The organism is Gluconacetobacter azotocaptans (assembly GCF_014174355.1).
GTDB lineage: Bacteria > Pseudomonadota > Alphaproteobacteria > Acetobacterales > Acetobacteraceae > Gluconacetobacter > Gluconacetobacter azotocaptans.
The window spans coordinates 1-57,671 of sequence record NZ_JABEQF010000019.1 but is presented as its reverse complement, the minus strand read 5'-3'; the positions used below and the strand labels follow the sequence as shown (position 1 = coordinate 57,671).

Below are 57,671 nucleotides of genomic sequence, written 5' to 3'. Positions count from 1 at the left end.
GTCGCCACGTCGGCCGTCAATGTTCCCAGCGTATCGAACGACGGTGCAAGCCCCTTGACGCCAGCCGCCGCATAGCGCCCGTAGGATGGCTTAAATCCGACGATCCCGCAATAGGATGCCGGCCGGGTCAGCGATGCCGCCGTCTGCGATGCCAGCCCGATATCGATCATGCCGGCGGCAACCGCGGCGGCGGAACCGCTTGAGGAACCGCCCGGCGTCCGGGACAGATCGTACGGATTGACGGTGGCGCCCGCGCGAAAAAATGCAAATTCCGTGGTCACCGTCTTGCCGACGCACAATGCGCCGGCCTGCCGGAGAAGCGTGACGCAGGCCGCGTCGTTTCGCGTATGGTTCCCGTCATAGATGGGCGACCCGTGCCCGGTGGGATAATACGCCGTATCGATGATGTCCTTGACGCCCACGGACAGGCCGGACAGCGGCCCCTGCGCGGCCGTCGCGGCCTCCTGCCTTGCCCGGGCGGGATCGTAGCTGGCGAAGGCCCGAATGGTGGACTCGTACCGATCAACACGGCCGATAAGGCGCGTGGCGATTTCCTGCTCTGTCTCGTCGTGCATGCGTCGTTTCTCCTTCCCGCTGGCTTCGTCAGGGCGTCAGGTCAAACGTCCCCCGGTAATACAGAAGCGGCTCGACCTCGGACCGGACATTCATGGCGATATGCAGCGGCCTCGCCATAAAGACCTCGTGCGTTCCGCCCCGCAGGGTCTCCACGACCTCAAGGCCGATCTGCACCAGGGCACCCCGGACGAAGGACGTGCCGTCGGCATGGCGGATACCGTGGTCATGCACTATCTTGGCATGGGCCGGCATGGCAAAATGCCGGGCGATATCCGCCTGGTCCCGTCGCAGTATGCTCAGACCGAAGCTCCCGTTTTTTTCGATGGCGCGACAGGTCGCACTTTTGCGATTCAGGCAGACCAGCAGCGTCAAAGGATCGAGCGAGACTGAACTGAGCGCGCTGATTGTCGCCCCGTGTTCTCCCTCGTCTCCCGCCGCCATGACCACGGCCACACCTGTCGCGAAATGCGACATGGCCTTGCGGAATTCGTCCGCCGTCACGCCGGTCATGTTTTATCCCCCGGCCATAGCGGGCCGCATTCCCTGCGCATCTTGCGAACCGCCGCGTCGAACATCTTGTCCGCCGCTGATGATCTGGCGATCAGCCGTGCCGCGTCGCGCGCGCATGCCTGCTTGACGGTATCGGCAATGATGACGTCCGCCCCCGGAATCATGCCGGCGTGACACTGGATTTCCGCGGCGCGCTGGACAGTCCATAGCAGGAAGAAGGCCCGTGCGACGTCGCTTTCCCCGACCGCGATTCCATGGTTGCGCAGCACCAGCACATGCTTGTCGCCCAGGCTGGCCAGCATCCTGGGGCGTTCCTCGTCATACAGGGTGATGCCCTCGAAATCATGGTAGCCGACACGGCCGAAAAGTTGCGCGCCGTAAAAATTGTCGTGGCTGAAGCCGTCCTGCTTCATCGCGACGGCGCAGACCGCGTTCGTGTGGGTATGTATGATGCAGTGAATGTCGTCCCGCGCCGCATGGATCGCCCCATGCAGAGCGAAACCCGCCGGATTGGGCTTGCTGGAGGCTTCCCCGACCAGCTGGCCGTCCGCGTTGACGACCAAAAGGTTTTCTGGTGTGACCTCGTCGTAATTCAGCCCGAACGCGTTCACCAGGTAGCGCTTCGGCTCACCCGGCAGGCGGACGGAGATATGATTGAAGATCATCTCCGTCCAGCCATGATAACTGATCAGATGGTAGCATTCGGCCAGTCGTGTCCGGAGCTGCCATTCTTCCTCTTGAACACCCATGGTCATCAGCGATTTCCCTGCCTGTCCGGCCGCGCGGCCTTGAAATCCGCCAGCCTGAGAATTGTCGCGGTTACGGGCATGGCCACGCCGCAGACAGCCCCCACCCGCATGACCGCATATCCGATCGCATCCAGTTCAAGCGCGCGGCCCGCCTGGTAATCCTGAAGCATCGACGTCCGATGACCGTCTGCCACGGCGATGGAGCCGAGTTGTTCGTCCACGCTGCGAAGAGGACCGAAACCACATGCCCGGCCGATGGTGACGGCCTCTTCCAGCATGTCGCGGACGACCTGACGCGTCGGCGGTGCCGCGACGAGCCCGCCCAATGTCTCCTCACACACAACCGAAAGCGGATTCGTGGCAAGATTGACCGCCAGCTTGGCCCACACATCGCACCGTATGTCGGGGCTGCGGGTGATCACGACGCCCGCCGCGTCCAGAACCTGCACAAGCGCAGCCACCTCCGGGTCGTCGGCGTTCCCCCCCTGGACGCGCCCCAGCACCAGTGTCGGCGCCTTCGCCGATCGCACCACCGCCGGCGCATCCAGCGATGCGAACGCATAGGCCACGCACCCGACCACGCGGGCGGGAGGAAACGCGCGCGCAAGCTCCCCCCCCGGATCCACGCAGGCGCGGGCCGCGCCGCAGGGGCTTCCTGTCGGCAGCGTCATCCACCACGGCAGGCCGTTGACGACCGGCACGACCAGCGTCTGCGGTCCGACGGCGTGCGACACGCACGCAGCCAGCGCGGGAAGCTGCTGGGACTTGGCCGCCAGGATGACGACGTCCTGCACCGTGTCGGGCGCGCGCGTATTCGCGGCGCATCGCACGATGCGCGCCGACTGCCCGTCATGCACGGTCAGCCCCTTCTCCCGAAGGGTCCGGAGCGTTTCGCCACGCGCGACGAGCGACAGGTCCACGTCCGTGCGGGCGAGCATGCCGGCGAGCATCCCCCCCATCGCCCCGACCCCGGCCACGCAGATCTTCAGCCCCGGCATCAGAGATCGACCACCAGAAGCGGCGAGCGCGCGCGCGAGCAGCACAGCGCGATCTGCTCAGACCGCTCCTCCTCGGTCAGATACTCGTCCCTGTGATCCGGCATCCCTTCCAGCAGGTCCACCACGCATGTCCCGCAGATACCCTGTTCGCAGCTGACGGCGACTTTCACCCCCACCCGCGCGAGGGCCGCCGCGATGGTCTCGTTCTCTCCGACCGACACCCGCACGGAGGATTTGGCGGCCAGAACCTCGAAACCCGTTCCGCCCGCGACGGGCAGCGCGGAAAACGCCTCGCGATGCACGTTGTCGTCCGGCAGGCCGATCGCCTTCGCCGCGGCGTCCACCGCATCCATCAGACTGTTGGGGCCGCAGCTATACACATGCAGGCCGGCGACGGCCGCGCCATCTGCCACGGCCGCCGACAGCACGGCAGCAGGTTCGAAACGCGGCGACGCGGCATCGCTGCGGTCATGGATCCGTACCGCCCCCGCGAACGGGGTCCGGAACAGAAGATCCGCGAAGACCGGATCGCGGGCGATATAATGCAAGGTAAAGGGCGCTCCCGCCGCGTGCAGTTCGTATGCCATGGCGATCAGGGGGGTCACGCCGATTCCTCCCCCGACCAACACGGAACGGGATGCCCCCACCGCCAGAGGAAAGAGGTTTCGCGGCTGTCGCGCCTGCAAGATCGCACCGGGCGACACGATCTCATGTACGCGGCGCGACCCGCCGCGAGACGCCGGTTCCAGAAGCACCGCCAGCCTATACCGTTCCCGGTCCGCCGGATCACCGCAAAGCGAATACTGGCGTATCAGCCCGTCCCCGAGATGCAGGTCGACATGCGCGCCCGCCCGGCACGCGGGCAGCTGGCCGGAGACGGCGCGCAGGTCGAAACACAAGACACGTCCCATCCGCTCGACCGCCGCGACGGTCACGTCGATCACACCGGTATCACTCATCGCAGGTAAAGCCCGCTATTGATGTCGATGGTCGCCCCCGTGATCCCGCCGGCATCCGGCCGGGCCAGTTCCACGACCATCCGGGCGACGGTCCGCGGGTCGCCCGGCTTGCCGGTCGGCAGGCCGGCGAAGACGCGGGCGGCGTTTTCCACCCCGATCGTCTCGCCCACCGATGGCAGATCCAGCGGCCCCGGCGCGATCGCGTTCACGGTAATTCCGAACGGCGCGAGGTCGCGGGCGAAAACCTTGGTCAGCGTGTGAACCGCCCCCTTCGACGCGGCATAATGCGCGCCGGTGGCCGTCCCGCCGTTCTGGCCGGCAAGCGAACCGATATTCACGATCCGGCCTTCCTGCTCCCGCGCCCGAAGACGACGCGCGAAGCGCTGGCTGCACAGAAACGTCCCGCGCAGATTGACGGCCATCACCGCGTCGAACGTCGCGATGTCGATCTCCAGGACCTTCTGCGCCTTCATGATCGCGGCATTGTTGACCAGCAGCCACGGTAGCCCGAAACGCCGTTCCACCTCATCCAGTGCCGAATCAACGCCACTTTCGGACGAGACATCGAGTTCCAGCGCCGCCGCGCCATCACCCAGCCGGCGCGCCGTCTCCGCCGCCGCGGCCGGGTCGATGTCCCCAAGCACGACCTGGTACCCCCCGGCCGCGAGTTGCCCGGCGATGCAGGCGCCAAGCCCCCGGGCACCGCCCGTTATGAGCGCGACAGGCGTCACAGGATATAACTCACGGCCGTCAGCGCCTCGGTCGCGGTCAGAAGGCGGATGACCTTCAGGTCGATCTTCAGTCCCCCGTCCGTGTTCTTCAGGCGATACGTGACATTGGCGGCATAGTCGCGCTGACGCCCCTGGCGAAGTTCCATCAGGTGCTGCGCGCAGCGCAGTGTGCAGGTCGCGTCCGTGGTCTCCAGCATCCGGTAGCGCGACAGCAGACGAACGGTCCGGGCAGGCGGCGCCGCCGAGATCGACCGTCCCCCCAGCAGGCGTTCGACGCGCTTTTCCCGCATCGCCGCATCATCATAGGCGTAATTCAGGACGCTCTCGAAATCCTCGACGTCCGGATCGATCGGCACGACATATCGGCCGTCGGGCGTATAAAGCGTCAGCCAGTCGCGGAACGCGCCATGATCCAGCAGATCGGCCTCCAGCGCGATCAACGCGACCGCATCCTGCAGCGTGATGCTCATGCGCCCTCTCCCTCGGCGGGAAACGCCTTGTCCGTCATCGCGACAAGCCATTGGCGGTAAGCGGCGCGCATGCCGGTTTCGGCGCTGACATCGCTGTACAGGTTCCCGTCCGGTCGCTGCGCCTCGTGCCCCAAGCCGCGATTCAGCAGAATGTCTATGTTCTTTCCTGCCAGCGAACCGCGCTGTACCCGATCCCACGCCTCGGCGTCATCGGGTGTGCCGAAACCCATCGGCCCCTGAAAATGCTCGTGCAGACGCAGGCGCGCCTGGTTGGCGACGTCCGGACCGCCATCCATGCCGATGGCGATATGCCGGATTTCGGTCGATGTCGCGCTCAAAGGGCGCAGCACGCGAAAGAAAGCCATGGAACAGGCCAGGTTCGGGAAAAGGTTCAGGTTGAATCCCGAACCGCCCACGGCGCGGATGATCTGGCGCACTTTTTCCGGCGGGTAGTCCTTCGACAGCCCGGCCGCCAGTTCGGCGAAACGTTCGGGGATCGGCGCGTCGAGATTCTCGTCCAGATCCACCAGTTCCGGGATCATGACCATAACGGAATGACCGTTGCCCAGATCCTCGACGAATCCCTTTCCGCCGACGAAGTTCAGCGTATCCTGTGTTTCCTGGTCGACGGAATCCAGGAACGACTTGTGCACGATCGGAAAATGATAGGCGTCGGTCGTGTTTTCGAGCTGGATCTTCCAGTTGCCCGGAAAAGTGAATTTATGCTCGCCCATGGTCTTCACCGGCCAGCCCGCACCCTGTTTCATGAACAGGTCGATCCAGGGCTTTGTCCGACCCAGCCATGAATCGAGCGACGGGATCGTTTCGTCGAACGTGGCGAAAACCAGGCCGTTATATTCCTCGACGCGCAGATTCACCAATGGAAGAGATGATTTGTCGAGGTGCCCGCTATAGCCTTCCTGATGCGGGACGCCCCGCAGCGTCCCGTCCAGCCCGTAGGCCCAGCCATGATAAGGACAGACAAAGCTGGCCGTCTTCCCGCGCCTGAGTTCGCAGACCGTCGCCGCGCGATGGCGGCACCGGTTCAGCATCACGTGCACGACACCTTGCCGATCACGACAGACGATGACCGGATGCGGCCCGACGAACGTCGTGATGAAATCGCCCGGTTCCGGAATTTCGCTGCGATGCGCGACCCAGATCCAGTTATGCATGAAGATGCGATCCATCTCCATGTCGTACAGATCGGGGTCGCTATAGATCGATCCGTCGGCCCGATCGGGCGCGAGGAGTGTCCGGGGGTCGGGTAAATCCTGCATATGCCTCTTCCCTCGTAAAAATCTTCAGAAAATTGCCGCTTTACGGATAGCCGGGACGGCCGCCGCGGCCGAGCATGACACGGCCCGCCGCCTCGTAATTGCCCCGCGCCATGAACGCGTGCTGCGCCACGACGGCACAATCTTGCATGCAGCGCCCCAGAATGTGCTCCGACTGCACCGCCGCGATACCGCCCAGACCGAAACATTTCCGCGTCACTGCCGCCGCCACCTGCGCCCCGTGTGTCGCGGCAAGACGAATCCGATTTGCCAGAGCCTCCGGCACCTCCGCGCCGCCCTCCACCAGGAACCAGACTTCCTCCGTCACGGCATAGAAGAATGCGCGGGCCGACGACAGCATCGCCTCGGCCTCGGCCAGTTCGGCCTGGACATGGGACCTGTCGGCCATGGTGGGCGCTCCGGTGATGGACTGACGCACGGCCGCCATTTCCGTCACCTCGTCGATCGCGCGCCGCGCGCATCCCAATCCGACGGCCGTCAGAACCTGCGCTGCGAAACCGAGAGACGGATAGCGGTAGATTGCCAGGTCCATACTGGGCGCGCCCCCGCGAATGAATGTCCAGCTCTCCGGCACATGGACGTCCCGTGCCACGACGTCGTGGCTCCCCGTGCCCGCGAGGCCGATCGTATCCCAGACTTCCTCGATCCGGATCGCGGACGCCGGCATCACAGCGGTACGCGGCAGCGCCCCCTTCTCGCCCGGAATGCCGATCCCCACCCCGATGAGCGATGCGCCGGTGCAACCGCTGGCATATGGCCAGCGGCCGTTCACGATAAACCCGTCATCCGCGCGTTCCGCCTTCTGCGGCGGGAAAATCGCGCCGGCGAAGACGACATCCGGCCCGTGCCGGTAGATCGTCTCCAGCGTGGCGATGGGCAGCGCCGCGAGATACGTCGCGGAGATACCAAAACTGGCGACCCAGCCCGCCGAGGCGTCGGCGTTGCCGATCACTTCGATCAGTTCGAGAAATACCGCAGGCGAAAGCTCCATCCCGCCGAAACGCCGCGCCACCAGGGCGCGATAGACCCCGACCTGCCGAAATTTCTCGACAATTTCCTCCGGTATCTTCCGCGCGCGCCGGAACTCGAGGGCTCGTGCCCGGATCTCCGCCAGAAGAGGCGCCAGAGCGTCATCCATGTCCGCCACGCCAGAGCAAATGCCAACATGATTCAGCATCGGGAGGCCACCCTCGGCGCGATCGCAACGGCCAGTTCCCCATCCGACTCATACCTGTTCATCAGAAACCTTTCATCCGGCCGAAGCATCGACGATAGATTATCGTCATTTAGTGGATATTTCCACTAAATTCTGAAAAATCTGCCGGACGAGGATACCCCAGGTCCGGCAGAGCTCATGGTCAGAACGAAACACCGCCCTGGATGAACCACTGGCGACCCCGATCGAACGATTTCTGATAATTGCCAAAGCTGCCGGAATAGCTTCCCCACGCCATGAACTTTTCGTTCGTGGCATTGTCCAGCCCGGCGCTGAAATTATACCGGCCGCTCTCGCTGGCCCATCGCGCCCCGAGGTTGACCAGAATATATTTCGGCTGGATCAGTTCATTATACATGATCGCGTTTACGTTCGCATTATACCGCGACCGATAGACCGCATCGACGCGCGGCGTCAGGACACCGTACCTCCCCATGTCGATCCGCTTGGACAGTCCCAGGTTGGCCGTCCATTTCGAAACGAGCACGAACATCGAATCCAGGGTCAGCCCCTGCACGCTGTTCGTCAGCGACGTATAGTGGGCATCGGTCAGGCCGACGGAACCGCTGGCCGTCCAGCCGTCACCCAACGCGTATTGCGATTCGAGTTCGAAGCCCGATATATGCGCCTTGCCCGCATTGGTATAGTACGGGCCGATATGCGTCGCATCCGCGACCAGAAGCTGCACATTGTCATAGAATGTAAAGAACCCGGCCGCGCTGACCCGCAGACGATGGTCCAGTCCATAGAATTTCAGGCCGCCTTCGAACGAATTGACCGATTCCGGCCGGAAGGACGGCGGAGACGGCGCGATGTTCGTCAGCCGCTGCGTGAATCCGCCGCCCTTGAAGCCTTGCGAGAACGTCGTATAGGCCATCAACTCCGGCGTCACCTGATAGGACAGGTTGACCATCGGCGTCCAACGGGCATTGTTGTTGTGATACCAGCGCTCGGGCACGATCCGCGTTCCTGGCGGAATGGACAGGATCGGAGCGCCGATCGAACTGATATAATACTGGTTCGGCAGGAAGCTCTTATTGTCTTCCGTATAGCGGACACCGACCGTGACATTGAACTTCCGGGTAACCGCATAGGTCGACTGGGCATAGGCCGCATAGTTCCGATCACGGAAATCTCCGCCGCTCAGCAGGCTGAGAACGTAGAAATTCACCGGATTGATGTCATATCCGGACTGGTCGAAATAATAGACGCCGGTAGAATAATGCAGACGATTGTTTAATGCGCGACCGTTCGCCTGAAACTCTTCGGAGAATTGCTTCTCCATATAGAAATCCTTGACGAAATTGATATTGACGGGGGATGCGTCACGATCCTGGGTAAACTGCCCCTCGCTCTTGCGATAAGCCGTAATCGATTTCAGATCGAGCCATGGCGTCAGTTCGTAGTCGATCGTCCCGGATGTCGACCAGTTAACCAGGTTCGAGTAGTCAGGTCCCGTACCATAATTGGTATTCTTGCTGAAATAACGGGAATTATAGCACGCTGCCGCCGTACAATTCGTCAGGGTTCCACCCGCAAGAGCGTTGTTCAGCGCGATCATGCTGCCGGTCGCCGTCGGATTCACGCCCGTCGTCACGAATGGCGCGCCGTTGCTGCGATCGCGGGTCCAGTCGCCACGCAGAACCACATTCAGCTTGTCGATCGGATGCCATCGGAGCGCCCCCTTGAACACCCGGGTGTCCTGACTGCCCAGTTTGCGTTCATCCTTCTGGTACGGCGCGTTGACGTACCCGTCCTGCATGAAACTTCCTACCGAGAAGTTGGCGAACAGCGTACTGGACAGCGGCACGTTGACGAACGCCCGCGTATCGATGCGGTTTGCCGTGCCGTACTTGACGTCCGCCCGTGCCGACAGATGGTCGTTCGGTTGCAGGGACGTCACGGCCACCGCGCCGCCAATCGTATTCCGCCCGAACAACGTTCCCTGCGGTCCCCTCAGCACGGAAACGCTGGAAATATCGACCATGTTAAGAACCGAACCAACCGGGCTGCCGACATATACGCCGTCGACATACATCCCGACGCCCGGATCGACACCGAACGAAAAGTCGGTCTGGCCGATGCCACGAATGAAAATGGCCGCCGCGTTCGCGACACCGGAACTCGCAGCCACATTCCCGAACGAGATATTGGGTGCGAGGTTCTGGATTTTTGCGATCGAGGTGATGCCACGTTCCGCGAACTGGGTACCCGTGACCGTGGTCATGGAAATCGGCGTCCGTTCGATCCGTTCGGTGCGACGACGCGCCGTGACCGTCACTTCCTCAAGGCGTGTCCCGTTGGCGGACGCCCGCCGCGGGTGCGCGGGCGCTACAGGCTTCTTCTGGGTGGCAGGCGAGGGTGCCACCTCCGCTCCGGTCTGCGCCCGGGCAGTGTCCAGCATGAGCGACATCGCCAGAACCGAACAGCCGGAAGATAGAAAAATGGATCGGACAATTCCTGCAAGACGAAATGCCTCCCGCCTTGAAAGCCCTTCCGATGGTCCTGCGAACATATTGCGCACTCCTCGTCATCCGGCGCACGTTCAAGCCGGAATGGAACCATATCGTAATGTTTATCCCGACAGACCGCCCCGCATGAAGTCCGGATGCCGTCATAATCCGTATCCCCCTGGCCCCGCCCGGAGCCGTAGGTCGATTTATCATGTGAAATTTCCACTTAATTGTCTATTCGAATCATTCTGTATTCGATTTATTTTTTATCTTCGCCAAGAGCGGCATCATGTCGGGCGCGGCTGATCAGGAACTGCCGGATGTCTTCGATCTCCTGGGGCTTCAGAACGCTGGAGAAGCCAACCATGCCGAAATTCTTCAATGCCCCCATCCCTGCAATGCTATAGAAGCCATCGGGACTGCCGAGCGCCCCCGACCAGCGCAGGTCCGGCAGCACACCGCCGGCAATCGCGTTGTCGCCATGACACGCCATGCAGAAATGTTGATAGGATACATAGCCGCGTCTTGCGCGCTCGGGCTCGAACGATCCCACCCCGTCCGCCAGGGTCTGAACAGGCCGGCTGTCTGCCGGCAGGCGATCTTTCCCGTCCAACGCAAAAACGAGCAAGCGAGAATGATTCACGCTGTCGTTGCGCATCCTTGCCAAGGCCCCGCCCATCAGCGGAAAGATGCCGCCCCAGCCCACTTCGACCGCTACATACTGACGGCCATGGACAGCATATGCGACCGGTGGCGCGACAATCCCGCTATGGGCGTCGAAATGATACAGGCGCGCGCCGGTGCGGGCGTCGTATGCTTCGAATCCGCCCGTGGCGAGCCCCTGAAAGACAAGGCCCCCGGCTGTAGCCAGGACGCCGCCGTTCCATGGCGTATCGTGCTGCACGCGGAACGCGGCCTTGCCTGCAACCGGATCCCAGGCCAGCAGCCACCCCTGCACGGTCTTCCCGACAGCGGCCAGCACCTTCGGGTCGGCCGGCAGCCCCGTCATGTCTATGCCGAGATTCACGCCCATATCGTGCAGGCGCATATGGTCATCCGCCTTGAACGGCTCGGGCAATTGCTGTGCCGGGATGTAGACGTATCCGGTCTGCGGGCTGTAGGCCATCGGCGCCCAGTTATGTCCGCCGAGCGAACCGGGAATGCCGAACCACGTCCTGCCGGTCAGCGACCACAAGGCGTCGGGCACGATGTCCGGACGCCCCGTCTTTGGATCGATACCCTTCGCCCAGTTCAGAAACGTATAAGGTATCGCCGATATAAAGGCACCGGTCCGCGCGTCCAGCGTATAGAAAAAACCATTCTTCGGCGCCTGGACAAGGACATGGCGCATCCGCCCCTGGACAGGCAGGTCCAGCACCATCATGGGCTGGGACGCGGTGAAGTCCCACTGGTCTTTCGGCGTTTCCTGGAAATGCCAGACATACTTGCCCGTTTCCGGCCTGATGGCGACGATGCTGGCCAGGAACAGGTTATCCCCTTCGCCGTTCGAACGGAATTTGTAGTTCCAGGGGGCGCCGTTTCCCACCCCCAGATAGACCAGACCGGTCACGGGATCATAGACGATCGAATCCCAGACGGTACCGCCGCCACCGGAATGGGTCCATCCACCCGTCGGACTCCAGGTCTTGTAGGCGACCGACGACAGAACGTTGTCGGACGCCGCATGGTCAGGCTGGTTTCCGGGTGCCGGCACCGTAAAGAAACGCCATTTCAACCGACCGGTCCGGGCGTCGAATCCGGACACGAACCCGCGGGCCCCGAACTCCGCCCCTCCATTGCCGATTATCACAACGTCCTTGGCGATCCGCGGCGCCGCATCGATCGTGTAGGAACGGATATCGCCCAAGGCGGCATCATGCGGAATCGTATTCACGCTCCAGTCCAGGCGACCGGTCTTCGCGTCCAGGGCGATCAACCTGCCGTCGAACGTCCCGACATACACGCGCCCGTCCCAGTACGCGGCGCCGCGATTGACCGTATCGCAGCACCCCCTGACCGCGACGCCCCCCGGAACCGCCGGGTCGTGACGCCACAGGACACGCCCGGTCGCGGCATCCAGCGCCTCGACCTTGCTCCAGCTGGTCGTCACGTACATGACGCCATCGACGATCAGCGGCGTGCCTTCCTGCCCGCGGGACGTGTCGAAATCCTGGCGCCAGGCCAGCCCCAGTCTCCCGATCGTCCGCGTATTGATCTGGTCCAGCGGGCTGAATCGCTGCTCGAAGGTCGTACGGCCGTGCTGAGGCCAGTCCGATGGATTATCGTCGGCCGACGCGCCGGAGAACACGGCCGTCACCGGCATGGAAAGGCACGCCACGACGAGACCGTAGCGCGAGAAGCGATTCCGCATGATGTCGTCTCAATACCGGACGCAGATGGATTTCGTTTCGGTGAAGGCGTCGAGCCATCCCGTTCCGAAATCCCGGCCGACCCCGGACTCTTTCATACCGCCGAACGGCATATTCGGATCAATCATGACGTGACTGTTCACCCACACTGTCCCGGCCTGCAACAGGGGCGGCAGTTCCATCGCCGCCTGAAGGCTGCCGGTCCAGACGCTCGCGGCCAGACCGAAGGGCGTGTCGTTGGCCCGCACAAGTGCCTCTTCGGCGTTGGCCACGCGTGTGACCGTCATGACCGGTCCGAATACCTCTTCTCGTACAAGCGGGAGCGTATCGTCGGGATTCACGACAAGGGCGGGCGGAACGTAGAATCCGCGTCCCTCCGGTGCGGGAGGTCCCGACAGGATCTCCGCTCCTGCCTTTTCCGCCCGCTCCAGGTAAGACTGAATCCTTTTCTGATGAGCCTGCGACACGACGGGGTTGATCTGCGCCGTCTCGTCCATGCCGGGCCCGATAGACATACCGGTCACCGCCTGCTGCAATCCCGCCACCACCCGATCGAAAATCGACGCCTCGGCATACACTCGGGAACATGCCGCGCAGACCTGCCCCTGATTGAGAAAGCCAGCCAAGGTCAATCCGCCGACCACACGATCGACATCCGCATCCGCCAGGACGATCGCCGGGTTCTTTCCACCCAGTTCCAGGGACACGCGGGCCAGACGCGACGCACAATTCCGGGCAATGCGCTTGCCGACCGGCGTCGAACCCGTGAAACTGACCTTGGCGATATCCGGATGCTGCACGAGCGCCTCACCGGCGACGCCGCCGCTGCCGGTCACGACGTTGAATGCACCATCCGGGACTCCCGCCTCGGTCGCCAGTTCGGCAAGGCGCAGCATCGTCAGCGGGGTCGTTTCAGACGGTTTGGCAACGACGGAACACCCGGCCGCCAGGGCCGGCAATACTTTCCAGACGCCGATCAGAAGCGGAAAATTCCACGGCACGATACCGGCGACGACACCGACCGGTTCCTTTCGGGTATAGGCCGCGTAACGCGCCCCCGGCGGCAACGGGATCGATACGTCGAAGCTTTGCCCGGTTATTTTCGTTGCTAGACCCGCGACATAGCGGATCCACGCCTGTGACGATCCGGCCTCCAGAATACGTGACAGGGTAATGGATTTTCCCTGTTCCAACGTCTCGAGCTGGGCCAGGATTTCCGCATCACGTTCGACCAGGTCGGCCAAGCGCAGCAGGATTCGTTCACGGGCGACCGGCGGCATGCCGCGCCATGGTCCTGAAAGGAAACTCGCCTTCGCCGCCTGTACCGCGCGCTGGACGTCCTGCTCGGTGGCGTCCGCCACCGACGATATCTTCTCCCCGCTCGCAGGGTCGAAAACCGGCAGCCGCGCCTCGCCGGACGAGGCCACCCATCCTCCATCGATGTAGAGACCATGGCGGCGTTCAAGAAATGCCCGCACGTCGGGCAGGACGGATGTCATGCTCATCTAATGCCCCTATTCTTCATCGAACGATGTCGTCTGGCGTGCTTCAAGAAGAAGCGACTTCCGCCCGCCGCGCAGCGCACCGAGATCGGCGGCCCCCAGCAAGGTCATGGTCGAAAGAAGTCCGTCCCGGAAATATTTCAGCACGTCGGTAACGCCCTTCTCTCCATTCGCGGCCAGCGCGTAAGCCCACGGGCGGCCGATCATCACGCCGGCGGCACCAAGCATGAGGGCCTTCGCGACGTCTCCACCGTACCGGAACCCGCCATCCACCAGGATCTGAAGCCGGGCATTCGCCGCACGTATGCCGGCCTCCAGCACATCGACCGCCGAAGCGCTGCCATCGAGCTGCCGCCCGCCATGATTGGACAGCACGACGCCGTCCAGGCCCAGATCGGCACATGTCGCGACATCGGCCGGCTGCATGACGCCCTTGACGACAAGACGACCTTTCCAAATCGTACGCAGCCATGCCATGTCGTCCCACCCGATCGCCGGATCGAGCGACCGGGAAATAGCCGCCGCCTGCGAAAAAAGGGTCGTCCCCATATCGTAGGGAACAAGGTTGCCGATCACGCAATGTCCGCGCCGCACCATGCGCCAGGTCCATCCGGGGCGCGGAAGCATCTGCCCGATCTGCCGAAGGGACAGACGGGAAATCTGGCGGAATCCATTCCGGACATCCCGCTCCCGCAACGGTGTGACCGGGGTATCGACGGTCACGACCAGCGTCCTGACACCTGCTGCCCAGGCGCGCCGCACCATGTCCTCGGTGACCGCACGATCGCGAAAAATATAGAGCTGGAACATCAGAAATGCAGGATCGACAGCACGCGCGATCTCCTCGATCGAACAGATCGAGAAGTGAGAAACGCACATCTGCACACCACGGGCGGTCGCCGCGCGCGCGGCGGCGATCTCTCCCTGTGCGTCCAACATGCCGGCCATTCCCACCGGGGCGAGCCCGATCGGAAACGGTTGCCTGACACCCAGGATCGACGCGCCGGCATCGGGCCGCGCCACGCCACGCAGGACGAAAGGAAGCAGATGCCGCTCGGCAAGCGCGTCCCTGTTACGTCTTAGGGTCGCTTCTGAGTACGCACCGCCATCGACATAATCAAACAGCCAGCGTGGCAATGTGCCACGCGCAGCCTGACGGAGCTGGTCCACGGAAACGATCATGCCTACTCCACACCCACATCGCCGCCGCCAGGGGCAGCGATACCGATGCTAATATGGAATAGTTGATTATTCCACTTATTTGGCAAATTTTTTTGCCGCATGCATGGCTGCGGCCGGTGCCAGGACAGGAGACAGACGGCGGGGCGCGGATTCGCAACCGCACCCTCCGCTCCGATCCTCAATAAATATTGTCGTAAATTTTCCGTGTCAGGGTCATGAAGGTCTGTATATCCGCATCCTCGATGTCATGAAACGCGCGCTCAAAGATCAGCCCCGCCTTGCTTCGCACCTGATCCAGCGCGTTACGCCCCTTCTCGGTCAGGCGCACTTCGGTAACGCGACCGTCGGTCGATGAGACCGCAGTACTGACCAGCCTTTCGCCTTCCATCCGATAGACCAGCTTGGTCATGGTCGAGACGCGGATCACCGCCAGATCGGCAATCGTACTGATCGTCGCGCACTCATGCTCATGGAGGATATTGATGACGCGCCAGCGCGGCACATCCATCCCGATCGGCTTCAGGTGCGCATCCATGCGTAGATGATAAAGCCCGACCAGGCGGGACAGGTGAAAGAAGGGAGATGTCTCGGGGGAGAAGGCGGGATCCGTCGGATTCGCCTGCCGCCAAATTTTGCCGCGCTTCAAGTGCTATCCCCAGCCGCCTCTGTTACGGTCCGCAGACCTAGCCCATCCCTTCAGGAGAAGGAAGCGGGTTTGTCACGCCCTGTTCCACGCCCGCAAAGTGCGATCGCCGAGAACGTCGCCAGCAGCAGAAGATAGAGAATGACGCCATTCACGCTCCCGCTCGCATGATAGAGAAGCGTCGCCATAAGGGGTGAAAGGCCGCCCGCCAGCACCGCCCCGATTTCATGAGAAACGGCCACCCCGGTATAGCGCTCTCCATCGGCGAACAGGCGCGCCAGCAAGATCGGCTCGACGGCGATCATCGGCGCGTGACCTAGCGCCATGACCAGAACGAAGGCAAGCATGACATACCCCGTTTGGCCCGACGCGACCAGGAGAAAAAATAGCGGCGCCAGACAGGAGAGCCCGATGATACCCCCCAAATAGACGCGCTGCGCGCCGTATCGGACCGCAAGCCAGCCGAAAAGCGGCATCGCCAGGCCGTCTGCGGCAAGGCCCAGTGTCATGGCCAGCAGCAGAACAGTGTCCGGTATATGCTGCTCCCGTCCGTACGACAGGCCGAAAACGGTCATCAGATAGACGCCGCCATTTTCCGCCAGACGAATGCCGATCCCGCGCAGAACGGCCACCGGCTCGCGACGTACGAGGGTCACCAACGGAAAGCGTGAGAGGCCGTGCGGCTCCACCCTTCTCGCCCCTCCGTCCATCGAGGTTCGGAGCAAGATCCCAAGCCCGACGAACGGTAAAGGCGCCACGAAGGCCGCTCGCCACCCCCAGCGCAGGAATGCTTCATGGGGCAGGCAACTGGCCAGCCAAAGCGCGACCGTTCCCAGGACCATGCCAGCCGCAACGCCGGCCTGACTCAGGGACAACAGTACGGTCTTGTTCCGCGCGCCCGCGGCTGCACCTTCGATCACCAGAATACTACCGGCCCACTCACCCCCGGCAGCGACACCCTGCACAAGACGGAGCAGAAGAAGGATCGACGGCGCATAAAGGCCAATCGTATCGAAACCGGGCAACGCTCCAATCGCGGCCGTCCCCGCGCCGATCAGGAGCAACGTCCAACGCAGTGAAACCAGATGCCCGTAGCGGTCTCCAAGATAGCCGAATAGAATGCCACCGACGGGACGCACCACGAAGCCTGCGGCAAAAAACGCCGCCGCCTCGACCTGATGCATGAAAGCCGTCTGCGCTCCCGAAAAGAATAATTGACTAAAAATTAACGGGGCTGCGGCCAAGTACAAAGAAAAATCATACCATTCCACAATATTTCCGGCCATTGCACTGCATAAAGCACGCTTGGCAGGTTTCATGCGGACACCTTCCGATATCATTACAAGATTAGATCATACATCATGTGAACTTTCAACTAATTTTACCCCTTCCCACAACGTGGGTAACAGAGAAGGGATATGTCGTGAATTCAATGGCTTTGCTCGGCCGTAGTGAACCTGTGTGCGGATAGCGGACGGCGGGTGCAATTGATGATTCGCTGGCATTCGATTCGGGACGTCGGAGACTGTGATGGCGCATCGATCAATCGGTCAGGATTGTCTTGGGTTCTCCCGCGCGGATCGGCCTACGTCATCGCTGGACGAGATCGCAGCCCTGATCGATTGGAAGCCAATCGGCGATATGCTGGCACCGCTGTATCCTTCGACGCAGGGCGAACCTACGTGGCCGCCCCTTTCGATGTTTCGGGCGATGCTCCTGGCGGTCTAGCTGTTTAGTCCCGGGATTTGGTGGTGCGGATTTTGTATGAACGGTGATGGTTCTTTTTCCCACTGCTGGCAAATGAATTCATATGGGGTGAGCCCGCGCAGTGTCTTGAGCCTGCGGGCGAAATTGTAGGCCGCGACGAAATCGGTGAGGTGCTGGCGCAGTTGGTCATGCGTTTCGTAATAGAAGCGCTTGACCGTCGCCTCCTTGATCGTCCGGTTCATGCGTTCGACCTGGCCATTCGTCCACGGATGTCGGGGTTTTGTCAGGCGATGCTCGATATCGAGGTCGGCACAGGCCGCTTCGAAAGAATGGCAACGGAACAGGACGCCATCGGCCCGCATGGCTTTGATATCCTCCGGTGTCCATCCGTCGCCGGTCGGATCGGTGAAATGCGTGCCATTGTCTGTCAGCACGGTATGGATGCGGTATGGAACCGCAGCGGCGAGGGCGCGCAAGAAGTCACCGGCAACGCGACGTGTTGCTTTCTCGTGCAGTTGGACGAATGCAAATTTCGACGTCCGGTCGATCGCCACAAAGAGATAGAGGCGCCCCATTTCGGGGCGGACTTCGGCGATGTCGATATGAAAATAGCCGATCGGATAAGTCTTGAACTTCGAGCGCCTGGGCTTGTCGCCTTCGGTATCGGGCAGGCGGCTGATCCCATGGCGCTGAAGACAACGATGCAGTGAAGAGCGCGTCAGATGCGGGATCGTCGCCTGTAGCGCGTAAAGGCAGTCATCCAGAGGCAATAATGTATGGCGGCGGAACGCCACGACAATGGCCTCCTCCTCGATCGACAAGACCGTCGAAAGAGGAGCCTTCGGGCCAGTGCGCCGATCCGTCGTATCGGACCGCCCCTTCCATTTGGCGACTGTCTTCGGGTTGATCCCATAGCGTTTCGCCAAAACCCTCAGACTCTCTTGACTATGCTGTATCGTTCGACGGACTGCCGCTGTCGTGGTGGCGCTCCCGTGGTGAACCTGGCCCATAGCGCATCCCTCCACTCTCGGGAAAACAATGCACCATCAAATCCCGGGACTAAACATTCTAATACGTCGCGATTCGGTATGTCCGGCACCTTGGCCAGCGCCTGCCACGCCGTCAGTCCCGGACAGGGAATTCCTGCAGCGCTCTCGTCGCTCACACTCCCTGGAATGACGAGCGCGCAATCGGGATCCATGGTCGTATAGCCCGCGAAACTGCCCGGCTTGCCGAGGCCCTGATGATAGGCCACGCGGGCTCCGACCGGGACACTCACGCCCTCGCCGACCGCCGAGACGGTCCCGACACCATCAACGCCCGGCACATGCCCAGGTCTCCAACCGGCAGGTGTTTGCGCAATGACCTTCCAATCGACCGGATTGAGCGCGATTATGGTGTTTCGTACGACGATCTCGCCTGGCCCCGGAGGCGCAACGACCTGCTCCTCCAGTAGAAGCTGTTCAGGTTCACCCGGCTGCTGCCAAGCCCAGGCACGGTATGTCGAAGCATGCGGGATCGTCATTATCGTTTCCTCTCGCGCTGCAAAAGCAGCGTCGGCCGATCCCGGAAGCTGACGTTGCCTTTCAGAGAATATCCACATTTCTCAGCCACCCTGCGGGATGTGTCGTTCTCCGAAGCCATAATGCACACCGTGCGGTCCACACCGCGTCCATCCATCCATGCCAACGCGGCCCGGAGCGCCTCCGTGGCGAATCCCCGACCATGAGCCCACGACGCCAGAACCCATCCGGCTTCCGGGACGGCCCCCAAGGGCGGCTCAATCAGGCGCTTCAGATCGGCGAAGCCAACATCGCCCACATATCGTCCGTCCGCTTTCGACCGGACGCACCAATATCCGTATCCAAGGAGATCCCACAGGCCGCGATATCGGAGAAGGCGAAACCAGCTCTCCTGTTCCGAAGAGGGCACACCGCTGATGTAGCGAACGACATTCGGATCGCCCCACATCTCGCGCAGATCGTCGAAATCTGTCGCCTGATGGAGCGAAAGGCGCAATCTCTCGGTCTCAATCATCACGGTCGCGTTCCCGGATCGCGGCAATCCATTCGTATTCTACACTTGGATGATGCTTTTGCCGACATTACGTTCTTCTAACATTCCGATCAAACCGGAGACAATGTGGACGAATCTCCGTGTGATAGCCTCTACCAATCATGGCTTGTCTTCCGGATGTTGAGTCTTCTTATGGGAGTAAGCCCGCTCAACACGGCAGATGCGCGTCGTATAGGACGAATACCATGTGCTTCGGCTCATTTGCTGGGCCAGACGATGCTCCGCATGCTCACGCCAACATGCAATGTCATCGAGGGTCCGCCAATACGAAACCGTGATGCCGACGTCATTCCGGGCCGACTCGACCCCGAGAAAGCCCGGCATCGTGACAGCCAGTTCCATTCTCTGCGCCGTCTCGTCGTATCCCTCGGAGAGATCTGTTCGGATCGACGTGAAGATAACAGCATAATAGGGCGGTTCAGGCGTTTGCGCGAGGCTCATACACTGCCCTTTCGCTCGATGACGAGAATTCGTGCGGCACCCTGCGGCATTGCCCTATGCTCGTCGCCCTCATGAACATGGAAAATATCGCCAGGTTCCAGGCGGAACATCCGCTGTCCGCCAGAATGACGCACATGCATTTCAACCACCCCGTCAAGCACTGCGAACACTTCCGGACCGTCATTCACGTGCCAGACATAGGGACGATCGGTCCAATGAAGACGGACGGTGACATCCTCGAACGTCTCGATCTCCAAGGCATCCCATGCCTTGCCGCCGATATAGTCTCCAGACCGAATGACGCGGGCCATGTCCACACCATCTTCAATCATGTTCCGAGGCTTTCGTCCGTGGACACCACAGTCGCATAGGCGAAGGATAGCGCGGCCATATAGGCGGCGTGGACGTGCGCCGCAGGAACCGAAACCCCGTTAAACAAGAGGTCGCGGGTGGCGACGGCGTCGTAGACGAGTGTCACGTCATATCCGAAATCTACCGCCGCGCGGACGGTCGCATCGATGCAGATATGGCTCATGGCGCCGAGGACCGTCAGCGCGCTTATGCCTTTCTCATCGAGAAGCGCCCTGAGCGGCGTGTCCCGAAACGCGTTCGGGTGATGCTTAGGCACGACCGTCTCGCCCTCTCGTGGCACGACGGCGGCGTTGATTTTCGCGCCGTCCGACCCTGGCGCGAAGAACGGGGCGTTCTCCGGCGGAAATTCATGCCGGATATGAATGATCGGCAGCCCCTTCTCCCGGAAGGTCGCCAGCACGCGCGCCGCATTGGCGACTGCCCGCTCGATACCGACCAGTTCCCAGCGCCCGCCGGGGAAATAATCGTTCTGGAGATCCACGATGATCAGGGCCTTGTCCGTCATATCCGCTCTCCTTTGGTCTGATGCGGGCAGAATACTGGCGCCGCAACCGCCGCCCAGTGGCGGAAAAGACAAAATCATGGTCATATCCGACACATGACGACACCGGAACCGCATGAGATCGTTCTCGTCGCCTATCCCGGCGCGCAGCAGGCCGCTTTGCACGGCATGGAGGATCTGTTCGCCGTCGCCGACGAACAGGCCCGAACGCATCTCGACCGAAACGGGCCACTGCTCCGCGTCACGACAATCACGGAGGACCCGCCCCCTGCCACGACGCCTTCCGTGATCATCGTGCCGCCTACCCTGACCGGATCACCCGCACCCGAGACGATGACCGGCCTTCTGGCATGGATGCGAACCTGCCACGAACGCGGCACGATCCTCGCCGCCGTGTGTGCCGGCACGTTCCTGCTTGCCGCCACCGGCGTGCTCGACGGCCGGGCGGCGACGACGCATTGGCGATCCGCCGAACGGCTACGGGCCTTGCATCCCACCATCCGCGTCGATCCCGACCGGCTGCTGGTGGATGACGGCGACATCCTGACGGTTGCGGGCGTGATGTCCTGGCCCGATCTCGGCCTGCGCCTGATCGAGAAGTTGCTGGGGCCGATGGTCATGGCCGAAACGGCGCGCGACCTGCTGATCGATCCGCCAAGGCGCGACCAGCGCCATTATCGGCAGTTCGCTCCGGTTCTCACCCATGGCGACCGCGCAATCCTGACGATCCAGCACTGGCTGCGCACGGATGCAGCCCGCGAGGCGCGCGTTGCCGAGATGGTTCGCGTTTCGGGCCTGGAGGAACGGACCTTCCTGCGCCGCTTCCGTAAGGCGACCGGGATTTCGCCGAGAGAATATGCCCAGCATCTGCGAGTGGAGAGGGCCCGTGACCTCCTGGAGACAACCGTCCTGCCGCTGGAGCGGATCGCATGGGAGGCCGGCTATCAGGATACCGGCGCATTCAAGAAGCTCTTCTTTCGGCTCACCGGCCTCTCGCCCGCCGAATACCGCGAGCGGTTCACCGTCAGGCCGACTTTCTGAAGACAAAATCCTGCGAATCCAATGCCTTCCCGCCGGCGAGGCGGGTGAAATCGCGTTGCTGCCCGGCTTCTGCGAACCCTTCGGGGTCGAAGACTCTTTATTGCGACGATCAATCTGTCCGTGTCGATGGTGGAGCGCGCAAGGAATCGTACAGGCCGCATTCGCCGAATTCTTCAACGACGGCCTCCACGAAGCTGCGCAGGCTCGCGGTCGGACGGCGCGCGGCCGAGGTGAGGACATGCATCGGGCGGGCGGGTCCTTCATAATCCGGCAAGAGCCGGACGAGGCGGCCAGCCTGGATCTCGGGCTCCAGAACGCTCTCCGGTCCCAGCGTGATGCCGAATCCCTCCTGCACGGCCCGTAGCACTGCATTCCAGTCGTTACTGCGCAGCCGCCCGTTGGCCTGCACTTCTTCCGTTCTGCCATCGCGGATGAAGCGCCAGCGACAGGGAATCGACGGCGACCAATAGGCATAGACGAGGCAGTCATGCGCCCCCAGTTCGACGGGCGTGCGTGGGATGCCCCGTGCGGCGAGATAGGCAGGCGAGGCAGCGGCGATCAGCCTGTACGGAGCCAGCGAGCGTATCGCGAGCGATGTATCACCGACCTCGCCGATGCGGATTGCCACGTCATATCCATCTTCCAGAAGATCGACGAAACGGTCGTTGAGCGTAAGATCGATCCGCATCTCCGGATATTCCGCGAGATAGTGGGTAACAAACGGGACAAGCGCGTAGGTGCCGAAAGTCATCGGCGCATTGACCCGCAGCGTGCCGGTCGGCCGGGCACGCATATCCGCTGCCAGCGCGTCGGCGGCTTCCGCCTCCGCCAGGATCGCCTTGCAGCGATCGTAATAGGCCCGGCCGATATCGGTCAGGCTCTGCCGGCGCGTGGTGCGGGCCAGCAGAGTCGCGCCGAGGCGACTTTCGAGAAACGCGACATGCTTGGCGACCATCTGTGGTGACAGACCCAGCGCCTCGGCTGTCGCGGCGAAGGATCCGAGATCGGCCGCCTTGACGAACACGCCCATGCTGGTCAGCCGGTCCATGATTGCCTCCTCATGGTTGTGAGTATGAAGCCAAATACGTTATTTATCGCTACACGACACCCAATTACCGTGGTTCTCGACGAGAAAACAGGAGGACCATCATGAAAATCGGCATCATCGGCGCGGGATTCGTCGGGCGCACCATCGCGACACTGGCCGTTCGCACTGGTCATCAGGTCATGGTCAGCAATTCACGCGGGCCACAGACGCTCTTCAGTCTTCGCGCCCTCATCGGCTGCGAGATTGGCACTGTCGACGAGGCAGTCCGATTCGGGGAGATCGCCGTCGTCGCCGTTCCCCTGTCCGCCTACCGCACCGTGCCGGTCGCGCCGCTGGCTGGAAAGATCGTAATCGATACCGACAACTACTATCCGGAACGGGACGGCCATATTTCCGAGTTGGACCGGCATGAAACCACCACCAGCGAATTGCTGGCCGCCCATCTGCCGCACTCGCGCATCGTGAAAGCCTTCAACGCCGTTCGGATGACCGATCTTGAGCAAGACAGTCGCCCTGTTGGATCGCCGGAACGGCTGGCTTTGCCGCTTGCCGGCGACGACCCGCAGGCCAAGGCGGTCGCCGCGCAACTCTATCAGGAATTTTGCTTCGATACCGTGGACGCAGGGCCGCTTTCGGAAGGCTGGCGCTTCGAGAACGGCACGCCCGCCTATTGCGCCAGACTGAACAAGCTGGATCTGGAAAAGGCGCTCGCCGTCGCCGTACGGAGCACACCGTAAGGGCTGTCGGATCGGCAGTAGCAAGCCGTCCGTGGCTTATCGTTCATAGACAAGGCAGTAACTCCCATCTTTTCGCTCAATGCGTCCGAAACCGCGTTCGCGAAGATGCATGCCGGCAATCAGCAATCGCTCAGAACTAACGAGGTCAAGCAGTCGTGCCCGTGTCTCAGCTGCGAGAAGTGGGTCTAGGTCGAAAGCGATCGACACATCCGGGCGTGGAATCTGAATCTCTGGGAAATGAACGATGTCCCCCCAGATCAGAAGGTTTCGACCGCTGGATTCGAGGCGATAGCCAGTATGCCCCGCCGTATGTCCCGGAAGCGGCGCGGCCGTCAGGCCGGGGGATACCTCACCACCCTCGAAAAGACGTAACCTGTCTCGATAATTTTCGAATACTTGACGCGCCATGAGGAAATTCCCATGCGCCCGCTCGCTTGCGCGGCTCAGATTGCCGTCATCCTGCCAGAACTCGACTTCTCGCCTATGGACGACAAGCTCGGCATTCGGAAAGACGGACTCCCCGTTCTTATCCAAAAGCCCAGCAACATGATCTGGATGAGCATGCGTCAGCAGAATCGTGTCGACCCCGGAAGGCTGCACTCCGGTCTGTGGAAGATTGGACGCCAGAAGGCCTCCCCATTGCTTGAAACCACCAGCTCCAGCGTCAATCAGGACCGTGCGACCACCCCCGCGTACCAGATAGCAGTTTATATGAATGGCGGAGGTGTCCTTCACCCCCGCTTCATCTTCCATCCGTACCGCATCCGTGGGCTCGATATTCGGGAGGAGATCCAGACTGGCGCTCAGATTGCCATCGCTGATCGCCGTGATCGTGAAATCTCCGACCTGCTGGGAGGGGAATTGTGTAGCCGACATTACTCTCTCCTGAGTTCTCTGCTTGGCGGTCATTCAGTTGCGGGCGTGAATGTTTTCGGTCGGATATCCAAAGCAGCGAATACGGGCAGAAAGGTCCGTATTGCGCTTTATGCTGTCACCGATTTCCTCCATGAACTTTTCCATGACAGAGGCTGTTCGAAACACTTCCAGCCGAAATTTAATTTCGGCAAAAACCGGATGCCCACGACCGTGCCGGACGGCGACGTAGATGATATGCACCTTGTCCAATGCTGCCCCGAGGAGGTCCGTGCAAAGCGCTGTGCATTCCTGAGTGAGCGTCGTAAGTGTCTCTTCCGACGGCATCTTGTCCTGCAATATAAAAAGCGTGACGTTAGGCATCGCTGGCCTGCCGAGGCTTTTCGGGGACGGCATCTTCGGAATTGACCAACTGTGCGGTCATCGGCTCATAGAGATGAATATCCGTCGACAGAGCCTCGAACGTCTGGGAGCGGTGCAGCTTGGCGAGCCATCGATATTCCGGGAATTTTTCCAACGCGACCGCGTGCAGTTCGTTGAAGGCGAAGCCCAAGCGGATCAAGGATTCCGGGCCTTTCGCGCTCATCGCCAGAATCTCGTCCGGCCCGACGGAGGGAGCGCGATCAAGACCAGCGTAAAGATTGCGATGCCAGTCGGTAATGTGAGGCTGCCACCGCGCGAAATTGCCACCGCCCTTCTGACGATACTCTTCACTTGTCAGGACATCGAAGCCGTCGATCGAGTGAACGGCAAGATAGACGGGACAACCTTCAGTCAATGCCTTGAAACGCTGGGAGGTATGAAAGCCGCTGACCGAGACCAGAGCCGGCAACTTGTCCAGACTGTAGAAATCGTTCCATTCCGCTTCGCTGCGCGGATCGGCAAAGCTGCATTCCACCGTGTAGATCATCTGACATCCCTTGACCGGCACCGTTAATACGGCCTGACCACATCTATGGTTGATTGTTTATCATGGTAATCGGATAATCTCGGCACATATATCGATATTGGATCATCCTTCAGTGATCTAATGTCATGGCAAGACTGACCAAAGAAATGAATCAATGAGTCGGAAATCGCTCATGCGCCGCAAGATACCAAGCAACTCCGCGCTCATGGCCTTCGAAGCTGCGGCTCGTCATGGCAGTTTTGCCCGTGCAGCGGATGAACTAGCTCTGACCGAAGGAGCGATCAGCCGTCAGATCGCCCGGCTTGAGGCCTTTCTCGGCGTCATACTATTCGAGCGGATCGGAAATCGTGTTCGCCTCCTGCCGAACGGAGAACGTTATGCTGCTCAGGTTCGCGAGACACTCGACCGCTTGGAGCGTGATAGTCAGGTGCTGATGGGACAACCCAGGGATGGCGCGAGCCTCGACATCGCCACTATCCCGACTTTCGCAACACGGTGGCTCATTCCTCGATTAGGACGGTTCGGGGAACTGCATCCAAATGTCACAGTACATCTCGCAGAGCGGATGGAACCCTTTGTCCTTGCCGGCAGCGGTTTTGACGCCGCGATCCATTTCGACCACCCGGCCTGGACGGGAATGCGGACGCACCACCTGCTGAATGAAGTGCTGCTTCCCGTCTGCCATCCCACGCTTTTGGGCAGGAACGGGGCGACGACGCTGGATGATTTACCGCGCCTGCATCGACGGCAAAACCCGGACGCTTGGCAACGATATGCACGGGAAACCGGGATCACACTGACGAACCCCGCTATCGGTGCCCGTTATGATCTGCATATCATGCTGATTGAGGCCGCGCTGGCCGGTCTCGGTGTGGCGCTAATACCGCGCCTCTATGTCGAGACCGAACTAGCGGAAGGCCGTCTGATCGCGCCCTGGCCTAATGGGGATTCGATCTCCAAGACCTTCTGTCTCGTTCTGCCGGAGCCGGTCAGGCTGAGCCCAGGTCCGCTCCTGGCATTTACGGAATGGTTACTGTCGGAGGCCCAAACAACGGAGCATGCGTCTGATCCGCATTATACGTCTACGATCAGCGAGCTATAACAGAAGTGGTTGCGGGGGCAAGATTAGCTCTCAGCTTGCGGCAATCACAAGTTGAGAGCAAAGCGGTATTAATAGGCTGTTTTAATGCACTTTTTTCGACCGATGCATGACCTCTTACTGAAATAAATGGCCCCTGCCCTCATAAAACGTAGAGTTTATGAATCCAAAGCTACGTCAGCTTCCGTCTCCATTCGGCCGTTCAAGACCCTTGGAGCCCATCCCAGAAGCGGAGGTTCGTTTACACCCAGCCGCCAAGCTCCGCTGCGACCGTCATAAAGTAGCTCGGGATATTGGCGAGCACCGCCCGCATCACCTCTTCCTGCCGACAGGCGGCTCTCACCCCGCTGCGGTCTGTCACGTTTGCCCATGCCATGCCTAGGACTGTAGCAACGTAGCGATCCGCGAAGCCGGCCTCGTGAAAAGCGATCGTCGCCCTATCGGTTAGGCCATACTTGATTTGTCTTTGTAGAAATGCGGCTGCGGAGTGCAACTGGCCATCAAGGTCTTCGGTCAAATCCGCGATCGAGGCAGCAATCATTGCCGCATCAAAGCCGAAGCCGCTTTCACAAAGAGCGACCGTATCCTCAACGGTAACGTGGCCGCCGCTCACCCGAACACCGGCCTCTGAAAGCGTCTCAAATATCGAGGCGTAGGTTCGACCAGCCACCCATTCCTGCAACGCGCGCGGAATGATTGCGGGAACGCTGATAGTCCGGACCGCCCGAGAGGATACGAAGCGAAGGATGACTGGGGAGATTTCCGCGAACAATCGGCCTTCAACCGCAGCGGCGCGCAAGGAATCAAGATTTTCCACCACCCATGTCTGAAGCTCTGCGACCGCCGCGGGTGGGAGCGGCGAGCGCCGAATGAGGGCGCGCTGATCGCCGTCCGTATTTGCTATGATGGCTTGGCCGATCGAACGGAAAACCTCGATTAATTGCAGACGCGTAGCATCATCCGCCAGAAAATAGGCCAACGTATGGGTCGCCAACTCGGTCGTGCGGGCACCCATATCTTCACCATCTGCGAAGGTCATGTTCGCCATGAGAAACGCAGCGATATTCTGGACGGCTCGGGCACGGCCTTCGATGAAACGCCGGAACTCTCGCTCGCTAATGTTGGGTTGCACCGCCAGGGCCTCGGCAACGACCGCGTCGATGCGCGCAGCATCGGCGAATGAAAGGTTCAGCCAGGCCGAGGACATTTCCTGGACTATAGGTGGCTGGCGCTGCACATAGGGATTAAAGAGCGCCAGAATTGAGCTATGCGAAGGCTCCGAATTGTTGGCATCGAGTAGCTCGGTAACGTTATTCCAGGTCCATCTTCCGTTGATCTGCTTACGCTGGTCGTAAATCGAGGGCGTCGAGAAGATAACACTCCCCTCGGTGTGCATTCCCGCGCGACCGGCACGGCCCATAAGATTGTGAAAGTCCCGGACCAATATCTGCTCACCGCCTTGGCGCATCGACGTGACGATAAGGTATCTGAGTGGGAAATTGACCCCTTGGGCAAGCGTTGATGTGCAAACGACGAACTTGGCGAGGTCTTCTTTCATCGCATATTCGATCGCCAGTCGAATGCCATGCGGGGTGTCAGCGTGGTGTGCGAAAATTCCGAGGGCCGCCGCCCGTGTTGCGGGCGCTGCGGCGCCGAGCTGATACTCTGAGAGGGCTCGCAGCTTCTCGATCTCGGACGCGTCGGATTGCGCCACTGGCCATTCCATTTCCAGCCTGCGATCCATGAGATCGACTGCACGCGAACAAATCTTAGTGACGCTATCTTTCCGCCCGCAGAAAATAGCGACGCTGCCATTGGGGACAACATGAAGGCCAAGGAAGAGCCCTACGTCCCCACCGGTTTTTTCGGGGAAACGGCGTTGTATGCGTTCCCGCCCACGTCGCGGGATTTCCATGTCAGCGATGATGCGAGGTACGAAGAATTCGCGCTCGGACGGGTCCTCTGGACGAACGTATTCCAGCCGTCCGCGCTGATCCTGCCAACTGGCGAACGCGATACTCTTCGCGGTCGGGAGCAATCCTTCCCCTCCAATGACCGCTTCAGGGTCGTCGATCAGCCATGCGGAAATGTCAGATGCGTTGCCGATAACCGCAGAGATCAGGACCGTCTGTGCTTCCGCTGAGAGCGCCATCCTCAACGACGTCAGTAACAGCTCATATGTTGGGCCTCGGGTAATGCCGTCGAACTGATGGCCTTCGTCATAGATCAGCAGGCCGATGCGGTCAGCGAGTTCAGGCGCCCTTCGAAGCATGTAGAGCAGCTTCTCCGGGGTAACGACGAGCACTGAGTCCTCGGCGAATAAAAAATCGAGCACAAGGTCGAGTTGAAAGGAGTCGGAAGCCTCATCAAGGCGCACGTTTTCACCGGCAAAGGCTGTCGCGAGATCGCTGCGGATATCGTGGCAGAGGGATCGATAAGGCGCCACGATGATCGCAAGGTGTGCCCGGCCAGACAGAAAGGCGGATCGGATGATGAGTTCGGTCGCGCGCGTCTTGCCGGCACTGGTCGGCATCTGGATCACGGCAGACCTACCCTGCAATATGCCCGCTTGCGCTATACGTTGTTGCGCTGGCCAAAGCTCGATCGGAAAATGAACCTTGGCGAGAGCAGAACGCCAAAGATCGATCGAGAGCCCCGAGGCATTGGGGAGGATTGTGCGTGACCCATTCTGAATTTTCATGGCGCACAGTGCCCCGAAGAGATCCGCATAAAGCAGTTCGCGGGGCGAACCGGCACGATGAAAATATTGGCGGATGTGCCTTACCGCGTCGGCGACGGCCGCAGCACCAACTTCCAAACGGAAGAATGATCCGAGCGTTCCCAGCAGTCGACTGGTGGCCAATTGGTGGGTATGGCCCCCTTCCACTGGCGTGAAGTCGTTGCGAAGAATCTTGTAGAGTAGGACGCCCAGACCACCAGACAAATCGACGTCCGGCACGGGCATGTGTCGGGCGATGACCGCTGCACTGCCGACGTTACCCGCAATGTAATAAGAGGCGGCACATAGGAGTGAGAACTCCACGGTCAGTTCTGCATCTAGTTTTGCATTGAGATAGGCATCGAAGAAGACGGACGCGAAACGTAAAGCGTCGCGGGGATTGTCGGCTTCGACCCACCCTGCGGGCGTCGGCATTCCTACCCCAGGAGCGCCCCCGATTGTGTCCGCAATAGATGAGGAGATGTCACCAAGGATACCGATCGCAAGCTCGAACAGCATGAACGGATCGCGGGGAAGCCGGTTGAAGTCCTCTGGTGCGACACGAAACTCGTGCATCTTCGCACGCGCTCGAGCGGTCGACAGGATCGTGAGAGAATTCGCTTCAGGCTTCATCGGCTGCGCGCTCATAGAGGGCGTGGACAAGGGTCATCAAATCCGGGCCACGAATGACGATAAGGCGCAGGTTTTCCTGATTAAAATGAGCGGCAGCCGTTGCGACTGTCAGATCCGTCCCCGCAAACACCGCGTCATCAAGAATGGCCGCCGCGCCATTGATGCGTCGGAAAGGACGATCCGCAATGCTCTGGAACCGTTCGACGCGGCGAGCATCATCGATTGCCCCGCGGTCTACGAAACGCCGTTTGATTGCGTTGAGGCTCATGCCCTCGCGAAGTCTGTCCTTGATACTGTCGTCGATCGCGTCCTGTAGGCGATGAGCCAGACTGGGACGGAGACCTGATTTGGACTCGAACACGAAAAGTTCATCATCGGGGCCGGGAACGGCATTGGCAAATTTGAAGCCTATGACGTCACATCCCTTTGTGGAGTCGTTGCGGTTCCATCGGTCTTGATACCGAAGCTCGCGAGGACACCAGTATCCGAGGAAGTGTTCAATATAGTCGGCCACAAGTATCTCACCGAAATCCCCTGAACGCAGGCTCGGACCGGAGCCTTGCGCGCGATCAGGGAATAGTGTCGATCGCAAATATTCAGCATTAGATTGGCCCGTGCCACTTACCATGATCGGCAAGTCGGTGTCGTTAATGTAATGCTCTCGGAAGTGCTTCGCCCATGACGAGAGGATCGTTGCATCTTCTTGGGGCGTCAGTGCCCAAATCTGAACCTCTCGTCCGCAAGCGGTATTTTGCCGCTGGCCGGTGTCGGTCAGCCACGCTAAGTGGTCAGGTAGTGGCACAATTCTTTCCCCTGCACCGCTCTAAGTCTGATTGAATTCGGTCGCGTGCCTTCTTCGCTGCACACGACAAGAATTCGCAATAAATACTTGAGCGCAATTAGTGGTAGCTGTCATGAACGTGAACACTGCTAATGGCTGCTATCGGCCGTCTCGTCCCGATAACCGACATACCGCTCTCCCTGCATTCCGGCCATCACCATCATACTGGGGCAAGCAGATGGGATATGGCCTGGATAGGCTTTAGTCCGTAACCAAAGCGTTCGATTGCCTCACGATCCTTCTCAAGCGCCCCATAAGGCAGATACCGGACTTTCAGATCGGCTATCCTACTGAAGGCCGGTCGTCTCAACTGTTCCCGCACATCGGCTTCCCGCTTGTCCGGCGCGACAAGGAACAGCCCCTCTAGAGCCTGCGCCTCTGACCCGAGAGCAAGATCGAGCATCCGCACGATGCCGGAATAGATGGTCGTTGAATGCTCGACCTCGAAGGCTGCAACAATCCCGTAGCTGTCCCGGTCCAGCCATAGGACATCGATCAGACGCACAGATTCCGCTCCCTGCGTTTCCGTCGTGAACCCCGGCAACACTGACAGGCAGCCATCCCCCAATTTACCGTCCTGCCATGGACGACTGCGATCGTTGGCGGCAATCCAGACATCATACCCCAGGGAAAGCCCCAGATCGCGAAGCCAGCCCTGAATTTCGGTATGAGTATGATCCGTTTCACGCTCCGATGCGAGGATCCGGGTCTCTTTTGCGCTCTGCTCCCTCACCTGATGAAGATCGGCTTCCCAGAGTTTTCGCGCTGTTTCGTCATCCTTGAGAGGCGGCGCTGTATAGCGTCCGCTTCCGAGATCAAACAGCAGTCCTCCGATGGCACCAAGATCATTGGACAGCAGCGAACGATAGGTCGCATTCAGCTTCAGGATGCCCTGCCGCATGGCAAGATATTCGTCCCATCGCCCCAGCTTCACCTTTGAGCCGGTCAGGGCATTATAGCCGTTCACGATCGCCGTATTGAAAGGCGGCATGATCGTCGGATGCAGGAAATACAACAGATTGGCGACGGCTGGTCCCAGCCCTTTTATCTTCCGGGCATCGATTGTATGAATGGCCGAGACCACATGTTCTTCAGTATTGCAGCACAGACAGGTATCAAGAAGCTGTCCGAATGCTTTCTGGTTGGCAGAATCTTCGTAGATATCGGGAATGCGTAGCTTCGGCTTCCACAGGAAGGCGTGATCCGCACCCTTGAAAATCTGGCGCTGCTCCGCAATCGAATGGACAACCGTTTCCAGGGATGAGCCACGATAGGCGACCCCGAACGTGCCAGCGGCAATTTCGGCGACAACCTGCTGCAGCCCGCGGCGGATAGACCGGAAGTTCTTGAGGCGCTCATCCCACAGAAACCAGCTCTGATAAGTCCCTGCCGGATCGTCCCGCCAGCGAAGCATGAGGTCTCGAATAAGGTCGGTCATCAGTCCAGAAGCTAAAATTACATTTGCTCCTGACCCTGATTGTAACAGTAGCTCACGTCAATGCGGATAATCGCAAGTGGTTGCGAGGTATGATATCCCCGCTTTGAACCCACCTCCCTTAAGTCTCTGGAATTAAACAGTTCTCAAAATGACGGCCTCAATTTATGCATAGCAAAACCCCGCTAAGCCGTTGACTTCGCGAGGTTTCAAAAACTGCAAGTGGTTGCGGGGCAGGATTGATCCTCAAATTGCGACAATCGCAAGTTGAGAGCGAAGCGGTATTAATAGACTATTTCAATAAACTTTTTTCCGCCTGTGCCTGACCCATTCCTAAAATTAATGGGCCCCAGCCCTCCTCAAACAGAAGGTTTCTTTATTCAGAGCCCTATCCTCTTACGCCTTCATTGCCGTCATAGAAGACCAGCGTAGGCTCTGTCTGATATTGGCGCAAAGCGGACATTTCACGCCCGGGTTATGAAGGTGTTGGTGTAGATGGGGGCGAAGACGTTAAGATCGGAGCAGGTGTAAACCGATCCCATAGGTCGCCAATCGAACGCCAAGCGTCTGACAACACGGCGAGGATAGGCCCCGCAACTGCCATCACTTCGGCGGGATACACTACCCACAAGAGTGCACCAATCAGCACAACATAGACTGCGAACACCGGGACAATTGAAACTCGATAAACCCATCGAGCTCGAGAGACTGGTTGGGTCACCAGTTCAACCCACTGCTTCTCGGACATGAAGGCGTAAAGGCGCTCCCGCCATTGCCCGCGCACTTGCTTGGCGAGGACATCAAATCGCCAATTGGAAAGCACCGTGGTCAGCAAGCTCGCAAACAGCAGAGCCGCCGCACCCAACGAGGCAATGTTCACCGCAGAGGAATTGGTTGTAGCCGAACGCAAAGCAAATGCCGCACCCGCGATGGCTGCATCTCGCCAAAGAGCAGACAAAAGATCGCGCGTGGCTGACTGCGATCGCGTAACCTCTTCCTGCAAAGCCTTCCGGAGATCGCCTAGTGATTTGATTGCCTCCTTGCTATCGTCCTGTAGGTGGAAAGCAAAGGCCTCTCGAGCGCTGGCCAACGCGTGGTCCAACACGTCTGCCAGACCCATGGGCCACTTAGCCTTCTCCGGCCAGTACAACGCCAAGTGGTTGTTGAGCAGGTGGAACTTCGTCTCGGTATCACGCCGTTGATCGTAGACCCACCGGACCGCATCCGTGACAACGTCAAAAAGCTGAGATTGCGACTTGCTGAGATCGACATCGGCGAAGACAGACCTGGCGCCTTTCAACACGACCTGTCTGGTTTCATCCGAGGCTCGAATTTCGGTTGGCAGACAAAAGATCAGGTTCCTCACGGCAGCTTCTTTCCAAGCGGCGAAAACGCCGGAATTCTCATCACCTGGAATCATAAGGTACCAGGGTCTGATGTCGGTTGGAGCCGAAAGATAGCTCTGGTCCCGAACTAACCGCCGTGGGCTGTCAAAGGTGTCTTCGAAGCGCTTATGTTTGACCGCGCTCCCCCAAGGGGAATAGACGCATGATCTCGTAGAAAAGGGCAAAAAATCTTCGGCGATCCAGATTTTGTGAGTGCCACGCATGAACTCTTCATCACTGAGGGCAGCCTCGAAGCCTCCTCGAGTGACAAAATACGCCGCCTCCGCTTCGACGTTCTTCGTCAGACGAACGGCGACAGCTTCGCCCTCTATGCTCGACACGTCCCCCCTTTCGAGGTCAACTTCCCCGCTGATGCTTCCAAACACGGCCAGCTTTCCTCGCTTGGCCTGGGCCAGCGCCGAGGCTAACTCAGAAATCCGTTTGAAGTCCGCAGCGGTAATTTTCGAGATTTGATCGACTCGGCAGACCGACGTCGTCTCGGTAAAGACTGCACCTTCCGATGCGGCCATTCGCTGAAACAGTACACCGAGTTCGACAATCTCGTCGAGCGTCATAGGTTCGTCAATCGGCTAGTCGTGATGGTAATGACGGTACCCGATGCCGTTGTTGTCGTTTTCACGGTATCCGAAGCCTGCTCCGGCACGTCGATCTTCACACCTTCAGCAGTCTTATACTTCTGTGGACGCTGCTTTTTCACTGCACCTTTGTCGAAGTTGAAGACCTCGCCTTCCATGCCTGTTTTGGCCAAACCTTTGTCGAAGCTGGCCCGCACTGCAGCGCTGCCATGTGCACCGAAAAATTCGGCGAAGAACTCGGTGGCATCGAATTTATCGCGCTTCTGAACCGTGTCGTAGTACCGATCACGCACATTTTGCGTGATATCGTTCGGCAGGTCGTTCTGATGTTTTTTAACCACTTCAACGACCAGTGCCTCGACGGCTTGGGTCATTTGCTTGTCATCGAAGAGGCGCTTGCATACAAGAAATCCACGGAAGAAGTCGGTGATCTCGTGACGAACGGTTTTGTCTACAACAACGATGTTGTCATCGTCATCGACAATCTCGATTAAGGCAGACTTTTGCAGCGCGTCGGCCGATTTCGTGAACGAATTCGTAATTGCTTTCAGGATCGCTTTTGCATCATCGGTAATGTCGTAGGTGACTGCCTCTTCATGGTCGTATTTCAGCAAGGACAACAGCTTGCGCTGTCCGGTGATCAGCGTCATCAAGATCATCACGCCTGGCTTGATGCGCTTATCTCTGCCAGCGTGAAATGTCTGCGCGAGCGTCTTTGACACCGGTACGAACTGGCTTTCGTCCTCCAAGACCTGCTTTAGCAGTGTCCTGGTTATGGAACCGTCAGCGAAGGTGAACTGGTTTCCCCGCAACGTCTCCATCGCCCTCTCGAGGAAGAAATCCTCGAAATCTCCGATGGGCGTCTCATCGAGCAAGATCGGCTCATCGTTATGATGATGAACGACATGAAAGATGAACTTGTCGATCGAGAGATTTTCGATCTCTTCTTCTGATAACTGCAATTGCTTCCCCCCAATGAAATCACACGAAGCGTAAGCTACAGATTCCGCTCAGGAACGCAATTTGTTTATGTTTTGTTCTATCATGGACCAGAGGCTCTGTAAAGGCCTCAGCCTGCCCCCACTTGGGCCATTAAAGTCTGAGATGCGTCACAAGGACTCCCCTTGACCGATACCATCATGACACGAGACACCCTATCAACCAGGTATTGAGATCGGCAATCTCCGCACCGATGATCTCATGCGCCATCGGATACACATGCCAGGCAACGTCATGCCCCTCGGCACGCAGCCAGTCCCGTGCGAGGCGAGCCGCCGCCAGCGGCACGACCGTGTCGCCCTCACCGTGTGCCAGAAAAACCGGCGTTGCCCGGTTGGCCTCTGTTGCCTCCCTTCCCGTCTGCCCGGCCAGCGGCAGATAGCCGGACAGACCGGCGATCCCTGCCAAGGGTAAAGGGTAGCGCAACCCGGTCATCAGTGACGTCGCACAGCCCTGGGAAAACCCACCGATCACGATGCGCCGGGACGGAATGCCGCGCGCGACTTCCTGGTCGATCAGGCTCGCCAGATAGGCCTGGGCGTCACGGAGCCCTGCCTCATCTTCCCGTAGAAGCAGGTCAGTCGCGAGAAGGTCATACCACGCCGGCATGCGCTCGCCGCCGCAGACCGAAACCGGTCGGACGGGCGCATTGGGAAAAATGAACCGGACCGACCCAACGGAGCGCAGATCAAACGCCTGAGCAATGGGCGCCAGATCCCGGCCACTCGCCCCCAGGCCGTGAATGAGGATGATCGACGCGACGGGATTTTTCCCGGTTTCGACCTCCAGCGCTTTCAGCGGCTTCATCCCCTGCTCCCTTCACCATTGGCGTTCGTAATGCTTGATGAAACTATGGTACGGGTATAATCGTACATTATCAAGCATGCGGAGGCTGTCATGAAACTCGAAATCTGGTCCGACTATGCCTGCCCCTACTGTTATATCGGCAAGCGGTTTCTCGAAGCCGCCCTGGCCGAATTCGAACATGCCCGTGAAATCGAGATCGTCTTCCGCGCCTTCGAACTCGATCCGACGTCGGGTCCGGCGGTGACCACAACAACGCTCGACCGCATCATGCGGAAATACGGCAAAAGCCGGAGCGACGCCCAGGCCATGATCGACCACATCACATCCATGGGCGAGAGATGCGGTCTCGACATGCGTTATGCCTCGGTCCGCTACACCAACACCTTCGACGCGCACCGGCTGACCAAATTCGCCGAGCAGCACGAACGCGGTGCGGACATGACGGAGCGGCTGTTCCGGGCCTATTTCACCGACAATCTTCCCCTCGCCGACCATGATGTGCTTGTCGGCCTTGCGCAGGATGTCGGTCTTGATGGCAACGCCGTGCGCGCCATGCTGATGGGCACCGACTTCGCGGAAGATGTCAGGCATGATGAAACCCATGCGTCACAGGCAGGCATTCACGGCGTGCCCTTCTTTGTCTTCGACGGTGCCTACGCTCTTTCAGGCGCGCAGCCGAAAGCCCAATTGCTGACCGCCCTGCACCAGTCATGGAACGAGGCACGCAAAACGGTAGTCGAGAATCCTACCACCGGCATGACCTGCGACAGCACGGGATGCGTCAGTCCGCCTTCCGATGCCAGTAATCTCTGAGCAAAGGCCGTACTGTCAGTGCTCCCGTCAGGCCGGCGCACCCTGACGGGAGCGGTCGTATTCGGCGATCGTCTCCTGCGTGAGCGGATCACTGACAAGCGGGCCGAGGATGGAGTCCAGCAGACCGGGAAACCGACTGTCCAGATCCTCGCGCCGCAACTCAAGACGATACTCCCGACCGATATGGCGCTGCCAGACCACACCGCTGTCACGCAGGGCGCGCCAGTGATGCGTCATGGTGGATTTCGGAATCTGTGGGAGCACATCGCAGCACGGATGTTCGCCCCCCACGGCGATCGTCCGCACCGCAGCAAGGCGGATGGGATTACCCAATGCCGTCAGCACGGCTTCGAGCCGGATATCCTCGCGTTTCGGATGGCGTGCGATCATGTGTGGATTGGTACGCGTATCATGGGAGCGGGTCAAGAAAACGCTGCTTCCGAACCCCCATCATAAGCCTGTGTCCCAATAAGACTGGCTTTTAATCCGTATGTACGTCTATATTCGTATCAATGAGACTCGTTCATGACGACCGGAGGCCGCCTTGCCACCCAATTTCCTGCTCCATACCCAGAGGCCAAAGCGGGTCGCCGCCGCATCACGCGCGGCCCAGCTGATTCTCGTTGCTCTGGTGCCGGGCCTCACAGGCTGCACAGTCGGCCCGACCTATAAGGCCCCCCAGCCACCGGATGCCGCAACAATCGGCGAAACCCGGTCGGAAACAGCGACCGTCGCTTCGGCCAACTCCCCGTATCAGGTCGCCGGAAAGCCAGGTTCCGACTGGTGGCGTCTCTTTCGCTCGCCCCGGCTGGATGCCCTCGTCACCGAGGCACTTCGGAACAATTGGTCGATCCAGGCGGCCCAGGCCAACCTGCGCAAGGCGGCTGAGGGGCTCCATGCCGCCCAAGGCAGTCTGATGCCCCAGATCGACGCCACCGGTAGCGAGGGGCGACAGGAATACGGGGCAGCCCTGTTCGGCCCCTGGGCGTGGACCTTCCCGGCCTTCTCCGCCTATTCGGCCGGTCTCGACGTTTCCTATGACCCCGACATTTTTGGCGGTAACCACCGTCTGGTGCAGATGGCCGGCGCACAGAAAGATGCCGAACGGGAGCGCCGTGATGTCACGATGCTGCTGGTGGTTGGCGACACGGTCCTGACCGCCTTCGAAGCGGCCTCGACAGCAGACCAGATCACCGTGATCCGGGGTGTGATCGACACTGACCGGGAAACGCTTCGGCTGGCGACACTCGCCTGGCAGGCGGGTAGGAGGCCCCGGCTGGATGTCGTGACCGCCGAAGCACAACTGGCGCACGACCAGTCTCTCCTGCCGCCGCTGATCAATGCTCTTGAGGCCGCGCGAACGACGCTGGCCGTCCTGACCGGGCATTCGCCGGCTGGTTGGACCGCACCGACCTTGACCCTTGCCGATTTCAACCTGCCTTCGGACATTCCCGTGGTGGTGCCATCCGAACTCGTGCATGCCCGCCCGGACATCATCGGTGCCGAAGCCATGATGCGCGCGACGAATGCCGAAATCGGCGTCCGGACCGCCGACCTCTATCCCCGCCTGACCCTCAGCGCGGCCGTCGCCGCCGAGGGTCTGATGGGCGGCCCCGCCGGCGCGGCATGGCGCCTGATCGGCGGTGCGGCTCTGCCGCTGTTCCATGGCGGCACCCTCATGGCCCGGAAAAAACAGGCGGAAGAGGATTACCGGATCGCTTTCGATCATTACCAATCAGTAGTCATCAATGGCTTCCGCGAAGTCGCCGATGGCCTGAACGGCCTGAAGAACGCCTCGACGGAACTGGACAACCTGCGACAGGCCCTGACCTCGGCCGATGATGCGCTGACGTTGAGCCAGGCCGGGTATCAGGCGGGCCGGGAGACCATCCTCCAGCCGATCAACGCCCGACGGCTCGTTCTGCTCGCGCGCCAGAACACCGTCCGGGCACAGACCGAGATGTTCCGTCAGACGGTACGGATCATGGTGGCGACGGGCGGTGGGCTGGCCGATGCTCATGTCACACCCGATCAGTGGCGATCTGTCCGGCTCGCGGCGCGATGACCGGCATCTGATGCACGTTCGGCCTCTAATGTTCGGATTTTCCAGCGCTTTAGATACGTATATCCGCGTATAATAATAATTTCGGGAGATATCTGTGCGACGCTTCTCCGTCCCCTGGCACCATGCCACCGCTCTAGCGGTGCTGATGTCCCTGCCCGCCGTCGGCAGGGCTGCCGACACTCCGGCAACAGCGGTCTCCGTCTGGCCGGTCAGACCCGTCCCTTTCGCCGCCCATATCGAGACGATCGGTCAGGTCGAGCCGTTCCAGGGGGTAACGCTCTCCCCTGAAATCGCCGGCCGGATCACCGAACTGGATTTCGATTCCGGGGCGACCGTCCGGAAAGGCCAGTTGCTCCTGGTCCTCAATGACGCGCCGGAACAGGGCGAGCTGATCCGCCAGAGCGGCGAACTGCGGGCGGCCGAAGCTGATCTCGCCCGTGCCCGCTCTCTCATCCGCACCGGCGTAGAGAGCCACGAGGATCTGGAGACAGCCACGGCACGCTTCGAAGCCGCGAAAGGCAATGTCGCCAGAGTGCAGGCGGTGATCGACCAGAAGCATATCCGCGCGCCCTTCGACGGCTCCGTCGGGATCAGACAGATCAATCTCGGCCAGTATCTGAATCCGGGTGATGCCATCGCCACGCTGACGTCCTACGCCCGAATGCGAGTGAACTTCATCCTCGCCGAGGAGAACGCAGCCAGCGTGCAGCTCAGGCAGACCGTCCACCTGACATTCGACACGACGCCGGGGCAGGATTTCACCGCCACGGTCACCACCATCGACCCGCGCATCGACGGTTCGCATACGCTCTCCATTCAGGCCCTGCTCGACGCGCCGCCGGCCGACCTGCATCCGGGCACCTACGCCCATGTCTCCATTGCCGCGAAGGTGGCGCCACACCTCGTGGTCCCGGAAACCGCCGTCACCTATACCGCCTACGGAGAGACGCTTTTCGTCGAGCAGCCGTCCACCGATGGTCCGACCGTCACCGCGACGGCTGTACGCGCGGGCGACCGCCGCAACGGATGGGTGGTCATCGATGACGGGGTGAAGCCGGACGACCGTGTCGTAACCAGCGGCCAGAACCGCCTCGTCACCGGCGTGAAGGTGCGCGAGATTCCGGAAGTCCTGCCTCTGGCCGGCCTGCGGGAGCTGGCACAATGAGTTTTACTGATCGCTTCCTTCGGCGGCCTGTCCTCGCGATCGTCGTGACGATCCTGATTGTTCTCTTCGGGATCAAGGGCTTCAATTCCATCGCAACACGTCAATATCCAACCCTCGAAACCTCCACGATCCTGATCTCGACCCGCTATCCGGGGGCATCATCGGACCTCATGCAGGGCTTCGTGACCCAGCCGATCAGCGAGGCCGTCGCGTCCGTCGAGGGCATTGATTATCTTTCCTCCACCACGACGCAGGGCCTCAGCGTGGTGACGGTGCGCATGATGCTGAATTATGATTCCATGCGCGCCCTGACCGACGTCATGTCCAAGGTGAACGCCGTCAAATACCGGTTGCCGGAAGGCGCGTATGATCCGGTCATCAAACGCACCTCGGGCGGCTTCACCGCCGTCGCCTATATCGGTTTCGCCAGCACGACGCGCCCTCTCTACGAAATCTCGGATTATATTCACCGGGTCGCAGCACCGATGCTCTCGGGCATAGAGGGTGTATCCGAGATCAGTTATTTCGGAGAGCAGCGCCTTTCGATGCGCCTCTGGCTCGACCCCGAGAAACTGGCCGCCAACGACATGACTGGCGAGGACGTGGCACGGGCCATCCGGGAGAACAATTTTCAGGCCGCACCCGGACGGATCCGCGGCGTTTATACGATCAGCAATATCAACCTCAACACGGATCTAAAAACCGTCGAGGAATTCCGCGACATGGTGCTGCGCTCGACCGGTGGCCGGGTTATCCGGGTGCGGGACATCGGGCGAGCAGAACTGGGGCCGGACAATACGGACACCAGTTCGCAGACCAGCACGCTTCGGCCGCCGAATGGCAAGCCGACGCCCCGCCCTTCGATCTTCGTGGGCCTGGAGCCGTCGCCGACGGGCAATCCGCTTACGATCATCTCGCGTCTCAACGAGATCATGCCGAAACTCAAGGCGACGCTTCCGCCGGGAATTGATGTCCGCGTCCCATACGAGACCGCACATTTCATTCAGGCGTCGATCGATGAAGTGACCGAGACCTTCATCGAGGCGCTGCTCATCGTCATCCTTGTGATTTACCTCTCCCTCGGTACCGTGCGGGCGGTGATCGTACCGATCGCCACCATACCCCTCTCGATGCTTGGCGCGGTCGGGCTGATGTATACCTTCGGGTTCAGTCTGAATCTGCTCACCCTGCTGGCGATGGTGCTATCCATCGGGCTCGTGGTCGATGACGCCATCGTCGTGATCGAGAACGTCCATCGCCATATCGAAGAGGGCAAATCCCCCTTCGACGCTGCGTTACTCGGGGCGCGTGAGGTTGCAGGCCCTGTTGTCGCAATGACCCTTACGCTCACGGCGGTTTACGCCCCGATCGCTTTCATGGGCGGACTGACGGGCACGCTGTTCCGGGAATTCGCGCTCACGCTGGCCGGGTCCGTCATCGTCTCCGGAGTCGTTGCACTCACCCTGTCGCCGCTCATGAGCGCAAAATTGCTCAAAGCGAAAGAGAAGGAAGGCTTCATGGAGCGGATGGCCGAGCGCGCCTTCGGTTTCATGACCGCGCGCTATGAAACCGTTCTCGATTTTTCGCTACGACATCGCTGGGTTCCACTCGGCACGGCGGCGGTAATCTTCCTTCTTATTCCGGTCATGCTGCATGTCTCGCAGAGCGAACTGGCACCCAATGAGGACCAGGACATCGTCTATACGGCGGTCAAGGCTCCGCAATACGCCAATCTTCATTATGTCGAGACCTACGCCCAGACGCTTTACGAGAAGATGTCTGAAATCCCGGAAGGCCATAGCCACTGGCAGATGAACGGAATTGACGGGATCGCCAACAGCGTTGGCGGTGTCAATCTCGATGATTGGGGCAAGCGGAAGCGTAACGCCGATCAGATCCAGATGGACCTGCAACAGCGTGTTGCTTCCATCCAGGGGACCAGCGTCTTCGTGTTCCAGATGGGGGCACTGCCGGGTTCAACCGGCGGCCTGCCAGTCCAGATGGTCGTCCGCAGCGATGACAGCTATCGCAACGTCTTCAGCGTCATGTCACACCTGCGGGAAGAAGCCTCTAAAAGCGGTCTGTTTGCCGTGGTCGATAGCGACCTCGCCTTCGATAATCCGGTTGTCCGGGTCACGGTCGATCGGACCAAAGCCAATGCGCTCGGGATCCGTATGGAGCGGATCGGCAACGCACTGAACACGCTGATCGGGGAAAACTACGTCAATCGCTTTGGCTATTATGGCCGGTCCTATGACGTGATCCCGCAAGCCGTTCCCCTGTCCCGCCTGACACCAGATGCCCTGAAGACCTACTACATGCGCGACCAGAATGGCCGTCAGGTACCGCTGTCAGCCTTGGCCAGCGTGCGCGTCGATGTGGAGCCCAACCGCCTGCCCCAGTTCGGCCAGCAGAATTCGGCCACGTTTCAGGCCATTCTCGCCAAAGGCGTGACGATGGGTGACGCCGTGAGCTTCCTGAAGGCAAAGGCGGCGGAGTTCCCGCCCGGCTACAGCTATGACTGGCAGTCTGATTCACGACAGTATGTACAGGAAGGAAACGCGCTCATTTTTGCATTCCTTTTCGCACTGATTGCCATCTATCTCGTCCTGTCGATTCAGTACAACAGCTTCACCGACCCGGTCATCATCCTTGTCAGTGTGCCGTTATCCGTGTTCGGCGCCCTTATTCCGCTCGCTCTCGGTGTGACGACCTTAAATATCTATACCGAAATCGGACTCATTACGCTGATCGGACTGGTCAGTAAGCATGGCATCCTGATGGTCGAGTTCGCAAACGAGATCCTTCATCGTGACAATGTAGACCGCAGGACAGCAATCGAGACGGCCGCCGCCATCCGTTTCCGCCCGATCATCATGACTACAGCTGCAATGGTCGTGGGTCTTGCGCCCCTGGTCATCGCCACGGGTGCGGGCGCGAACAGTCGCTTCGGACTGGGAACGGTGATTGTCGTCGGCATGATCGTCGGCACGACCATGACGCTCTTCGTGCTGCCCTCGGTCTATACGGTCATCAAGCCGCGCCGTGGCAAGACGGTGTGACAGGCCATGCGCCGTCCGCCATTCGATCTCTGGCAACTTCTGTGCGTGCGGGCAATCGCCGAGCACGGCAGTATCCACGGCGCGGCGCGTTTCCTGAATACCCGACAATCTGCCGTCAGCCGGTCCCTGCACAACCTCGAGGAGCGGCTTGATGTCAGGCTGTTCATCCGCTCCCCGACGGGCGCTGCCCCAACCATGTTCGGTCAGGAATTCATCCGCTGGAGCCAGACGATCCTGGACAATGTGGCCGGCATGAACGCCCGCGCTCGGCGGACGGGCAAGGGCGAGAATGGCCAGATCTCGATCGGCATCCAGACTTGCGTCCTGCCAGGACGGCTCTCGGCCTTCACGGCGGAGTTCCGTGCCACACATCCCGATATCGCCTTTCGCTATTCCGAAGGCACTGGCAAAAGACTGCTGCGCCGTCTCCAGCGCGGACAGATCGATTTCGCGGTCGTCACACGCCGCGACCTGGCGCCCGCCTTGCGGGTCACGCCTCTGTGGAGCGAACGCATCGTGGCCGCACTCCCCGCCGATCATCCTCTCGCGACACGGCCGGAATTATCCTGGACGGACCTGCGTCATGAAACATTTCTCACAGGACGTGACAACGCAGGCCAGGACTTCGAGACACTCATCCTGCGTAAGATTGGGGAGACGGGCATCCGGCCGAAGATCCGGCGTCATGATATCGGCAGCAACAGGATCGTCGCACTCGTCCAGAACCACGAAGGCGTCGCCCTGCTTCCCGCCTCGTGGCTGCCGCTGATCCGCGATCGGCATGGCCATGACATCGCGATCACGGAAATCCGGGACGCGGGCGGCTCCTCCCATCTGGAATTCGGGATCGTCTGGCGACCTGACAATGAAAATCCCTGCGCCCTGAGCTTCGCCCGCTATATCGAAGTCCACAGACCATGAAGCTATTTTTCCGACGACGTTCCTTTCCCCTTTCTCCGTGCTTTGGCGAACCCCTTGTCCGACATCATGAACTGCCGAAGCATGGGCGCGACCAGCCGGACCGGATCCGTCGCCCCATCATTGCCGGAAAGAAGCGCTGCGTAGGCAAGCAGATCACGATGAAGATCGGCAGGTAAGGCCACAGTCATTTTCACCGGTTTCTCGTCGGGGATTTCCCTGATCTTCAATTCTGTCATCGAGGATTTCCTCCGTTCTGATAGGGTTTGAGCAACAGGTCGCGGCTGAGAATGACGGTGAAGGGCAGTCCCGGCCGGTCGGTGAGCGTCGGCTGGACGTTCAGACTGCGGTCGATCAGCCGGTTGCCGACCATCGAGAAACCGTTCGATGCCCCACTGCGGATCGCCTGCATCAGATTGTTCTCGTTCCATGACGTGCCCGCTTCCGAACCGATGCTGAGCAGGGTCGTGACCAGGGCAGCCTTGAAGAGCTGACCCCAATGGTTGTTGACCTCATCGGACAGACCTGACTGGCCGATGGCGTCTCCACCCGGCAGTTTCTCCAGGACCAGGCTCTCGCCGTCCGGGAAGATCAGTCGGGTCCAGATGATCTGGGTGCGCTGCTGCCCGAAAGAAATCCCACTGTTATAGGCTCCGAACAAGGTGCTGCCCTGCGGGATCAGGAGATAGCGTCCGGTCGGGCTATCATAGACGTTCTGCGTGATATGGCCGGTGACCTGGCCCGGCAGGTCGGAGCTGATTTTCGTGTTCAGCGCCCCCGCGATCACCGTGCCCGCCTGAAGGATATAGGGCGAGGCAGGAGGTGCGATACGGTCCGGGCTGGTTGTCGAGCGGTCGGGCTGCCCTTCCGGAAAGGCAAGGTTCCCAGCCTGTGGCCCGGTCGTGGTGGGCGCCCGCCCCGGGGAGGCAAGAGCGCCCGGCGTGGGCGGGGTGGCCTGTTCGCTGGCGCGGTCACGTTCACCCGTCTGCACGAACAGACGGCTGGCGATCGCGGCCTCAATTTCCTGTGCGGCACGGCGATCCTCCCCGCCGGATGCTGCTCGCCCCTGCTGCTGCGCTTTCAGGATGGTGTGCCCCAGATCACCGGACAGTGCGGGGCCGAGCTTTGGCACGCCATTGCCGACATAGTCGGAGGGCAACCGCGCCAGCCCATCGGCGGACGGACGGGCATCCGTGTCCTGGCTGGCGGCGGATGAAGTTTTATGGCTGCTGTTCTCCAGCGCGTAGCCGAGCGCGAGACCGAGGGTAAGCATGCCCACCCCGCCGAGCGCCCAGACCACGGTGCGGTTAAGGCGTACCACGCGCGGCCCTTCCGCCCGCAGGCGCAGATCGGGAGGTGATGGAAGTGGCGCGGACGTCCCGCCGGCAGCCTGGTCCTGCCCCGTCATGTCGGCCGCCCGTCGGTGCGCACGATCCGCACGCGCTGCTCGGAGTGTTTGTCGCCCAGTCGCAGTTCAGCGGCGGCAAACAGCCGGTCCACGATCATCCAGTTCTGCCGGACACGATAATTGACCAGTTCCGGACCGCCGTCTGCCCCCAGCACGAAGAGCGGCGGTAGTTCCCCCTGCCCTATTCCCGATGGGAAGGCGATATAGACCTTATGGCCATCATCGAAGGCCCGGCTGGGCAGCCAGGGCGGTGTACCCCCTTTCACCGGCTGGATGGCATAGCGGAAATTCAGGGCATCAAGATTGAGGCCCGTTTCAACGGGAGCATCGTCATCTGCGACACTGTCCTGCCTATGCAGGGCGATCAGGTCATCCTCGGGATAGTCCCAGGATACCGACGCCATATAGGTGGCGGGGGTGGAGCGCAGTTCGGCCAGATAGGTCCGGCGATCGGTGTTCACGATCAGGTTGGTGGTCAAATCCGGTCGGGTCGGCTTGACCAGGATATGGATGCGCTTCGTCGCCCCTGCCCCGCTCTCGGTATCACCGATGATCCAGCGCACCGTGTCGCCGGCCGCAACCGGCCCCGTACCGACCAGCTTCTCGCCCTGCTGGAGCATAATGTCTGTGATTTCACCAGGTGAGGCATAGACCTGATAGAGCGCACCCGCGCTGTAGGGATAGACCTGCACCGCGTTGATGAACCCAGCCCGCGTGGGCTGGATGCGCGCCGCCAGATTGGCCTGGGTCACGCGCATGGTCGGGTCGGCGACTTCGGGGGCGGTGCGCCCAGAACGTCGTGACGGCAGCGGCTTGAGCTGCCCAGGCAGCGGGAGTGGCTGTGGCACCTCCACGACCTGCACCGGTTTCGGTGGGTCGGGCAGATGTGTCGCCTTAGCCGCATCATCGTAGCGAATGACAGGCGGATGATACTGCCCCGCACAAGCGGACAGGGCGAGCAGCATCAGCGGCAACGCGCGCATGACCATGCGGATCATTGTCCGAGCTCCTTCGACCAGTTGATGGCAGAGACATAGATTCCAAGGGGATTTTTCCGCAGATGATCGGCATCGCGGGGCGTGCGCAAAACGACCGAGACGAGGGCGGTCCAGCGTTCGGTGCCGGTAAAGGCGCCGTCGCGGTAATGGCGCTCGGTCCAGGCGACGCGGAAGCTACCGGGCGATGCCCGGATCACCGAGGCGATGTCCACCTCGACCTGTTCATGCCCGATGCGCGAGAACGGATCGTTCAGGCGGGCGTAATCGTTCAGGGCAACCGCGCCGGATGTCGTGGTGAAGTCATAGGCACGAAGCCAGTTGTGCCGGACCACCACAGCGTCGGACGACAGGGACCGCACGTCATGAACGAACTGCGCCAGATACCAGGCGATCTGCGGATCTGCAGGCGTGTAGCCCCCTGTCGCCGGGGCCACGACCTGTGCCTGGCCGAGCCTGTCGACCTGCACCACCCAGGGCACGATCGTGCCGCGCGCGGAGTGCCAGATCAGCGCGCCCCCGAGACCGGCCGAGAGAAGCATGCCGCCGAAGGCCATCAGCCGCCAATTGCGCGCCTGGACGCGGGCGGAGCCAATGCGTTCGTCCCAGATCTGGGCGGCTTTCTGATAGGGTGTCACTGGCTCGGGTGTGGTCCCGTAGCGTGTGGTGGAGCGACGGAACATCATTCTTTCTCCGAGAGATCGATGGAGGCGGACCCGCCGCCGCCATCGGCGGAGCGGATGACATTTGCGGCTTCCACCGCATGGGCGGCCGCATTCCGGCGCTTCATCTTCCGCGCCCAGCGGGGTGGCTTGCTATCAGATGTCGGGCCGGAGCCATCGCCTCCATCGGGACCATCGCCACCGGGGTTGCCGCTACCGGCGGGCCCGGCACCAGGGTCACCCCCGCCGCCGGACGGGCCTGAGGACCTACCGTCACCTGATGGACCGTCGCTTCCTCCACCACCGCCCATCGCACCGGCGGCCCAGCGTCCACCGGCAGCATAGCTTTCCTTCAATGAGGATGCCGCCGCGCCGACCTTGCTCTTCGCCGCGTTCATGGCAGCGCCGCCGGCAGCACGACCGACATTGCCAGCAGCGGCGGCCATACCGGCCGCGCCCGTCTGCCCCGCAGCTCCCATGGAATATGCGGTGGTCGCAGCGCCCGCGATCGCAGCACCTCCCCGTGCGGCGGCAGCGGTCGCACCAAGGGCGGCGGCACCCCCGGATGCCAGGGCGGCAGGGGCAGCCACGGCAGCGGCTCCCATGGCACCTACCGCCATTCCGGTCCCGGCCGCCGCTCCCGCGCCAAGCTGGGGCGCACCGGAAATCAGCCCATTGGCGACGCTGCCGCCATACATGGCGAGCCCGATCATCGCGAGTGCTGCGAGCACCACGGAGAGCGCCTGACCGATCGTCGGCAGGCTGTCGCCATAGGACGTGGTGAACTGAGAAAACAGCGTGGAGGCAATGGCGCTGATGACGGCGAAGACCATGATCTTCACGCCGGAGGACACCACATTGCCCAGCACCTTCTCGGCCAGGAACGCCGTACGGTTGAACAGCGCGAATGGAATCAGGATGAACCCTGCAAGCGTGGTGAGCTTGAACTCGACGATCGCCACGAAGAGCTGGACGGCCAGCACGAAGAACGCCGCCATGACGATGAACCAGGAGATCAGGAACACCGCGATCTGGGCGAAGCCGGTGAAGAAATGGATCGGGTCGAGGAACTGATGCATCGCGTCCAGCAGCGGCTGGGCCGCATCAAACCCCGTCGCCGCCAGCCTGCCGGGATGCAAGAAATCACCGAGCGCGAGCTTTCCGCCGCCGACCTTCAGGCCAAGGGCAGCGAAACTGTCGAAGATCTTCTTCGAGAGTGCGTCGAAATTGTCGATGACGAACGCGAAGAAGCCGATATAGAGCGTCTTCTTCACCAGACGCTGGATGATGTCCTCATCCGCCGCCCAGGCCCAGAACAGCCCGGCGAGCGCGATGTCGAGGACGGAGAGCGATCCGGCGAGCGAGACCACATTACCCTTCACCAGACCGAAGCCGGTATCGATCGTCGTGGTGAACGTATTCAGGAAATTGTCGATAACCCCCGCGTTCGTCATGCCTGTAGCCGCCATGACCGTCAGTTCCCGTCGTTGAACACAGAGACGGCGCCGGGCACGTAGGCGTCATGCTGCGCGAAATGTTCGTATTGCGCCTGACCTTCCGCCTCGGCCGCCGCCTCACGCGCCCGGTCGAGGTCCTGTGCCCGTCCGTTGGACGACAGCACGGCCACCACGTCGGAGAGCTGGCGCGATTGCAGGGCGAGCAACTGATTACCGGCCTGTGCGGCCTGCAAGGCGCCGGCCGAACTCTGGCTGGCCGAAACGAGCTGGGTCATGGCGCTGCTGTCGGACGGGATATTGCCGACAGCGCGGGCCTGCATCTTCAGGGCATCCTCGAACCCACCCACGGCATTCTGCCACCGCGTCTGCGCCTGGCTGAACAGGGCGCTGTCGGACATGGAGGACGAGATCGACGTGTACGCCTGCTGGTATTGCTGCTCGACTGATGTGACGCTGTAGGCGATGTTCTGCGCCTGCGCGAGAAGTGCCGTCGTCTGGGAAATCGTTGATTGCAGCGTCGACAATGTCGACAAGGGCAACATGGCGAGGTTCTTCGCCTGATTGACCAGCATCTGCGCCTGATTGGCAAGCGACGTGATCTGATTGTCGATCTGCTGCAACGCGCGGGCAGCCTGTAGCACGTTCTGGCCGAAGTTAGCACTATCAAACACCGCCCATTGCGCTCGGGCAGGAACAGCGGAAAAGGAAATTACGACGACACCGTAAAAGAACAGGACGCGCCTCATGACGCCCCTCCTTCGCGCAACAGGTCAGCGACCCAGGTGACGCCTCGTGCCTCGAACCAGGCCGGCAGGAATCCGGCACGGCCATGTTCGACGAGTATCTGGTCGATCAGCCTGTGATCGTCCTTGCCGGAGACGGCGCAGAGCGCCAGAGTGACGGGACCGAGCCCCAGCTCGAACAGCCGGTTGCCGCGCTGGGTCTGGCAGTAATATTCCCGCTTCGAGGTCGCGCGGGCGATGATGGCGATCTGCCGTTGGTTCAGCCCGAAATCGCGATAGATCGTCATGATCTGCGGCTCAATCGCCCGTTCATTGGGCAGGAAGATCCGCGTCGGGCAGCTTTCCACCACGGCCGGAGCAATGGCGCTGTTCGCGATATCGGACAGGGATTGCGTGGCGAAGATCACCGACGCATTCTTCTTGCGCAGTGTTTTCAGCCATTCCCGGAGCTGGCCTGCGAAATCGCCGTCATCCAGCACCAGCCAGCCTTCGTCGATGACCAGTAAGGTGGGACGCCCATCCAGACGGCCTTCGATACGGTGGAATAGGTATGAGAGAACCGATGATGCTGCGCCGGAGCCGATCAGCCCCTCGGTCTCGAACACCACCACATCGGCATCACCCAGCCGCTCGACGTCCCCATCGAGCAGGCGGCCATAGGGACCGCCCAGGCAGTAAGGAGCCAGTGCCTGCTTCAGGGCGTTGGACTGGAGGAGTGCTACGAGCCCGGACAGGGTCCGCTCATGAACGAGAGACGACGCCAGGGAGTTCAGCGCCGACCAGAGATGGGATTTGACTTTCGGCGTCAGTGCCACGCCCTCGCCGACGAGAATCTGACCCAGCCATTCCGTGGCCCATTTGCGCTCGTCGGCATCGTCGATCCGCGCCAGCGGCTGGAGTGGCACGGCAGGATCATTCTCGTCCGCGTCGTCGGTCAGGCCGCCCCCGAGATCATGCCAGTCTCCGCCCATACCGAGCGTCGCCGCACGCATAGATCCGCCAAAATCGAAGGCAAACATCTGAGCGCCCGCGTACCGGCGGAACTGGAGCGCCATCAGCGCCAGCAGGACGGATTTGCCTGCTCCTGTCGGCCCTGCGATCAGCGTGTGGCCGACATCGCCGACATGCAAGGAAACGCGAAAGGGGGTCGCTCCGGCCGTCTTACCATAGAACAGCGGCGGCGCACGGAAATGGCCATCCTGCTCTGGCCCCGCCCACACGGCGGAAAGCGGGATCATATGCGCCAGATTCAGCGTCGAGACCGGGGGCTGACGCACATTGGCATAGACATGACCTGGCAGAGATCCCAGCCACGCCTCGACCGCGTTCAGGCTTTCGGCCATGCAGGTGAAGTCGCGGCCCTGGATAATCTTCTCGACGAGGCGGAGCTTCTCGGCCGCGATGCTGGCACTGCCGTCCCAGACCGTGACGGTCGCGGTGATGTACGCCTGCCCGACATCATCCGCGCCCAACGATTGCAGCGCCAGATCGGCGTCGGCCGCCTTGTTGGCGGCATCGTTGTCGACCAACGCCGACGCCTCGTTGGTCATCACCTCGCGCACGATCGCCGCGATCGATTTCCGTTTGGCGAACCACTGGCGACGAATGCGGGTCAGCACCTTCGTCGCATCCATCTTGTCGAGCAGGATGGCCCGGGTGGACCAGCGATAGGGCATCGCCAGCCGGTTCAGGTCATCCAGAATTCCGGGGAAGGTCCGCGACGGGAAACCGGTGATCGTCAGGGTTTTGATAAACGCATCACCGAGTTTTGGTTCCAGCCCGCCCGAGAACGGCTGATCCACCAGCAGGGCATCAAGGTGCATCGGGATTTCCGGCACCCGGACGCGCTGGTTGCGGGTGGAAATGGTGGAATGCAGATAGGTCAGGGTTTCGCCGTCACCCAGCCACGCCGCCTCGGGCATGAAGCCTTCAAGCAGGGCCAGCATACGGTCCGTGCGATCCACAAACGCAAGGAGCATCCCATGCGGATCAGGGCCATCGCGCTCCCTGCCCTCATAGAGAAACCGCTCGGCACGGCCCGATGATTCCGCCGGTGGCAGCCAGACCAGGGTCAGGAAATACCGACTCTCGAAATGCGCCCCTTCGTCCTCGAATGCCTCACGACGTTCGAGATCCACCATCTCGCTGGCGGGATCGGGGAAATCGCTGTCGGGATAGAGTGTGGCGGGGACACGCTGCGCCTCGACAAACACCGCCCAGCCGGAGCCCAGACGTCGCAGGGCATTGTTCAGCCGCCCGGTGACACCGACCAGTTCGGCGGGCGTGGCGCTGTCCAGATCGGGGCCACGGATGCGCGCCGTGCGCTGGAAACTGCCGTCCTTGTTGAGGACGACGCCCTTTTCCACCAGTGCCGCCCAAGGCAGAAAATCAGATAGAAGGGCACTGCGATTGCGATATTCGCCAAGGGACATCATGGCCGATCTCCCCTCCCCTATACCCGCAGCCAGGCGGGGTAACGGAGATGCCGGCGCCCGACCTCGATGAATAGCGGATCGCGCTTCGCACCCCAGACCGCGAGCCCGTGCCCGACGATCCAGAACACGGCCCCGATCAGCCACAGGCGCAGGCCCAGCGCGATCGCAGCCGCCAGTGTGCCATTGGCAATGGCCACGGCTCGGGGTGCCCCGCCCAGCAGGATCGGGTCGGTCAGTGACCTATGCACCGGGACATGGAAGCCCGGCACCGCGTCATCCTCATATCCCGCCATCAGATCAGCGCTCCGCCGGAGAAGGAGAAGAAAGACAGGAAGAACGAGCTGGCCGCAAAAGCGATCGACAGGCCAAAGACGATCTGGATCAGGCGGCGGAAGCCCCCCGATGTTTCCCCGAAGGCCAGGGTCAGGCCGGTTACGGTGATGATGATGACCGAGATGATCTTGGCGACCGGCCCCTGCACGGATTCCAGGATCTCGTTCAGGGGCGTTTCCCACGGCATGTCCGACCCGGATGCCAGGGCCGAGGAGCACCATGCGACCGAAAGCAGCAGCATGGCGGAAATGGCAGGCGCGTGCTGGCGCACGCGAAAGAGAGCACGGGTCATCGGGAATCTCCTTCGGTGTAAGCAGGATGAATGCGATACGAGCCTGTGGCGGGATCGAGCCCGTCCACGGTGGCGAGTTCGGACAGCCGGCGGGAATTACCGCGTCCCGAAAGCACGGCGATCACGTCGATGGTTTCCGCGATCATGGCGCGTGGCACCGTGACCACGGCCTCCTGGATCAGCTGCTCCAGACGATACAGGGCCGCCAACACCGAACCGGCGTGCAGCGTGCCGATGCCGCCCGGATGGCCGGTACCCCATGCCTTGACCAGATCGAGTGCCTCGGCGCCCCGCACCTCCCCGATGGGAATACGGTCGGGGCGCAGGCGCAGACCGGAGCGGACGAGATCCGACAGCGTGATGACACCTTCGCGGGTGCGCAGGGCAATGAGATTCGGCGCCGTGCATTGCAGTTCACGCGTATCCTCGATCAGCACGACGCGGTCGCCGGTTTTCGCCACCTCGGCCAGCAGGGCGTTGACCAGCGTGGTCTTGCCGGTACTGGTCCCGCCCGCGACCAGGATATTCCTGCGCGCGGCAACAGCCTGGCGGAGATATGCCGCCTGCCCTGCCATCATGATTCCGGCGGCGACATAATCGTCGAGGGTGAACACGGCGACGGCGGGTTTGCGGATCGCGAAGCTGGGGGCCGTCACCACTGGTGGCAGCAAGCCCTCGAACCGCGCCCCGGTCGGCAGTTCAGCCGACACACGTGGGACTGCCTCGTGGACTTCCGCCCCGACATGGTGGGCGACCAGCCGCACGATGCGTTCGGCATCGGCCGGGGCGATCGTCTCGCCCGTGTCGGATAGCCCCTCGGACAGCCGATCGATCCATAACCGCCCGTCCGGATTCAGCATCACCTCGACGACGGCCGCATCGGCAAGATATCCCGCGATCGCCGGTCCCATGGCCGTGCGCAGCATGGAAATGCCACGCATGCGAGCGCCGTTCTCAATCGGTGTAACCGCCATGGAAGCCCCCGTCCGTAGGGGTCATCCGGCCTGCCCGGACGACGACGGGGATCATTAAAGAGTGCTGTTTTCTCCCGTTTTCAACAGCATTTTCCTGCGATCGTACAGGATCGTAACGGATGCGGGTTTTACTTGCTTCTGGCGGTTTATCGAAACCGGCAGACGAAACCCGACAGACATGTTCAGGAAAGGCGTTCTTCCTCGACCTCCTGCGCAAGGAGCATGGAGTCCCCCCGCAGCCGGGCGGCATCACGGGCCGGGGGCACCCCGAACATGCGCCGGTAGTCGCGGCTGAACTGGGACGGACTATCGTAACCCACGGCGAAACCGGCTTCCGCCGCGTCGTCACCGTCCGCCACCAGACGCCGCCGCGCTTCCTGTAGCCGGATGCAGGTGCGATATTGCATCGGGCTCATCAGCGCCACTGCCTTGAAATGCCGGAACAGCGAAGGCGCACTCATGCCAGCAAGGCGCGCCAGATCGTCGATCCCGAAATCCTCGGCGTAATGCGCCCGCATCCAGGCCATGACCCGGGCAATCCGGGTCATGTGGCTGTCTGCCACCGCGATGGCCCGAAGCCGGGCGCCGAGCGGCCCGGTCAGCAAGCGGTAATAGATTTCTTGCTGCACCAGCGGAGCGAGAACCGGAATATCGCCGGGCGTATCCAGCAGCGCGACAAGACGGCGCACGGAATCCAGCAATGCCTCGTCCAGCGATGCGACGGCTAGACCGGCTTCCTCCCCTGCCCCTCTGACCCCGCCAACTGGCACGGACAGCAGCAGGTTCGCCAGCGCCGCCGGATCGAAATCGATGCTGAGCGCCAGATAGGGCTGGTGCGGACTGGCCTCGATCACCGCGCTGCTGACCGGCAGATCGACCGTCGTGATCAGGTAATGGCTGTCGTCATAGGTGAAGGCATGCGTTCCAAGCTCGACCCGCTTGCGGCCTTGGACGATCAGGTAGAGCCGGGAACGATAGATGCAGTTCAGCGGCACCGACCGGCTTTCGGAGCGGAACAGCATGAGGCCGGGCACGGCGGTCGGTGTGCGCCGTCCGGCCACGTGGCGCCCGATAAGATCGCGCAGATGATCGATCGCCAACATCCATAACCCTCCGCCAGAAAACTGCCCGTGAGAATAACGGCGCACAAGGCGCGGTTTCTGTTTCTGATAGCATCGGGCAAGAATGCGATGGGATTTTCCTACCGCGATGCCCTTCCCGGGGAGCACCATGCCGCTACGCCGCATCACGCGGTCCGTCTTTTCTCGCGGAGATCTCGTCCCATGAAATACAATCCGCTCGGCCGTACCGGCCTCCTGGTCTCGGAACTCTGCCTCGGCACCATGACCTTCGGCGGTCAGGGGGGCATCTGGGAACAGATCGGCGGCCTAGCGCAGGACAGCGCGGACACGCTTGTCCGCGCAGCACTCGATGCCGGGATCAACTTCCTCGACACGGCGAACGTCTATTCCAACGGACTGTCGGAACAGATCACCGGCCAGGCCCTGCGCAACCTCGGCGTGGTGCGCAACGACGTCGTGGTCGCGACCAAGGTGCTGGGACCGATGGGCGACGGTCCGAACGCCCGTGGCGCCTCACGCGCGCATATCATCGCGCAATGCCACGCCAGCCTGAAGCGGCTACAACTCGACCATATCGATCTCTACCAGATCCATGGCGTGGATCCGATCACCCCGATCGAGGAAACAATGGAGGCGCTGGATACGCTGGTCCGCTCCGGAGCCGTCCGATATGTCGGCGTCTCCAACTGGGCGGCCTGGCAGATCAGCAAGGCACTGGGCATCGCCGAGTGCCGGAACCTGGCGATGATCCGCTCACTGCAAGCCTATTACACCATCGCTGGACGCGATCTGGAGCGCGAGATCGCGCCGATGCTGGATGAGGAACAGGTGGGACTGATGGTGTGGAGCCCGCTGGCAGGTGGATTACTGTCGGGCAAATACCATCGGGACGGCACATCGGTCAGCGGTGACGGTCGGCGCGCCAGCTTCGATTTCCCGCCGGTCAATCGCGACCGGGCCTTCGCGGTCATCGACGCCATGCGCCCCATCGCCGAAGCACATGGCCGCAGCGTGGCGCAGATCGCCATCGCCTGGCTGCTGCACCGCAAGGTGGTGAGCAGCGTCATCATCGGGGCGAAACGTCCGGAGCAGTTGCAGGACAATATCGCGGCCACTACCGTCACGCTGTCGCCCGAGGACCTGACGACGCTGGATGCGGTCAGCGCCCTGCCGCCGGAATATCCGGGCTGGATGATCGAACGACAAAGCGGCTATCGCGCCGGCGCTCGTGCTGGGGAGTTGCCGAAAACATCGTAATGCATCGAGAAGGCTGCCCCGCCAATAAGGCAAGAACTGGACGCCATCCTTCCGCGTCTGGGCGGGGCCGGCCTTATCTTTATGACAGTCAAATTTTACATGTACTTGAATAAAGAGTGATGAATTCGAAATTGGTCCGACGTAACCCGCCGCAAATTTGCGCCTTCCAAAAACATCGCTACCATAAAAAATTAGAGAATGACGCGCTGCGCAACTGCAATACAAACGCCAGATCAGTTCTTCGAATTAGGCGCGAACATAAACCCAAGCATTTCGTCCTGACCGGAGCGTAACAGTAATTCTCTTATAATCGGAGACCTCATAACGGTCCGCATCTGCCAATTCAGCCTCGATAATTGTGAAGACTTTTCCTTTTACCTCATCTTCATCGTTCTCGCTCGCTTCGACAACCGGATGAAACCGGCTTCCACTGGTACGGACAACATCTGGATCTGTGATTTCAACCATCGACATACGATAACCAACAAGAATGTCATTCTGACCATCCAATAGACGGCCAAACGAAGAAAGCTGAACCTCGTCCTTCTGCAAGGTTCCGTAAGAAAATATAAATATCATCTGTTCTTCTTCCATAGGTTTTCGTTGTTCCAATATTGTAAAATTTACTCGACTTTCATATCAGAACGTTGTTGCAACACGCGTCATATGCAAAAGGCGCAATGAATATATCTGTTCAACAATACTTGGAAGTCATGCTCCGCCGGACAATGCCCTCTCGTTCCGCCCGTATTCCCGCCAGTCGCACTCGAGTCTGCGCCACGATGGCCATCGGCGCACCGTCTGGCGTTCCGGCATCGTATGGGGGTGCGGGAGCATATTCCAACTGCAACTGAATGGCCTGCGCGGCCTCATGTCCGGCAATTTCTCCGGTCAACGTCAGAGCGAAATCGATTCCCGCTGTTACCCCACCTCCGGTAATCAGGTTCCCATCCCGCACGACCCGTTCACGAATTGCCTCGGCCCCGTAGAGCGGCAGCAGATCCAGCGCGCTCCAATGTGTTGTGGCACGCCGCCCGCGCAGCAATCCCGCAGCGCCCAGCAATAGCGCACCGGTGCAGACGGATGTGACATAGCGTGCCGTCTCAGCCTGTCGTCGTACGAAACCCGAGGCATCCCGATCCTCCAGCAAAGGCGTAATCCCTACGCCTCCCGGCACGCACAGGACGTCATACGTTCCGCACGTCTCAAATGTTGTCGTCGGCGTCAGGATCAGCCCAGTTGCCGTCGTCACCGGCTGCATGGTTCGTGCCACCAGATCGACTTGGCAATTCGAAAAGCATGGCAAAAACTTCATATGGTCCGGTCAGATCCAACTGCTGTACCCGTGGAAACAGCATCAACCCAATACGCAGCGCCATTGCGATCATGCCTCTCTATGGTTGAGTGAAACCACCATACCGGTGCAGGATCTGGCGGCCATGCCAGATGACCCTCATTTTCCGCCAAACTTGGCCGTCATGCACCAGTCTCGCCGTGTCGAGATCCTAGCTTTTCCGAACGTGCAACTGCTCGACGTCACCGGTCCCCTTCAGGTCTTTGGATCCGCGAATGTCGCCATCAAACATTCCGGTCGATCGGCCCCCTTTTACGTCCCGGTCATGATCGCGGCGCATCCGGTCGTGACCAGTTCGTCCGGTCTGGGGTTGGTAGCGCACCCTTTGCCGCCCATGACCCTACCTGTCGACACACTCATGGTCGCAGGTGGGATCGGTGTGAGTGAGGCCGCCGCTGATCCCGGTCTGGTGGAGTGGCTGCGCGATCGCGCACAAGCGGCCCGGCGTGTGGCCTCGATCTGCACGGGCGCTTTTCTGTTGGCAGAAGCCGGATTGCTCGACAACAGGCGTGCCGCCACGCATTGGTCGCGCTGCACCGAACTGGCCCAGCGATTTCCCGCCGTAAGCGTTGAATCTGATCCAATTTTCATTCGAGACGGCACGATATGGACGTCGGCCGGCGTTACAGCTGGAATCGATCTTGCCCTGGCCCAGGTGGAATCTGACCTAGAGCATAATCCGATCAATCTGGTTCATATCCGGCGGCAGCAAAGCAGGCGGCGGCTTGACTGTGACCGACGTCGTCGATTGCGCTGCATACCGCGTCTTGGAGGGCATC

The 57,671-nt window shown here is 60.9% G+C and carries 55 protein-coding genes (1 of these 55 running past the window's edge); 10 read left to right on the top strand and 45 right to left on the bottom strand.

Features of this window, described 5'->3' with window-relative positions:
* The 21 genes from HLH34_RS17135 to HLH34_RS17035 all read right to left on the bottom strand — a co-directional run.
* A protein-coding gene (locus HLH34_RS17135) for an amidase (protein ID WP_183120778.1) crosses the window boundary here: on the bottom strand, nt 1-575 show its beginning. The gene continues 673 nt to the left of window position 1, outside the view; the window shows 575 of its 1,248 coding nt (coding positions 1-575); it begins with the start codon at nt 573-575; its stop codon lies beyond the left edge, outside the window.
* Between the two features lie 28 nt (nt 576-603).
* Nucleotides 604-1,086, bottom strand: coding sequence for a flavin reductase family protein (locus HLH34_RS17130; protein ID WP_183120777.1), 483 nt, complete (start codon nt 1,084-1,086; stop codon nt 604-606).
* Nucleotides 1,083-1,841: a class II aldolase/adducin family protein gene (locus HLH34_RS17125; protein WP_183120776.1), complete on the bottom strand. Its 759-nt coding sequence runs from the start codon at nt 1,839-1,841 to the stop codon at nt 1,083-1,085. The genes HLH34_RS17130 and HLH34_RS17125 overlap by 4 nt, the downstream gene beginning before the upstream one ends.
* A complete protein-coding gene (locus tag HLH34_RS17120; protein WP_220792233.1) occupies nt 1,841-2,878 on the bottom strand; it encodes a ketopantoate reductase family protein in 1,038 nt (345 codons plus the stop codon). Before HLH34_RS17120 ends, HLH34_RS17125 begins: the two co-directional genes overlap by 1 nt.
* Entirely contained in the window at nt 2,833-3,792 is a 960-nt protein-coding gene (locus HLH34_RS17115; protein ID WP_183120774.1) for a PDR/VanB family oxidoreductase, read from the bottom strand. Before HLH34_RS17115 ends, HLH34_RS17120 begins: the two co-directional genes overlap by 46 nt.
* The gene (locus HLH34_RS17110) at nt 3,789-4,523 is read right to left on the bottom strand and encodes an SDR family NAD(P)-dependent oxidoreductase (protein WP_183120773.1); all 735 of its coding nucleotides are present in this window, start codon (nt 4,521-4,523) and stop codon (nt 3,789-3,791) included. Before HLH34_RS17110 ends, HLH34_RS17115 begins: the two co-directional genes overlap by 4 nt.
* Entirely contained in the window at nt 4,520-4,993 is a 474-nt protein-coding gene (locus HLH34_RS17105; RefSeq protein ID WP_183120772.1) for an aromatic-ring-hydroxylating dioxygenase subunit beta, read from the bottom strand. The genes HLH34_RS17110 and HLH34_RS17105 overlap by 4 nt, the downstream gene beginning before the upstream one ends.
* Entirely contained in the window at nt 4,990-6,273 is a 1,284-nt protein-coding gene (locus tag HLH34_RS17100) for an aromatic ring-hydroxylating oxygenase subunit alpha (protein ID WP_183120771.1), read from the bottom strand. The genes HLH34_RS17105 and HLH34_RS17100 overlap by 4 nt, the downstream gene beginning before the upstream one ends.
* 40 nt (nt 6,274-6,313) lie before the next feature.
* Nucleotides 6,314-7,429 (bottom strand): acyl-CoA dehydrogenase family protein, encoded by a 1,116-nt coding sequence (locus HLH34_RS17095; RefSeq protein ID WP_244960026.1) that lies wholly within the window; start codon nt 7,427-7,429, stop codon nt 6,314-6,316.
* Nucleotides 7,430-7,649: 220 nt separating this feature from the next.
* Nucleotides 7,650-9,911 carry a TonB-dependent receptor gene (locus tag HLH34_RS17090; protein ID WP_244960025.1) on the bottom strand — a complete coding sequence of 754 codons (2,262 nt, stop codon included), beginning with the start codon at nt 9,909-9,911 and terminating at the stop codon, nt 7,650-7,652.
* Between the two features lie 308 nt (nt 9,912-10,219).
* Nucleotides 10,220-12,283 carry a PQQ-dependent dehydrogenase, methanol/ethanol family gene (locus tag HLH34_RS17085; RefSeq protein ID WP_240161329.1) on the bottom strand — a complete coding sequence of 688 codons (2,064 nt, stop codon included), beginning with the start codon at nt 12,281-12,283 and terminating at the stop codon, nt 10,220-10,222.
* Nucleotides 12,284-12,340: 57 nt separating this feature from the next.
* On the bottom strand, nt 12,341-13,834 hold the full coding sequence (locus HLH34_RS17080) for an aldehyde dehydrogenase family protein (RefSeq protein WP_275690655.1): 1,494 nt from the start codon (nt 13,832-13,834) through the stop codon (nt 12,341-12,343).
* Nucleotides 13,835-13,843: 9 nt separating this feature from the next.
* Nucleotides 13,844-15,013, bottom strand: a complete 1,170-nt coding sequence (locus tag HLH34_RS17075; protein WP_183120767.1) for an alpha-hydroxy acid oxidase — start codon at nt 15,011-15,013, stop codon at nt 13,844-13,846.
* A gap of 178 nt (nt 15,014-15,191) precedes the next feature.
* Nucleotides 15,192-15,659 (bottom strand): MarR family winged helix-turn-helix transcriptional regulator, encoded by a 468-nt coding sequence (locus HLH34_RS17070; RefSeq protein ID WP_220792232.1) that lies wholly within the window; start codon nt 15,657-15,659, stop codon nt 15,192-15,194.
* 50 nt (nt 15,660-15,709) lie between these two features.
* Nucleotides 15,710-16,975, bottom strand: coding sequence for an MFS transporter (locus tag HLH34_RS17065; RefSeq protein WP_183120766.1), 1,266 nt, complete (start codon nt 16,973-16,975; stop codon nt 15,710-15,712).
* Between the two features lie 405 nt (nt 16,976-17,380).
* A complete protein-coding gene (locus HLH34_RS17060) occupies nt 17,381-18,373 on the bottom strand; it encodes an IS481 family transposase (RefSeq protein ID WP_183120765.1) in 993 nt (330 codons plus the stop codon).
* Nucleotides 18,295-18,888, bottom strand: a complete 594-nt coding sequence (locus tag HLH34_RS17055; protein ID WP_183120764.1) for an alcohol dehydrogenase catalytic domain-containing protein — start codon at nt 18,886-18,888, stop codon at nt 18,295-18,297. The genes HLH34_RS17060 and HLH34_RS17055 overlap by 79 nt, the downstream gene beginning before the upstream one ends.
* Entirely contained in the window at nt 18,888-19,400 is a 513-nt protein-coding gene (locus HLH34_RS17050; protein WP_183120763.1) for a GNAT family N-acetyltransferase, read from the bottom strand. The genes HLH34_RS17055 and HLH34_RS17050 overlap by 1 nt, the downstream gene beginning before the upstream one ends.
* 138 nt (nt 19,401-19,538) lie before the next feature.
* A complete protein-coding gene (locus HLH34_RS17045; protein WP_183120762.1) occupies nt 19,539-19,880 on the bottom strand; it encodes an antibiotic biosynthesis monooxygenase family protein in 342 nt (113 codons plus the stop codon).
* A complete protein-coding gene (locus HLH34_RS17040) occupies nt 19,877-20,212 on the bottom strand; it encodes a cupin domain-containing protein (RefSeq protein ID WP_240161287.1) in 336 nt (111 codons plus the stop codon). Before HLH34_RS17040 ends, HLH34_RS17045 begins: the two co-directional genes overlap by 4 nt.
* The gene (locus HLH34_RS17035; protein ID WP_183120761.1) at nt 20,209-20,757 is read right to left on the bottom strand and encodes a cysteine hydrolase family protein; all 549 of its coding nucleotides are present in this window, start codon (nt 20,755-20,757) and stop codon (nt 20,209-20,211) included. Before HLH34_RS17035 ends, HLH34_RS17040 begins: the two co-directional genes overlap by 4 nt.
* A gap of 93 nt (nt 20,758-20,850) precedes the next feature.
* Here HLH34_RS17035 and HLH34_RS17030 point away from each other — a divergent pair, with 93 nt between their 5' ends.
* Entirely contained in the window at nt 20,851-21,795 is a 945-nt protein-coding gene (locus HLH34_RS17030) for a GlxA family transcriptional regulator (RefSeq protein WP_183120760.1), read from the top strand.
* A 109-nt stretch (nt 21,796-21,904) separates the two neighbouring features.
* On the opposite strand, the gene HLH34_RS17025 is transcribed toward HLH34_RS17030, so the two are convergent.
* Nucleotides 21,905-22,843 (bottom strand): LysR family transcriptional regulator, encoded by a 939-nt coding sequence (locus HLH34_RS17025; protein WP_183120759.1) that lies wholly within the window; start codon nt 22,841-22,843, stop codon nt 21,905-21,907.
* A gap of 101 nt (nt 22,844-22,944) precedes the next feature.
* Between HLH34_RS17025 and HLH34_RS17020 the strand changes: the two genes are divergently transcribed.
* Entirely contained in the window at nt 22,945-23,580 is a 636-nt protein-coding gene (locus HLH34_RS17020) for an NADPH-dependent F420 reductase (protein ID WP_183120758.1), read from the top strand.
* A gap of 36 nt (nt 23,581-23,616) precedes the next feature.
* Here HLH34_RS17020 and HLH34_RS17015 read toward each other — a convergent pair whose 3' ends face one another.
* From HLH34_RS17015 to HLH34_RS17005, 3 genes are read right to left on the bottom strand one after another with little or no spacing between them, the layout of a single operon-like run.
* A complete protein-coding gene (locus HLH34_RS17015; protein WP_183120757.1) occupies nt 23,617-24,456 on the bottom strand; it encodes an MBL fold metallo-hydrolase in 840 nt (279 codons plus the stop codon).
* A 33-nt stretch (nt 24,457-24,489) separates the two neighbouring features.
* On the bottom strand, nt 24,490-24,816 hold the full coding sequence (locus tag HLH34_RS17010) for a hypothetical protein (RefSeq protein ID WP_183120756.1): 327 nt from the start codon (nt 24,814-24,816) through the stop codon (nt 24,490-24,492).
* On the bottom strand, nt 24,809-25,363 hold the full coding sequence (locus HLH34_RS17005) for a sugar ABC transporter (protein WP_183120755.1): 555 nt from the start codon (nt 25,361-25,363) through the stop codon (nt 24,809-24,811). Before HLH34_RS17005 ends, HLH34_RS17010 begins: the two co-directional genes overlap by 8 nt.
* A 172-nt stretch (nt 25,364-25,535) precedes the next feature.
* On the opposite strand from HLH34_RS17005, the gene HLH34_RS17000 reads away from it, so the two are divergent.
* Complete coding sequence (locus HLH34_RS17000; protein WP_183120754.1) at nt 25,536-26,465, top strand: LysR substrate-binding domain-containing protein; 930 nt, start codon at nt 25,536-25,538, stop codon at nt 26,463-26,465.
* A gap of 238 nt (nt 26,466-26,703) precedes the next feature.
* Here HLH34_RS17000 and HLH34_RS16995 read toward each other — a convergent pair whose 3' ends face one another.
* From HLH34_RS16995 to HLH34_RS16970, 6 genes are all read right to left on the bottom strand, one after another.
* Nucleotides 26,704-29,814, bottom strand: coding sequence for a DEAD/DEAH box helicase (locus HLH34_RS16995; RefSeq protein WP_220792231.1), 3,111 nt, complete (start codon nt 29,812-29,814; stop codon nt 26,704-26,706).
* Nucleotides 29,804-30,616, bottom strand: a complete 813-nt coding sequence (locus HLH34_RS16990) for a Hachiman antiphage defense system protein HamA (RefSeq protein ID WP_183120752.1) — start codon at nt 30,614-30,616, stop codon at nt 29,804-29,806. Before HLH34_RS16990 ends, HLH34_RS16995 begins: the two co-directional genes overlap by 11 nt.
* A gap of 199 nt (nt 30,617-30,815) precedes the next feature.
* Nucleotides 30,816-32,093: a type II restriction endonuclease gene (locus tag HLH34_RS16985; RefSeq protein ID WP_183120751.1), complete on the bottom strand. Its 1,278-nt coding sequence runs from the start codon at nt 32,091-32,093 to the stop codon at nt 30,816-30,818.
* Nucleotides 32,094-32,565: 472 nt separating this feature from the next.
* On the bottom strand, nt 32,566-34,050 hold the full coding sequence (locus tag HLH34_RS16980; RefSeq protein WP_183120750.1) for a hypothetical protein: 1,485 nt from the start codon (nt 34,048-34,050) through the stop codon (nt 32,566-32,568).
* Nucleotides 34,047-35,033, bottom strand: coding sequence for a nucleoid-associated protein (locus HLH34_RS16975; protein WP_183120749.1), 987 nt, complete (start codon nt 35,031-35,033; stop codon nt 34,047-34,049). Before HLH34_RS16975 ends, HLH34_RS16980 begins: the two co-directional genes overlap by 4 nt.
* A 175-nt stretch (nt 35,034-35,208) precedes the next feature.
* Nucleotides 35,209-35,877: an alpha/beta hydrolase gene (locus HLH34_RS16970; RefSeq protein ID WP_183120748.1), complete on the bottom strand. Its 669-nt coding sequence runs from the start codon at nt 35,875-35,877 to the stop codon at nt 35,209-35,211.
* Between the two features lie 90 nt (nt 35,878-35,967).
* On the opposite strand from HLH34_RS16970, the gene HLH34_RS16965 reads away from it, so the two are divergent.
* Nucleotides 35,968-36,690 (top strand): DsbA family oxidoreductase, encoded by a 723-nt coding sequence (locus HLH34_RS16965; RefSeq protein ID WP_183120747.1) that lies wholly within the window; start codon nt 35,968-35,970, stop codon nt 36,688-36,690.
* Between the two features lie 27 nt (nt 36,691-36,717).
* Here HLH34_RS16965 and HLH34_RS16960 read toward each other — a convergent pair whose 3' ends face one another.
* Nucleotides 36,718-37,116 carry an ArsR/SmtB family transcription factor gene (locus HLH34_RS16960; protein ID WP_244960024.1) on the bottom strand — a complete coding sequence of 133 codons (399 nt, stop codon included), beginning with the start codon at nt 37,114-37,116 and terminating at the stop codon, nt 36,718-36,720.
* Nucleotides 37,117-37,234: 118 nt separating this feature from the next.
* Between HLH34_RS16960 and HLH34_RS16955 the strand changes: the two genes are divergently transcribed.
* The 4 genes from HLH34_RS16955 to HLH34_RS16940 all read left to right on the top strand — a co-directional run bounded on the left by HLH34_RS16955 (nt 37,235) and on the right by HLH34_RS16940 (nt 43,903).
* The gene (locus HLH34_RS16955) at nt 37,235-38,755 is read left to right on the top strand and encodes an efflux transporter outer membrane subunit (RefSeq protein WP_183120746.1); all 1,521 of its coding nucleotides are present in this window, start codon (nt 37,235-37,237) and stop codon (nt 38,753-38,755) included.
* 94 nt (nt 38,756-38,849) lie between these two features.
* Nucleotides 38,850-39,920, top strand: a complete 1,071-nt coding sequence (locus HLH34_RS16950) for an efflux RND transporter periplasmic adaptor subunit (protein WP_264784474.1) — start codon at nt 38,850-38,852, stop codon at nt 39,918-39,920.
* Nucleotides 39,917-42,982: an efflux RND transporter permease subunit gene (locus HLH34_RS16945; RefSeq protein ID WP_183120744.1), complete on the top strand. Its 3,066-nt coding sequence runs from the start codon at nt 39,917-39,919 to the stop codon at nt 42,980-42,982. The genes HLH34_RS16950 and HLH34_RS16945 overlap by 4 nt, the downstream gene beginning before the upstream one ends.
* Before the next feature lie 6 nt (nt 42,983-42,988).
* Entirely contained in the window at nt 42,989-43,903 is a 915-nt protein-coding gene (locus tag HLH34_RS16940) for a LysR family transcriptional regulator (protein ID WP_183120743.1), read from the top strand.
* 2 nt (nt 43,904-43,905) lie between these two features.
* On the opposite strand, the gene HLH34_RS16935 is transcribed toward HLH34_RS16940, so the two are convergent.
* The 11 genes from HLH34_RS16935 to HLH34_RS16885 all read right to left on the bottom strand — a co-directional run bounded on the left by HLH34_RS16935 (nt 43,906) and on the right by HLH34_RS16885 (nt 54,302).
* Entirely contained in the window at nt 43,906-44,139 is a 234-nt protein-coding gene (locus HLH34_RS16935) for a DUF2274 domain-containing protein (protein ID WP_183120742.1), read from the bottom strand.
* Nucleotides 44,136-45,308: a TrbI/VirB10 family protein gene (locus HLH34_RS16930; protein WP_183120741.1), complete on the bottom strand. Its 1,173-nt coding sequence runs from the start codon at nt 45,306-45,308 to the stop codon at nt 44,136-44,138. Before HLH34_RS16930 ends, HLH34_RS16935 begins: the two co-directional genes overlap by 4 nt.
* Nucleotides 45,305-46,306, bottom strand: coding sequence for a P-type conjugative transfer protein TrbG (trbG, locus tag HLH34_RS16925; protein WP_183120740.1), 1,002 nt, complete (start codon nt 46,304-46,306; stop codon nt 45,305-45,307). Before trbG ends, HLH34_RS16930 begins: the two co-directional genes overlap by 4 nt.
* Nucleotides 46,303-46,986: a conjugal transfer protein TrbF gene (gene trbF, locus HLH34_RS16920; protein WP_183120787.1), complete on the bottom strand. Its 684-nt coding sequence runs from the start codon at nt 46,984-46,986 to the stop codon at nt 46,303-46,305. Before trbF ends, trbG begins: the two co-directional genes overlap by 4 nt.
* The gene (trbL, locus tag HLH34_RS16915) at nt 46,986-48,434 is read right to left on the bottom strand and encodes a P-type conjugative transfer protein TrbL (protein WP_183120739.1); all 1,449 of its coding nucleotides are present in this window, start codon (nt 48,432-48,434) and stop codon (nt 46,986-46,988) included. Before trbL ends, trbF begins: the two co-directional genes overlap by 1 nt.
* Before the next feature lie 5 nt (nt 48,435-48,439).
* Nucleotides 48,440-49,168 carry a P-type conjugative transfer protein TrbJ gene (gene trbJ, locus HLH34_RS16910; protein ID WP_183120738.1) on the bottom strand — a complete coding sequence of 243 codons (729 nt, stop codon included), beginning with the start codon at nt 49,166-49,168 and terminating at the stop codon, nt 48,440-48,442.
* Nucleotides 49,165-51,600, bottom strand: coding sequence for a conjugal transfer protein TrbE (gene trbE, locus HLH34_RS16905; RefSeq protein WP_183120786.1), 2,436 nt, complete (start codon nt 51,598-51,600; stop codon nt 49,165-49,167). The genes trbJ and trbE overlap by 4 nt, the downstream gene beginning before the upstream one ends.
* Nucleotides 51,601-51,617: 17 nt before the next feature.
* Nucleotides 51,618-51,893, bottom strand: coding sequence for a VirB3 family type IV secretion system protein (locus HLH34_RS16900; RefSeq protein ID WP_183120737.1), 276 nt, complete (start codon nt 51,891-51,893; stop codon nt 51,618-51,620).
* Nucleotides 51,893-52,225 (bottom strand): TrbC/VirB2 family protein, encoded by a 333-nt coding sequence (locus HLH34_RS16895; protein ID WP_183120736.1) that lies wholly within the window; start codon nt 52,223-52,225, stop codon nt 51,893-51,895. Before HLH34_RS16895 ends, HLH34_RS16900 begins: the two co-directional genes overlap by 1 nt.
* Nucleotides 52,222-53,199: a P-type conjugative transfer ATPase TrbB gene (gene trbB / locus HLH34_RS16890; RefSeq protein WP_183120735.1), complete on the bottom strand. Its 978-nt coding sequence runs from the start codon at nt 53,197-53,199 to the stop codon at nt 52,222-52,224. Before trbB ends, HLH34_RS16895 begins: the two co-directional genes overlap by 4 nt.
* A 182-nt stretch (nt 53,200-53,381) precedes the next feature.
* Nucleotides 53,382-54,302, bottom strand: coding sequence for an AraC family transcriptional regulator (locus HLH34_RS16885; RefSeq protein ID WP_183120734.1), 921 nt, complete (start codon nt 54,300-54,302; stop codon nt 53,382-53,384).
* Nucleotides 54,303-54,482: 180 nt separating this feature from the next.
* Here HLH34_RS16885 and HLH34_RS16880 point away from each other — a divergent pair, with 180 nt between their 5' ends.
* On the top strand, nt 54,483-55,538 hold the full coding sequence (locus HLH34_RS16880; RefSeq protein WP_183120733.1) for an aldo/keto reductase: 1,056 nt from the start codon (nt 54,483-54,485) through the stop codon (nt 55,536-55,538).
* A gap of 246 nt (nt 55,539-55,784) precedes the next feature.
* On the opposite strand, the gene HLH34_RS16875 is transcribed toward HLH34_RS16880, so the two are convergent.
* Nucleotides 55,785-56,132 (bottom strand): gamma-glutamylcyclotransferase family protein, encoded by a 348-nt coding sequence (locus HLH34_RS16875; RefSeq protein WP_183120732.1) that lies wholly within the window; start codon nt 56,130-56,132, stop codon nt 55,785-55,787.
* 100 nt (nt 56,133-56,232) lie between these two features.
* Complete coding sequence (locus HLH34_RS16870; protein WP_244960023.1) at nt 56,233-56,799, bottom strand: DJ-1/PfpI family protein; 567 nt, start codon at nt 56,797-56,799, stop codon at nt 56,233-56,235.
* Here HLH34_RS16870 and HLH34_RS16865 point away from each other — a divergent pair.
* The coding region (locus tag HLH34_RS16865) for an AraC family transcriptional regulator (protein ID WP_244960022.1) at nt 56,798-57,671 on the top strand (874 nt) is incomplete at its 3' end. The genes HLH34_RS16870 and HLH34_RS16865 overlap by 2 nt on opposite strands.

Bases quoted from the DNA above. Each gene is read 5' to 3' on its own strand.
- HLH34_RS17085 (WP_240161329.1), bottom strand. From the start codon at position 12,283: ATGCCGGTGACGGCCGTGTTCTCCGGCGCGTCGGCCGACGATAATCCA.
- HLH34_RS17105 (WP_183120772.1), bottom strand. From the start codon at position 4,993: ATGAGCATCACGCTGCAGGATGCGGTCGCGTTGATCGCGCTGGAGGCC.
- HLH34_RS16880 (WP_183120733.1), top strand. From the start codon at position 54,483: ATGAAATACAATCCGCTCGGCCGTACCGGCCTCCTGGTCTCGGAACTC.
- trbF (WP_183120787.1), bottom strand. From the start codon at position 46,986: ATGTTCCGTCGCTCCACCACACGCTACGGGACCACACCCGAGCCAGTG.
- HLH34_RS17050 (WP_183120763.1), bottom strand. From the start codon at position 19,400: ATGATTGAGACCGAGAGATTGCGCCTTTCGCTCCATCAGGCGACAGAT.
- HLH34_RS17010 (WP_183120756.1), bottom strand. From the start codon at position 24,816: ATGCCTAACGTCACGCTTTTTATATTGCAGGACAAGATGCCGTCGGAA.
- HLH34_RS17080 (WP_275690655.1), bottom strand. From the start codon at position 13,834: ATGAGCATGACATCCGTCCTGCCCGACGTGCGGGCATTTCTTGAACGC.
- trbG (WP_183120740.1), bottom strand. From the start codon at position 46,306: ATGATCCGCATGGTCATGCGCGCGTTGCCGCTGATGCTGCTCGCCCTG.
- trbB (WP_183120735.1), bottom strand. From the start codon at position 53,199: ATGGCGGTTACACCGATTGAGAACGGCGCTCGCATGCGTGGCATTTCC.
- HLH34_RS16895 (WP_183120736.1), bottom strand. From the start codon at position 52,225: ATGACCCGTGCTCTCTTTCGCGTGCGCCAGCACGCGCCTGCCATTTCC.
- HLH34_RS16985 (WP_183120751.1), bottom strand. From the start codon at position 32,093: ATGACCGACCTTATTCGAGACCTCATGCTTCGCTGGCGGGACGATCCG.
- HLH34_RS16940 (WP_183120743.1), top strand. From the start codon at position 42,989: ATGCGCCGTCCGCCATTCGATCTCTGGCAACTTCTGTGCGTGCGGGCA.
- HLH34_RS16870 (WP_244960023.1), bottom strand. From the start codon at position 56,799: ATGCAGCCGGTGACGACGGCAACTGGGCTGATCCTGACGCCGACGACA.
- HLH34_RS16930 (WP_183120741.1), bottom strand. From the start codon at position 45,308: ATGACGGGGCAGGACCAGGCTGCCGGCGGGACGTCCGCGCCACTTCCA.
- HLH34_RS17005 (WP_183120755.1), bottom strand. From the start codon at position 25,363: ATGATCTACACGGTGGAATGCAGCTTTGCCGATCCGCGCAGCGAAGCG.
- HLH34_RS17040 (WP_240161287.1), bottom strand. From the start codon at position 20,212: ATGATTGAAGATGGTGTGGACATGGCCCGCGTCATTCGGTCTGGAGAC.
- HLH34_RS17125 (WP_183120776.1), bottom strand. From the start codon at position 1,841: ATGACCATGGGTGTTCAAGAGGAAGAATGGCAGCTCCGGACACGACTG.
- HLH34_RS17035 (WP_183120761.1), bottom strand. From the start codon at position 20,757: ATGACGGACAAGGCCCTGATCATCGTGGATCTCCAGAACGATTATTTC.
- HLH34_RS16900 (WP_183120737.1), bottom strand. From the start codon at position 51,893: ATGGCGGGATATGAGGATGACGCGGTGCCGGGCTTCCATGTCCCGGTG.
- HLH34_RS17020 (WP_183120758.1), top strand. From the start codon at position 22,945: ATGAAAATCGGCATCATCGGCGCGGGATTCGTCGGGCGCACCATCGCG.
- HLH34_RS16965 (WP_183120747.1), top strand. From the start codon at position 35,968: ATGAAACTCGAAATCTGGTCCGACTATGCCTGCCCCTACTGTTATATC.
- HLH34_RS17065 (WP_183120766.1), bottom strand. From the start codon at position 16,975: ATGAAACCTGCCAAGCGTGCTTTATGCAGTGCAATGGCCGGAAATATT.
- trbJ (WP_183120738.1), bottom strand. From the start codon at position 49,168: ATGAGGCGCGTCCTGTTCTTTTACGGTGTCGTCGTAATTTCCTTTTCC.
- HLH34_RS17015 (WP_183120757.1), bottom strand. From the start codon at position 24,456: ATGTCGGCTACACAATTCCCCTCCCAGCAGGTCGGAGATTTCACGATC.
- HLH34_RS17060 (WP_183120765.1), bottom strand. From the start codon at position 18,373: ATGGGCCAGGTTCACCACGGGAGCGCCACCACGACAGCGGCAGTCCGT.
- HLH34_RS17000 (WP_183120754.1), top strand. From the start codon at position 25,536: ATGCGCCGCAAGATACCAAGCAACTCCGCGCTCATGGCCTTCGAAGCT.
- HLH34_RS16980 (WP_183120750.1), bottom strand. From the start codon at position 34,050: ATGACGCTCGACGAGATTGTCGAACTCGGTGTACTGTTTCAGCGAATG.
- HLH34_RS17090 (WP_244960025.1), bottom strand. From the start codon at position 9,911: ATGCTGGACACTGCCCGGGCGCAGACCGGAGCGGAGGTGGCACCCTCG.
- HLH34_RS17100 (WP_183120771.1), bottom strand. From the start codon at position 6,273: ATGCAGGATTTACCCGACCCCCGGACACTCCTCGCGCCCGATCGGGCC.
- HLH34_RS16970 (WP_183120748.1), bottom strand. From the start codon at position 35,877: ATGAAGCCGCTGAAAGCGCTGGAGGTCGAAACCGGGAAAAATCCCGTC.
- HLH34_RS17075 (WP_183120767.1), bottom strand. From the start codon at position 15,013: ATGATCGTTTCCGTGGACCAGCTCCGTCAGGCTGCGCGTGGCACATTG.
- HLH34_RS16885 (WP_183120734.1), bottom strand. From the start codon at position 54,302: ATGTTGGCGATCGATCATCTGCGCGATCTTATCGGGCGCCACGTGGCC.
- HLH34_RS16995 (WP_220792231.1), bottom strand. From the start codon at position 29,814: ATGAAGCCTGAAGCGAATTCTCTCACGATCCTGTCGACCGCTCGAGCG.
- trbL (WP_183120739.1), bottom strand. From the start codon at position 48,434: ATGGCGGCTACAGGCATGACGAACGCGGGGGTTATCGACAATTTCCTG.
- HLH34_RS17115 (WP_183120774.1), bottom strand. From the start codon at position 3,792: ATGAGTGATACCGGTGTGATCGACGTGACCGTCGCGGCGGTCGAGCGG.
- HLH34_RS17130 (WP_183120777.1), bottom strand. From the start codon at position 1,086: ATGACCGGCGTGACGGCGGACGAATTCCGCAAGGCCATGTCGCATTTC.
- HLH34_RS17095 (WP_244960026.1), bottom strand. From the start codon at position 7,429: ATGGATGACGCTCTGGCGCCTCTTCTGGCGGAGATCCGGGCACGAGCC.
- HLH34_RS17055 (WP_183120764.1), bottom strand. From the start codon at position 18,888: ATGACGATCCCGCATGCTTCGACATACCGTGCCTGGGCTTGGCAGCAG.
- HLH34_RS16875 (WP_183120732.1), bottom strand. From the start codon at position 56,132: ATGGAAGAAGAACAGATGATATTTATATTTTCTTACGGAACCTTGCAG.
- HLH34_RS17030 (WP_183120760.1), top strand. From the start codon at position 20,851: ATGACGACACCGGAACCGCATGAGATCGTTCTCGTCGCCTATCCCGGC.
- HLH34_RS17025 (WP_183120759.1), bottom strand. From the start codon at position 22,843: ATGGACCGGCTGACCAGCATGGGCGTGTTCGTCAAGGCGGCCGATCTC.
- HLH34_RS16945 (WP_183120744.1), top strand. From the start codon at position 39,917: ATGAGTTTTACTGATCGCTTCCTTCGGCGGCCTGTCCTCGCGATCGTC.
- HLH34_RS17045 (WP_183120762.1), bottom strand. From the start codon at position 19,880: ATGAGCCTCGCGCAAACGCCTGAACCGCCCTATTATGCTGTTATCTTC.
- trbE (WP_183120786.1), bottom strand. From the start codon at position 51,600: ATGATGTCCCTTGGCGAATATCGCAATCGCAGTGCCCTTCTATCTGAT.
- HLH34_RS16935 (WP_183120742.1), bottom strand. From the start codon at position 44,139: ATGACAGAATTGAAGATCAGGGAAATCCCCGACGAGAAACCGGTGAAA.